A 44,957-nucleotide genomic window follows, 5' to 3' on the forward strand; every position below is an offset into this window, starting at 1 on the left:
TGCACAGCCCCTTCGGCAGCCGGGTGAACAAGGCCTGGGGCCTGGCCCTGCGCAAACGCTTCTGCCGCAAGTTCAACTTCGAGCTGCAGGCGGCGGCCACCGAGGACACGGTGATCCTGTCCCTGGCCACCGCCCACAGCTTCCCCCTGGAAGAGGTGGCCCGCTACCTGAGCCCGGAGACGGTGCGCGAGATCCTGGTGCAGGCCCTGCTCGACGCGCCGGTGTTCGCCACCCGCTGGCGCTGGAACGCCACCACCGCCCTGGCCATCCGCCGCTTCCGCAATGGCGGGCGCACCCCGCCGCAGCTGCAGCGCATGGAGGCGGAGGACCTGATCAGCGCGGTGTTCCCCGACCAGATCGCCTGCTTCGAGAACCTGGCCGGCGACCGCGAGGTGCCCGACCACCCGCTGGTGAGCCAGACCATCCACGACTGCCTGCACGAGGCCATGGACATCAAGGGCCTGGAGCGGGTGCTCGCCGCCATGCGGGAGGGTACCGTGCGGGTGGTGGCCAGCGATCTCACCGAGCCCTCGCCGCTTTCCCACGAGATCCTCAACGCCCGGCCCTACGCCTTCCTCGACGACGCCCCCGCCGAGGAGCGGCGCACCCGCATGGTGCAGGCGCGGCGCTACCTGGATCCGGCGGATGCCGCCGACATCGGCCGCCTCGATCCCGAGGCCATCGCCCGGGTCCGCGAGGAGGCCTGGCCCGAGGCCCGCGACCGCGACGAGCTGCACGACGCCCTGGACCTGCTGGGCGCGGTCACCGCCGAGGAGGGCGGGGCCCACGGCTGGGGGGCGGACTTCGAGATCCTGCGGGGAGAGGGCCGCGCCTTCCGGGTGCTGCCCCCGGAAGGACCCACCCTGTGGGCGGCGATGGAGCGCCTGGACCCGCTCCGCGCCGTGCATCCGGAGGCGGCCCTGGAACCGCAGCCGGCCACGGATCCCGAAAGCCTCCCCGAGGCGGACGAGGCCCTGCGCGAGCTGGTGCGCGGCCGCCTGGACGGCCTCGGCCCCACCACCGCCGCGGCCCTGGCCGCCGCCCTCGGCGTGACCGGCGCCGCCGTGGAGGCGGCGCTCAACGCCCTGGAGACCGAGGGCGCAGCCTTCCGCGGCCGTTTCACCCCCCATGCGGGCGGCGAGGAATGGTGCGAGCGCCGCCTGCTGGCGCGCATCCACCGCTACACCCTCGACCGCCTGCGCCGCGAGATCGAGCCGGTGGAGCCGGCGGACTACACCCGCTTCCTACTGGAGTGGCACGCCGTGAGCGGCGAGCCCGCCGCCGAGCGCCGCGAGGGCCCGGAGGCCCTGCTGGCGGTGATCGAGCAGCTGGAGGGCTTCGAGGCGCCGGCGGGGGCCTGGGAGAGCGACATCCTGCCGGCGCGGCTGCCCGGCTACGACCCGCAATGGCTCGACCAGCTGTGCCTGTCGGGGCGGGTGGTGTGGACCCGGCTCACCCCGCCCGGCGTGGCACGGGGCAAGGCCCGGCGGGCGGGCTCGGTGCGCACCGCCCCGGTGGCGCTGGTGCAGCGCAAGAACCTGCCGGACTGGAAGGCCCTGGCGGCCACGGTGGGGGTTTCCGAGGAGGGCCTGTCCGGCAAGGCGGCCAAGCTGGAGGCCTGCCTGCGCGAGCGCGGCGCCCAGTTCTTCGACGAGCTGGTGGGCTGCGCCGGCATGCTGCGCACGGAGGTGGAGGAGGCCCTGGGCGAGCTGGTGGCCTGGGGGCGGGCATCGAGCGACAGCTTCGCCGGCCTGCGCGCCCTGCTCCGGCCCGCCGAATCGCGCTCCCGGCACCGGCGGGGGCGCGGCCGACGCCGCCGGCTGGCCCCGCCCGAACGGAGCGTGGAGGAGGCCGGCCGCTGGGCGCCGGTGGCACCCGCCCCGCCCCCCGAGGGGGGCCTCGATCCGAGCGCCGTGGAGGCGGCGGCCTGGACCCTGCTGGAGCGCTACGGCGTGGTATTCCGTGCCGTGCTCGCCCGCGAGCCGGACTGGCTGCCGCCCTGGCGGGAGCTGCTGCGCGTCTATCGGCGCCTGGAGGACCGCGGGGAGGTGCGCGGCGGGCGCTTCGTGGCCGGCTTCTCCGGCGAGCAGTTCGCCCTGCCGGAAGCGGTGGGGGCCCTGCGCAAGGTGCGCAAGCGCGGCCGGGAGGAGCACGCCGTTACGGTGGCCGCCACCGACCCCCTCAACCTGGCGGGCATCCTCACCCCCGGGGAGCGGGTCCCGGCCCGCACCGGGGAGCGCCTGCGCTTCCGGGACGGCGTGCCCGAGGAAAAAGCATCCAGCCGATGACTCCCGGACGCGCCAGCCCTCGCCGAAGCGCACTCGTAGGAGCCCACTTCAGTGGGCGATCGGTTTCCCAAAGTGGGCGCCTACCGGCCCTTCGGGCGAGGCTGGCCAGGGCGTACTAGTCGTGGAAACAGCGCAGCAGCAGGCCCAGCCCCAGGGCGCCAAGCAGCACCGGCGGCCCGGCCGCGGCCGCCGGCCCCACCCAGAGGTATCCTGCGGCCAAAAACAACGTTACGCCGCCCGCGCAGGCCCCGTAGAACCCTGCATTCGCTTGCCACATACCCATCCTCCCGGCCGGCTCCCCGCCCGCTCCGGGGCGGGGGATCCCGCGTGAAAATTGGGGGCATCCTAGCCGCCGCGGGCCGCCTTGAAAAGGCTCGGGCCCTCAGCCGCGGTGGGGCAGGGAGATGCCGGTGAGCTTCTTGTACAGGGAGACGGCGTAGCCGTCGGTCATGCCGGAGACGAAATCGGTGAGGTTGAGCAACAGGAGGTAGGGGTCGGTAAGGCGCTCCCCCGTGGCGCCGTCGTAGAGGAACTGCTCGGGCACCAGCTGGGCCACGGTGCGGCTGTGGGCCGAGGCCGCCCGGAGCCGACCGGCGGCCTCGGCCTCGGCGGTCTCGCGCACGGGCCCGTAGAAGGTCTCCAGCAGGCCGCCGAGCACGCCGAAGCCGGCGGCGTCGATCTCCAGCACCCCCTTGGCGTTGTAGATGCGCTCGAAGGAGGTGCGCTCGATCTCCGCCATGGCCTCCGCCGAGGGGATCAGCTCCTTGAGCTCCCGGTCGAACCGCCCGGCCAGGATCTCCTCCTCCCGCTCCAGGAAGGCGGTGGCGGTCTCCTCCACCAGTTGGTTGATGGCCCGCGCCCTAAGGTACTCCACCCGCTCCTTCTCCGAGCCGATCTGGTCCAGGCGCGCGTTCACCCGCCGGTCGTCCCGCAGGATGGGCCGGATGTGGCGCGCCACGTCCTCGAAGCTGAGCAGCCCCAGCCGGTAGGAGTCCTCGAAGTCCACGATCTGGTAGGAGATGTCGTCGGCCGCTTCCATGAGGAAGGCCAGCGGATGGCGGCAGTAGACGCCCGCCTCGGCGTCGCGGGGCAGCATTCCGGTCCGCTCCGCCACCCGGCGGAAGTGCTCATCCTCGGCGGCGAAGTAGCCGTGCTTCTTGCCGCTGACGCCGCCGGCGGGCTCGGTGCGGTGGGCGGGCCGGGGGTACTTGAGGGCGGCGCCGAGGGTGGCGAAGGTGAGCTGCAGGCCGCCTTCGTTGTCCGGGTTCTGCAGGCGGGTCACCACCCGCAGGCCCTGGGCGTTGCCCTCGAAGCGCCGGAACTCCGCCGCCTGCTGCTCGGAGAGAGGGGCGAGGGCCTCGGCGCCGATGGCGCTGGTGGCGAACCAGTGCTGGATGGCGTCCTCGCCGGAATGGCCGAAGGGGGGATTGCCGATGTCGTGGGCCAGGCAGGCCGCCGCCACGATGGAGCCGAAGTCCCCGGGGTCCACCACCTCGAACCGCTCGCGGGCGGCCACCTCCTCGCCCACCTTGGTGCCCAGGGAACGGCCCACGCAGGACACCTCCAGGCTGTGCGTCAGCCGGGTGCGGACGTAGTCGCTCTCCGCCAGGGGGAAGACCTGGGTCTTGTCCTGCAGCCGCCGGAAGGCGGAGGAGAAGACGATGCGGTCGAAGTCCTGCTGGAAGTTGGTCCGGTGCCGCTGCGGGGCGGGCTCCTCCTCCCTACCCAGCCGCTGCTGGGTGACCAGGTGCTCCCACGCCATCCGCGCCTGTGCCATGCCTGCGCCTCCGGGGTCGCCGCGCGCCGAAACGGGCATCCTAGCACGGGGGCGCCCCCGAGCGTTCCCGGGGCCTATTTCCAGACCCGATGGGGTGATTGTCCCGGCTAGCGGAAAGGTGTAGAAAGAAATATTTATTTTGCATCTTTTTACACCGCGCACTACAACCTCACGGGAGGGCACCATGCGCAATCCGATCGCCACGGGCACCATCCTTCTCGCCACCGGCCTGGGCTGGAGCGCCGCGGCGCACGCCCAGGACGGCGAGTCCGCCGCCCAGTCCCTGGGCTGCACCGCCTGCCACGCCGCGGAGAACAAGATGGTGGGCCCCGCCTATGTGGACGTGGCGGAAAAGTACGGCGGGGACAAGGACAAGATCCTGGAGCGGATGAAGGCGGCGGTGGAGGACGGCTCCTCCGGGACCTGGACCGAAGTCACCGGCGGGAGTCCCATGCCGCCGCAGCCCCAGGCCGCCGGCAAGGACGAGCAGCTGGGCCAGATCGCCGAGTGGATCGCCTCCATGGCGGAGTAGCCCCTCCGCTGCCGGCAACCCGGGCCATCGGCGTCGCCGGTGGCCCTTTTGGTGGGCTCCCTTGGGGGTCAATCCCCGGACGCCGGGGATCGGTAGCATTGCATCCCGCCCGTTTTTGGCTTAGGCAGGGGGGGTGGACCGAAACGCCGGCGGCCCCTGCCAATTCCCGGGCAACGCCTGGGGGGCCCAAAGGAACCCGGAAGGAGAGCGACATGGCGGTACGGGAAGTGCTCCGCATGGGGGATGGGCGCCTGCTGCAGCCGGCCGAGCCGGTGGCCGATCTGGACTCCGGGGAGGTGCGCGACCTGATCCGGGACCTGTGGGACACCATGGCGGCCCACGGGGGCGTCGGCCTGGCGGCCCCTCAGATCGGCGTGCCCCGGCGGGTGGTGGTGTTCGCCGTCGCCTCCAGCCCCCGCTACCCCGGGGCGGAGGACGTCCCGCCCACCGCACTGGTCAATCCGACCCTCCACCCCCAGCCCGGGGCCGTGGAGGAGGACTGGGAGGGGTGCCTGAGCCTCCCCGGCTTGCGTGGCCTGGTTCCCCGCCACGCCCGCCTGCGCTACACCGGCTTCACCGCCGAGGGCGAGCCCCTGGACCGGGAGGTGTCCGGGTTCCACGCGCGGGTGGTCCAGCACGAATGCGACCACCTGGACGGCATCCTCTACCCCATGCGGATCCGTGACCTGCGCAACTTCGGCTTCGAGGAGGAGCTGGCCGGCCACCCGGCCCTTCCGGAGTGAGCCGTCACAATCCTGTAACGGAGGGCCCCTATCCTTTCCCCTACGCTGCCCGGGGGCAGCGCCGACAGGGAACAGGACGAGGCCATCACCATGTACAGCGAGAACAGCCGCCAGGGAATCCGGACCCTTCTCCAGGAGGCCGCCTTACGGTTTCAGCGGGCCGCGGAGGAGACGGGGGACAGCGCCCACGCCGACCATTACCGCGAGCGGGCCGCCCTGCTGGAGGAGCTGATCGGCCAGCTGGGCAGCCGGCCCGAAGGGGCCGCGCCCGGAGGAGCGGCCGTCCCCGCCCGCACCCCTTCCCCGAAAAGCACCGCCAACCGGGGCGACTCCCGCTAGGCCCCATTCCGGGGCGCACTCAGCCCTCGAAGACCCTGCTGATCTCGTCCCGCTCCGGGCGGGCCAGGGGGCTCCCGTCCGGCCGGCGGACGCCTGCCGGTCCCTCCGCGACCGCGCCGATCTCCCGGCAGGCGATGCCGGCCGCCCGCAGCGCCCCGATGATCGCCGGGCCGTCTTCCGGCGCCGCGGCCAGGAGCAGGGCGCCGGAGGCGATGGCCGCCAGGGGATCGAGGCCGAAGGCCTCGCAGATCCGCCGGGAAAGCTCGGGCACGGGCACCTTCCCCGGATCCACCACCAGTCCCCGGCCGGAGGCCTCGGCCAGCTCCCAGAGGGCGGCGGCCAGCCCGCCCTCGGTGGGATCGTGCATGGCCGTGACCCGGCCCGCCCCGCGCGCGATGCGCGCGTCCCGCAGCACGTCCAGGCCCGGCTCGCGCAGGAAGTTTCGCGCCCGCTCCAGCTCTTCCGGGGCGAGCACCCCCCGTAGCCGCTCCGGGAATTCGCTGGCCAGCACGCAGGTGGCCTCGATGGGCACGCCCTTGGTCAGCAGGAGCCGGTCCCCCGGGTCGGCGCCCTGGGGGGTCACCAGGTCCTCCCGGGCCACCTCCCCGATCAGGGCGCCGGCGGCGATGGGGCGATCCAGACCGTGGGTCACCTCGGTGTGCCCGCCGATGACGGCGATGCCCTCCGCCCGGCAGGCGTCGTGGACCTGCTCGGCGATGGCCTCGGCCTCGGCGGGGGTGCACCGTTGGGCGGGAAGGAGCAGGGTCACCAGGAGCCAGCGGGGCTCGGCCCCGCTCGTGGCGATGTCGTTGGCGTTGATGCGGACGAGGTACTCGCCGATCCGGTCGGTGGCGAAGGTGATGGGGTCCGCCTTGCATACCAGCAGGGAGGGCCCGGCCTCCACAACGGCGCAGTCCAGCCCCACGCCGGGGCCCTGGAGCACCCGGGGGTCCTCGCAGGGCGCCCGGGCGAGGATCCGGGCCATCAGGTCCGGGGGCAGCTTGCCGACGGGAAGACTGCCGGGCATGGCGTTCCCCTTCGGGCCCCGCCAGGGGCAAACCGGCCGCGCCGGACCGGGAACGGATTCAGGAACTAGGAAAGACCGGCCGGGTCCCGGGATGCCGGGCGGCCGGAACGGCTACAGGCAGGGGCGTACTCCCGCGACCGGGACGCCGCGGGGGTTCGCCGGGAAACGGTCGCGGGTCTGCGCCAGGGCAATGCGGAGGCCTCAGGCTTCCTCCTCCTCCGTGGTCCATTCGGCGGCGATCAGCATCTGGACCAGCTCGGCGGTGGACCCCGCCTCCATCTTCTCCATGACGCGTCCGCGATGCACCTCCACGGTCTTGGGGCTGAGGTCCAGTTCGCGTGCGATGGCCTTGTTGGAGTAGCCCTGAACCACGCGCTTGGCCACCTGGCTCTCCCGCGTGGTCAGGCGGGCCGCCCGGCGGCGCAGCTCCTCCCGGCGGCTGCCCAGCTCCCGGCGCTGCTGGTCCTGCTCGATCGCCTTCTGCACGGTCTCGATCAGGTACTGGGCGTTGTAGGGCTTCTCGATGAAGTCCAGGGCCCCGCCCTTCATGGCCCGGACCGCCGCGGGAACGTCGGCATGGCCGGTGAGGATGATCACGGGGATCTCCAGACCGCGGTCGCGGAGCCATTCCTGGAGCTCCAGGCCGCTCACCCCGGGCATCCGGATATCCAGCAGGACCACGCCGGGCTGTTCGGGGTCCAGACCCTCCAGGAACTCCTGGGCGTCCGAGTACACCTCCACCTTGTGGTTCACGGACTCCAGCAGCCATCGGATCGAATCCCGCATTCCCGCATCATCGTCGACGACGAAAACGGTTGGTATATCCTTGTCCTGGCGCATCGGGACCCTCTTCACAGTTTCATGGTTCTTGGCAGACGGGTAATGCCAGATGAAAAGTGGTTCCGGGCTCGGGGTCGTTCGGCGCCGCCCAGAACCGGCCCCCGTGGGACTCCACGATGGACCGGCAGATCGAGATCCCCAGACCCATTCCCCCCGTTTTTGTGGTGTATAGCGGCTGGACCGGATCCGCGCGCAGATCCTCGGGCAGACCGATGCCCTCGTCCTCCACCGCCACTTCCACCAGCTCCCGGGAATACCGCCGGGTACGCAGGGTAACCACGCCCTTTTCCTCCAGAGCCTCCTGCGCCGCTCGCGCCGCGACGGCCTCCTCGGCGTTCCGGACCAGGTTGCTCAGGCATTCCTGGAGCAGGATGGGGTCGGCCTGGATCTGCGGCAGCTCCGGCTGCAGGTCCAGCTCGATCCGGGCAGCTTCCATCCCGCCCTGCAAATGGTCCGGTGTCAACCTCTGAATCAGGGAGTTAAGCGACGTAGCCCGGGTCTTGGGCTCCCCGCTGCGCAGGAAATGCCGAACTCCCCAGACGATCTCCCCGGCCTGGCGCACGTAGTCCACCACCTGCTCGAGGCCGAACCGGATATTTCCGGCCCCGTCGGGCTCCTCCAGCCGCCGCAGGGAGCCCTGGGCGAAATTCATGGCGGCGGCCAGGGGCTGGTTCAGCTGATGGGCGAGCACCGAGCCCAGCTCCCCCAGGCTCACCAGCCGGCGGATGCGCTCCAGCTCCGCCTGCTGGCTCTTGAATTGACTGAGGTCATGGGCCATAACCGAGAACCGCTCCACGCGCCCCGCTCCGTCCTTGTGCGCCACCACCACCATGGCCACGGGAATGTCCCGCCCCTCGGCATCCCGAAGGGCCGCCTCCCCCCGCCAGAGCCCGGCCTCCCGGGCCTGCGGGAAACCCTCCCGACGAAGGCGCTCCGCCGCAACAGGGGCAAGGAAATCCCCTAGGAAGGCCCTGCCAGAGTCGCAGCTCGGGCTCCGCCCCGCCATCCGGAAGGCTCCCGGGTTTGCATAAAGGATTTCCCCCAGCGGATCGGCGATGACCACGGCGTCTGGCGTGGCGTTCAGAAGCTCCAGCAGGCGGTCGCGCTCCCGCTCGGCCCGGTGCTGGGCCTCCCGCGCCCGGAAGGAGACCATGGCGTTGGCGGTCTCGTCCGCGAGGCGGCACAGCATGTTCAGCTCGTTGGCGTCGAAGGCCGCCGCCTCCCCGGCGTAGATGCACAGCACGCCGTACACCCGGCGCTCGTCCTGCAGCGGCACCGCCAGCACCGAGCGGAAGCGCTGCTCGGCCGCCTGCTCCCCCCAGAGCTCGTACTGCGGGTCCATGGCGACATTTGCCACCATGGCGGGCTTGCCCGTCTCCAGGGCCCGGCCGAAGGGGCCTCGCCCGTGGGGCAGGAAGCCCCAGGCAATGGGGTCCTGGATCCGCTCCAGGCAGCCGTCCAGATCCGCCGATGCCAGCACCCGGATGGGCTCCCCACCCTCCCCGGCCGGCTCCCCGATCCACGCCAGGGAGTAGCCGGCCCCGCGCACCAGGAAATGGCAGATCTCCTGAAGCAGGGTGGCCTCGTCCGGGGCCCAGCGCACCGCCTGGTTGGCGGCGTTCAGGGCGCGGAGCGCGCGCTCGCCCCGGTAACGGATCTCCTCCGCCTCGCGCTGCCGGGTAACATCACGTGCAGCGATCACCGCCAGGGGGGTACCATTCGCCAACGTGCCGCCGGGCGCCCCCTCCAAGGCCACCTCCTGCGCCCGACCGGACTCCACTTCCAGCCGCACCTCCAGGCCGGCCCCGCCCTCCCCCGCGAGCACCTCCTCCAGGAAGGCCCCGAACTTTCTCCGGTCGGGCGTGGACAGGAGGCCCTGCAGGGACCATCCCAGGGTGTCGGAGTCCGACCGTCCAAGCAGGTCCCGGGCTGCCCGATTGAGGGAGTGCACCCTCCCCGAGGGATGACAGACCATCTGAGGGACGGGGGAGAGGTCGAAGAAGCCCGCGCGGCCTTCTCCCAGGGGCTCTTCGGGTCCCAGCGGAATCCCCTTACCGTCCTTGAGGCGGTTCCCCCGCCGCACGTGGAGGGGAATCCGTGACGGCACCTTCAAACCGCCCGTTTGCTCCAAGCTTTCCCGCATGCCGTCCTTCTCCATGACCTTGCAGCCGGTCCGAGACGCGCCGTCTCCTCGGCGGGCGGACCGTCGCTTTAGCGTGCCCCCGTCCCCCTTGTCCCGGGCCACCCCCAATTCCCCACAAAATTAGTACGGGGAAACGTCCAGAGACGTAAGGAATCCCGGATTTCCACCGTATAGCCCCTGCCATTGGCCGCCTACCCGCCAACCACCAACGGAGATCAAGTACTCCTTTGTTTGCCGCGAAGCGCCCGGGGACGGAAACCAGTTTTCATCTTCCCCTCTCTGTCGCGGGACGACCGGATAGAGTCCGGAACAACCGGCGAAGGCCCCTATCTTCCTCTTGCATTAGGGATTTCCCCTAAAAATTTAAGCCAACGTCCCAATTGGACCCCTTTCCACTGTGTCCTAAAAAGAACGCTACCGAGCGGGGTGTAAGCCCCGCTTGCTGGCCGAGCCGGAAGACGGTCGCCCGAGGCCGGCCGACCGTCCGGGACCGAGCCCCTAGCCGGGGCATTCAAACGAAAGCCTCGGCCCCCGGGAAGCAAGGGTCCCGCGTGGGCATCGACACAGTCCGTATCGGGGTCAAACAGATGGTGCGCTCAGGTGAGTCCGTGGTGAACGGGCGGCAGCCCACGGGACAGAAACAACGGGTCAGCCCGGTCTTTCCGGAGGGCGTGGAGCGGATTCCGCTTGCGGAGAAGGTGGAATGCGACGGCTCCCGGTATTCCGGGCTGAGCGGGGTGGTGCAACCCTCCGGACGGAGGACGGCCAGCGTGGAAACCGGCCTGTCGTCCTCCTCCGGACCCGCGGTCCAGATGGCGACGGACCGGCAGGGATTCCGTCGCCGCGAGCGTGCCGTGCGTCGCTGGCGAGAGCTACTCGGCAACGCCGACCCGGTATCCGCCCTCAAGGCGTTTCACGAAGAGCAGGGCCTGGCCGTTATGGCCCGGGACCCCCGGGAGCATGAGCGACTCTCCACCCTGGTCACCGCGGCGGAGACGGGCACTTACCCCGCGGAGCAGACCGCACGCTCCTATCTGGAGGCCTACCTGGAGGCCCTGCGGGAACCCGTCACCAAGGAGGGTCTCGGCGCCGTCCTGGGGAGGGCGTGGGGCGAGCTCTCCTCCCGCGCTTCGGAGGCGGAACGACGCCAGCTGGGCCAGGAGATCTGGGCCTTCCTGCGGGGCCGGGTTCCCCTGAACAGCGTACTGCGCCGGACGGAGAAACTGCTCACCCAATACGGCCTTCCCGACTCGGCCGGCCGGTTACGAAGCCAGCTCGATGATCTCGACGGCGTGCATTCCGATCATGAAAACCGAACCTCGAAGGGGGTCAAAAGTGAGCTTTAACTTCTCAACCCGTGGCCGCAAGAACCTCGGCTACCTCGTAAAAGACCGGGAATTCATTTCGGTGGTCAATTTCCGCCTGGACCAGGAGCAGGACGAATGGGGACGGCCCCGGGTCTACGGGGATATGGAGCTCAAGGGCAAGAACCGCAAGCCGACGGACTATGAGGGACCCCTGACCATCCACTCCAACCAGGGATACAGCCTGAACCTGGAGATCACCCGGTATCTGGCCAAGGGGCGGTACGCCTTCCAGGTGAAACGGGCCAACCAGCCCACCTCGTGAGGGAGGGGCACCCCGACACCGGCTCTCCCCGGCGGGGATTGGAGCCGGACAGGCTTGAACATCCACAGGAGGCCGCCCATGGCGACCGTAGCGAACCCCTCGCCGCTGCCCGACCGGGTACTGCTCTATCACAACAGCATTCCCGTAGCCATCTGCTCCACAAAGCATTTCACCGCCGAGAGCCTGGAGCTCTACTGCGGGCCGCTGCGCTACGAGCGCAACACCGACCTGGAGGTGGAGGTGCAGTTCGATCTCGCGGAGCCCGAGAGCCGCTTCCGACTTCCCGCGCGCGTGGTGCGTTGCGACAAGGACCACCTGGTCCTGTCCTACAGCTCCCTCCCGGAGATGGCCGCGGCGTACCTGCAAGGCTGGGCGGAACGAGGCCCGGGCGCGCATCCCGGCATCCCCTCCGCCCGCTACGCCCACTGAGGGGGCTGCACTATGACCGCACACAGGCGCCCTCGAATGGCCACCGCCGAATCCCTGGGCGCGGAATGCGACCGCTGCAGCAACCTGCCCGCCTGTCTTGCGGGCCACCTGGAGGACAACGAGCGCCGCACCCTGGACGCTCGCATCCTGCGGGGCCGCCCGTTGAGCAAGGGCGAGGAGGCCTTCGAGCAGGACGACGCCTTCGAATGCCTCTATCTGCTGCGGTCCGGCCTCATGGAAACCTTCCACACCGACTCCAGGGGCCAAGCCACCATCACCGGCTTCCACCTGCCCGGGGACATCCTGGGCCTGGACGCCATCGCCCAGGGCCGGCATACGGAGACCGCGCGCGCACTGGACACCACCAGCATCTGCGCCCTGCCCTTCACTGCGGCCATGTCCGGCCGCTCCAGCAGCCTGCACACCGAGCTGTTGCGGGCCATGAGCCAGCGCATCGCCCGTAACGGCACCCGGCACCGCCTCTTCAGCAAGCGCTCGGCCCTCTACCGGATCGCGCACTTCCTTGCCGAGCTGCATCGGCGGACTCCGACCTCGGCGGCCTCCGCGGCCACCTTCCGGATCCCCAAGCGGGACCTCGCCAACTTCCTCGGCCTGGCCCCCGAGACCTTGAGCCGCGGGCTGGCCCGTCTCCACGAGCTCGAGCTGGTAGAGGTGTCCAAGCGGGGCTTCAAGGTGCGGGATGCGGAGGGCCTGGAGAACATGACCCGGGAGGAGCTGGAATGAGCGCCGCCGCCCGGTCCGTTCTCCCGCCCCAGGGCATCGGCCAGTACTGCAATCGGGAGGTGGTCGTCACGGAACGGGAGCGCTCCATCCGTGACGCGGCCCGCCTCATGCGCAACCACCACGTGGGCGACCTGGTGGTGGTGGAGCGCTACGAGGGGGAGGTGATCCCGGTGGGGATCGTCACGGACCGCGACCTGGTGGTGGAAGTGCTGGCGGAAGAGGTCGGCGTGGACGAGGTCACGGTGGGCGATGTCATGAGCGCCGAGCCGGCCCTGGCCCGCGAGGAGGACGACCTCTGGGAGACCCTTTTGCGCATGCAGAGCTGGGGGGTGCGGCGCCTGCCGGTGGTGAGCGCCTCGGGGGAGCTCCAGGGCATCATCACCGTGGACGACCTGCTCGAGCTCTTCACCGAGTACCTGCACGACCTGGTGAAGGTGGTGACCCGGGAGCGCGAGCGCGAGCTGGTGCGGCGCGGGTCCAAATAAGTACGGCCGCGGCCCTCCCGCAGTCCGGATGCAGAAAGGGGTAGCGGCGCAGGTCCGCCCCGCTCCCCAAGGCCACCCCGCCGCGCAGCCCCACGGTCTCCAGGTCCAGGATCCGGTCGGGATCCCGGCCCGGAAATCCACGTACGCCTCCCGCCCCTCTCTGGCCGGCGCCTCCCGGACGAAACCGTCCGGGAAGCGCTCCTCCGCCTGGCTGGAAAGCCGACCCCGGAAGCCCCGCCGGTGCATGCGCACGTGGAAGGAGGTACCCGCCAGTGCCCCCAGCCAGGGCCGCACCGCCTCCCGCGCCTCGAGCTCCTCCGCGTCCCGGTACAGGAACAGACGCTCCAGGGGCACCACCCGGCCCAGCCACTTCCCCAGCCCTGGGTTGGCCTCCCAGGCAACCCGCAGGAGCTCGGCGAAGGCCCGGGGCTCGCCCACCCGCAGCACCAGGACGTTGCAATACTCCGTGGCCGCCACCGTCCCGAGCGCGCCGAGGGCCCGGCATGCCTCCGCGTAGGCGCGGTCCCGCATCGTGGCCACCTCGTTCCAAATAACGAGGTCCATGCCGGCCCTCAGCGGGACCGCGCCCGCCACCGGTCCAGGCGCCCCACCACCCCCCGGGCGTTTTCCGGGTCCGGCGCCGCCTCGGCCATCACCGCCATCCGGCGCAGGTGGGCCTTGGCGCGGGCCGCCCAGGCAAAGCGCTCGCGGAGGGCCTCCTCCGCGGAACCGTAGGTGGCGGCGCCCTCCAGGTTGCGGTCGATGGCATCCCGCTTCTTCAGGGCGCTCCGCACCTCGCGCAGATGCTCCGCCCATTGCTGGTGGTCCCATTGCCCTTGGCCTCGGGACATGGCTCCCCCCCCTAAGTCGCTGTGTCAAGGATTCATACAGTTAGACGGGGAAACCGCCCGGGGGTGCGGGCAGGGGGGAACGGGCCTTGATCGACGTCAAATGAGAATCATCCCGGCCCGAAAAAGGGCCGCCCCAGGGGGCGGCCCGCACGAGCGCCGGGGTGTGGGGGACTCATGCCGCGGGCTCTTCCGCCTCCCCGCGCCCGTGATCCTTGCCGATGACCATGTACATGGTGGGCACCACGAACAGGGTGAACAGGGTGCCGATGGAAAGGCCGGTGGCGATCACCAGGCCCAGGGCGTAACGGCTCTCCGCCCCGGCCCCACCGGTAAGCACAAGAGGCATGGCGGCGAATACCATGGCCGCGGCGGTCATGAGCACGGGCCGCAGGCGGATGCCGGCGGCGTCCTCGATGGCGCGGCGCTTGGAGTAGCCCTCCTCCTGCAGCTGGTTGGCGAACTGCACGATGAGGATGCCGTGCTTGCTGATCAGCCCGATGAGGGTCACGAGCCCGATCTGGGTGTAGATGTTCACCGTGGCCAGGCCCAGGTACAGGAAGATCAGGGCCCCGGCCACGGACATGGGCACGGAGATCAGCATCACCAGCGGATCCCGCCAGCTCTCGTAGAGGGCAGCCAGCATCAGGAAGATCAGCACCAGGGCCAGGAAGAAGGTGGTCACCAGCTGGGCGCCCTCCTCCACGTAGTTCCGCGCCTGCCCGGCGTAGTCGACGGTGTAGCCCTTGGGGAAGATCTCCTCCGCCTTGGACTCCAGGAATTCCAGGGCCTGCCCCATGGTGACCCCGGGCATGGGGGCCGCAGAGAGCGTGGCGCTATTGAGCTGGTTGAAGCGGTTGAGCTGCTCGGGCTGCACCTCCCGCTCCAGGGAGACCACCGTGGACAGTGGGATCATGGAGCCGTCGGGGGCCTCGATGTGATAGTTCTCCAGCTGCTCGGGGTTCAGGCGGTCCGCCCGCTGCACCTGCGGGATCACCTGGTACGCCCGACCCTGGGTGCTGAAGCGGTTCACGTAGCCGCCTCCCAACATGGAGGAGAGCTCGTTGCCCACCTCCTGCATGGTGAGGCCGAGGTCGGCCACCTTGTCGCGGTCCACGTGGATGCGCGCCTGGGGCAGGTCGTACTTGAGGTCGGTATCCACGAAGGCGAACAGGCCCGACTCCTCGGCCGCCTCCTTCATCTCCTCGGAGACCTCGTTGAGCACCGAGGGGTCGTCGGTTGTGCCCATGACGAACTGCACCGGCGCCCCGCTCCCCGAGCCCGGCAGGGCCGGCGGCAGGAACACCTGCGGATCCAGGCCGGGCACCGCGCCCAGCTTTTCCTGCAGCTCCTGCTGCAGGTCCATGGTAGAGCGTTCCCGCTCGCTCCAGGGCTCCAGGCGCATGATGGAGAAGGCGCTGTTGGGCGCCGGGGGTCCGCCCGGGGAAATGCCGTTGGCGTTGAAGTAGACGGCGGTCTCCTCGAAGGACTCGAAAATGGGGTTGTACATGTCGGTCCACATGCGCGTCTGGTCCAGGGTCGCGTCGGGCGCCCCGGTGGACATGACGAACAGGGAGCCCTGGTCCTCGTCCGGGGCCAGCTCGTGCTGCGCACCGGTATACAGGAAGACGACGCTACCCAGCACGATCACGGCGAACACCACCCACACGGGAGTGTAGTTCAGGGTGCGGTGCAGCAGACGCTCGTAGGCCCAGCGCAGCTTGTCGAAGGCCCGGTCCAGGAAGGCGGCCAGCCTGCTGCCGCTCTCCTCGTCGGACTTGAGCATGCGCGAGGCCATCATGGGCGACAGGGTCAGCGCCACGATCCCCGAGATCACCACCGCCCCGGCAAGGGAGTAGGCGAACTCCGAGAACAGGGTGCCGGTGACGCCGCCCATGAAGCCGATGGGCGCGAACACAGCCACCAGGGTTAGGGTCATGGCGACGATGGGCCCGGCCAGCTCGCGCGCTCCGTAGATGGCGGCGTCGAAGGGCCGCTCGCCGTTCTCGATGTGGCGGTGGACGTTCTCCACCACGATGATGGCGTCGTCCACCACCAGACCGATGGCCAGCACCATGGCCAGCAGGGTGAGGATGTTCACCGAGTAGCCGAAGGCCAGCATGAGGAAACCGGCCCCCACCAGGGAGAGGGGCACGGCCACAACGGGAATGGCCACGGCCCGCAGCGACCCCAGGAAGAGGAAGATCACCACCACCACGATGAGGAAGGCCTCGAGGAGGGTCTTCTGCACCTGGGTGATGGATTCCTCGATGAAGTCGGTGGCGTCGTAGACCACCGTGTGCTCCAAGGTGGGAGGATACTGGGACTCCAGCTCGTCCAGGGCCTCCCGTACGCGCGGCACAACGTCGAGGGGGTTGGCGGTGGGCGTTACCTGGACGCCGATGAAGGTCCCGGGGGTCCCCTTGAACACCACCTGGTTCTCGTAGGTCTCGGCCCCCAGCTCCACATCGGCCACGTCCGACAGGCGAATGGTGCCTTCCTCGGTGCGCTTCACCACCAGGTCCTCGAAGGCCTCCGCGGAGTGGATGCTGGTCTCCGACTTGAGCCGGACGCTGACCATGGAGCCCTTGGTGCGCCCCACCCCCGCCAGGTGGTTGTTGGCCTCCAGCACCTCCCGCACCTCGGCCGGACTCACCCCCACCGCGGCCATCCGGTCCGGCTTGAGCCAGGCGCGCAGGGCGAAGGGCCGCCCGCCCAGCAGCTCCGCCTCCTCCACTCCCTGCACGGTGTTCAGCTCGGGCCGCACCACCCGGTTCAGATAATCGGTTACCTGGTTGGTCTCCAGCTCCTCGCTGTGGAAGTTGATGTACATGGTGGCGGTGGTGTCGCCCACCTCCACGTTGAGGGTAGGCTCCTCGCTGGCCTCGGGCAGCTCGGAGCGCACCTGGTCCACCTTGGAGGAGATCTGGCTCAGGGCGTCGTAGGGATCGTAGTTGAGCTCGATGTGAGCCTGGATCTGGCTGGTGCCCTGGACGGAGGAGGACTCCAGGTAGTCGATGCCGTCGGCGGTGGCGATGGCCTCTTCCAACGGCGAGGTGATGAAGCCCTTGATGAGCTCGGCGTCGGCCCCGGGGTAGGCCGTGTTGACCGTGACCACGGCATTGGTGGTCTCGGGGTACTCGCGCACGTTGAGCAGCTGGAAGGAGCGCACCCCGACCAACAGGATCAGCAGGCTGACCACCGTGGCCAGCACCGGGCGCCGGATGAAGATGTCGGTGACGTTCATGCCCCGGCCCTACTTGTTCGCCGGTTGGGGTTCAGGATCGTTGCCGGGCTGGACGCTGTTGTCCACCTGGATGCGCGCCCCCTCCTCCAGCTTGAGCTGGCCGCTGGTGACCACCGTCTCGCCGGACTCCACACCCTCTTCAATGGCCACCTGGTCGCCGCGGCGCTCGCCCGTGCGCACGAAGCGCTTGGTGACGGTGGATGGCTCCTCCTCATCCTCGGCCTCCTCCACCACGAACACCGATTCGCCGTAGGGGTCGGTGGAGACGGCGGTCTGCGGAAGCGTCACCACGTCCCCCTGTTCGGGAAGCTGCACCGCTGCCTGGGCGAACATGCCGGGGCGCAGGCTGCGGTCCTCGTTGGGCAAGGTAGCGCGCACCGCGAAGTTGCGGGTCTCCTGGGCCACCTCGGGCTCGATGGCCGTGACCTCGCCCTCGAAGGTCCGGTCCGGGAAGGTATCCACGGTGAGGCGCACCGGCATGCCCACCCGCACCCGGCCCAGGCTCTGCTGCGGCAGGTCGAAGTCGGCGTGCAGGGGCTCCAGCGCCTGGATGGTCACCAGGTCCTGGCCGGGGGAAACGAACTGACCGCGGTCCACGTTGCGGATCCCCAGCACCCCGGCGAAGGGGGCCCGGATGTGCTTCTTGGCGATGGCCTCGCGTTGCCCCTGGATCTGCGCCTCCAGGGTCTTCAGCTCGGCGGCGGCCTCGTCCACCGCCTCCTGGGAGGTCTGATCCTGCTCCACCAACCTCCGTTGGCGACGCAGTCGGGCCTCGGCCAGCTCGCGGCGGGCCCGCAGGCGCTCCAGCTCGGCCTCCTCGGTGGCGGTGCTCTGGGCCACCAGGAGATCGCCCTCGTCCACCTCCTGGCCCGATTCGAAGGGGATCTCCGCCACCCGGCCGTCCAGCTCCGGGCTCACCGCCACCCCGCTCTCCGCCCGCAGGCTCGCCACCGCCTTCAGCTCCGGCTGCCAGGTCTCGGCCTCCGCCTCCGCCGTGGTAACCGTTACCGGAGGCTCCTCCTTGGAAGCCATCATCTGCTGCATGAGCATGCCCTGGTAGTACTTCCAGCCGAAGATGCCCCCGAAGACGACGGCGAGGGCAAGCACCATAAGGATCATGCGCTTGATCATGGCTCGGGGTTCCCTTGCAAGAGCACGCGGATAACGGGGGTCGGGCTTCGGATCGCGGCTGACCGGTCGGTCAGCACGGAGGCCTGAGCATGGACCAGCAGGGGGCCAGCGTCAAGAAGGCCCGGGACAGGCGCGGACGGAACGTTATAATCCGGCGAGCCCGACCAAACCGGAAGAGGGAGCCCATGACCCCGCAAGCGGAAGCGGCCGGCGGCGAGCTACCCAGGCCGAGCCCGTTCATGGCCCTGCTGCCCCTGGTAGCGACCATGGTCCTCATGCTGGTGCAGCTCGCCGTTTTCGAGGAGTTCGCCCCTCAGATCCCCCTGGCCCTGGGCATCGCCTTCACCGGTCTGCTCGCCTGGACCTGGGGCTATCGCTGGCGGGACATGGAGACCGGGCTCTACCACGTGGTCCACGTGGGACTGCCGTCGGTAGCCATCCTCATGACCGTGGGCATGATCATCGGCACCTGGATCCTGTCCGGCACCGTGCCCCTGCTCATCTACTACGGGCTGCAGCTCATCACCCCGCAGTACTTCCTGCTCGCCGCCATGCTCCTGCCCGCGGTGGTCTCGGTGGCCATCGGCACCTCCTGGGGGACGGTGGGCACGGTGGGCCTGGCCCTGGTGGGCATCGGCGAGGGCCTGGGCATCCCCGCCCACCTCACCGGCGGCGCCATCGTCTCCGGGGCCTTCTTCGGCGACAAGATGTCGCCCCTATCGGACACCACCAACCTCGCCCCGGCCGTAACCTCCACCGACCTGTTCAGCCACATCCGCAACATGATGGCCACGGCGATCCCCGCCATGCTCGCCGCGGCGGCCCTCTTCTGGCTCCTGGGGCGGGGCTACGCCGACCAGACCCTGCACGCCGAGCGCGTGGAGGCCATCATGGCCGCCCTGGAGGGGCAGTTCGCCTTCCACCCCCTGCTTCTGCTCCCGGCGCTCCTGGTGCTGGTGCTGGCGGTGCGGCGCTTCCCCGCCCTGCCCACCCTGTTCCTCGGCGTCCTCGCCGGGGCGGTCACCGCCTACTTCGCCCAGGGGGCCAGCGTCCCGGAGATCTCCGCCGCCATGCAGGACGGCTTCTCGAGCGCCACCGGGGTGGAGGCGGTGGACGAGCTGCTGTCCAAGGGGGGCATCCAGTCCATGATGTGGACCATCTCCCTGGTGCTCATCGCCCTCGGCTTCGGCGGCATCCTGGAGCAGACCCGCTGCCTGGAGGTGCTCCTCAACGCCATCGTCCGGCGCGTGCGCGGGCGCCTGTCGCTGGTGGCGGCCAGCACCGGCGGCTCGGTGGGCACCAACCTGATCACCGGCGATCCCTACCTGGCGGTGGCCCTGCCCGGGCGCATGTTCGGGCCGGTCTACCGGGGACGGGGGCTGTCCATGCTCAACCTGTCGCGCTCCATCGAGGAGGGCGGCACCCTGATCAACCCGCTGGTGCCGTGGAGCGCCGGCGGCGCCTTCACCGCCGGCGCCCTGGGCATCCCCACCCTGGCCTACGCGCCCTTCGCCGTGGCCTGCTGGCTGTCCCCGCTGATCGGCCTGCTGTACGCCGGGCTGGGCTGGTTCTCCCCCCGCGCCTCGGTCGCGGAGCTCGACCGCTGGCAGGCCGAGGGCGAGCCCGTCCTGATGGCGGGCGAGCTGGTCAGCGCGGCACAGCTCGATCCCGAGGAGCTGGAGCGGGACTTCGATTCCTATCGCCGGCGCTGACCCCGGCCCGGGAGAACGCGAAGTGGGCGGTCACCGGCAGGTGGTCGGAGGCCCCCCGGGCGTGGGATGTGTGCCAGGCGCGCACGTCCTCCAGCCCCTCCCGGGGGTGGGCCCAGATGCGGTCCAGGGCCAGGAGGGGCAAGGCCGCCGGGAAGCTCGCGGGGCCGGGGGACCGGCCGAACACCCGGTGCAGCAGCCGCAGGGAACGCGCCCAGGGCAGCCATTCGTTGAGGTCGCCCAGGAGCACGGTGGGCTCCGACGGGACCCCGCCGAGGTGCTCCAGGAGCCAGCGCACCTGCCGCAGGCGCTCGCCGGGGTACAGGCCAAGATGGGTGGCCACCACCCGCAGGGGCGTACCGTGCACCTGCAGCTCCAGCTCCAGGGCGCCGCGCGGCTCCCGGCGGTAGATGCTCAGGTCCACATGGCGCACCGCGCTCACGGGGTGGGCGGACAGGACCACGTTGCCGAAGTGGTAGTCGTAGCGCGTGTGGGTGGGGCCGACCACCGCCGTGTAGCCGGAGGTCTCCGCCAGGTAGTCCATCTCGTGGACCCAGGGCAGATGGCCCTGGCGGGTATCCACCTCCTGGAGGGCCAAGACCCCCGCCCCCAGGTTGCGGATCACCGCGGCGATGCGCCCGGGGTCCCGCCGGCGGTCCCGGCCCACGCCCTTGTGGATGTTGTAGGTAGCCACGCGCAGCCCGACACGGTCGTCCCCCCGCTCTCCCCCCTCAGCCAAGGGTTGCCCCCCCTTCCCCGGAGCGGGCCGCGCGGCCACGCATCCAGCGACGCACCAGCAGCGTGCCCGCCACCACTCCGGCCGTGACGCTCGCCAGGACGCCGATCCCGGTCCAGTTGGGGTCGACGAGCACCGCCAGGAGGCTGTCGGCGAACACCGAGATGGCCAGCGTCCCCGGGATCATGCCGATGGCCGAGCCCCAGAAGTAACTGCGGAAGCGGATGTGCACCGCCCCCGCCACCAGGTTGACGATGACGAAGGGCGCCACGGGAAGCACCCGCAGGGTGGCCACACCGAGGACGCCGCGGTCGGCCAGCCACTGGCTGATGCGGTTGAGGCGGGCCCCGGCCAGGTTGGCCACAGACTGCCGGCCGAGCGCGGCCCCCAGCCCGTAGGTGAGCACGGCGGTGAGCAGGGCGGCCACCATGGCGTAGGCGAACCCCAGCCAGGGGCCGAAGGCGATGGCCGTTCCCACGATCATCACCGCCAGGGGAAGGGTCAGCAGGGACGCCACCACGTACACCCCGATCACCACCGGCAAGGCCAGGGGGCTGTAGCGGATGGACTCCAGCCAGCGGGCCACCCGCTCCGCCTGGAACCACTCCTCCAGGGGGGTCACCTGCCAGAGAATGGCGAGGATCACCAAACCCAGCAGCAGGCCCGAAAAAAGCAAAGCCTGGCGCCGACCGGTCTTGCGGTCCTCGGGCGGCACGTAGACCTCCACGAACTCGTCGGGATCCACGGGCCGCTCGGGGTCGATGACCGCCGCATCGGGCAGCAGGCGCTCCGAGGAAGGGCTCACCGTGCCGTCCAAAGGCCGCAGGCTCCGGCCTTCCCCGGTACGCAGGCTTTCCACCGCGGCCCCCGGCGAGGCGGCCTCCTCCAGGGCCCGAACCACCTCCGCCTCGCTTACCCCCAGGTGCTCGGCGAGCAGGCGGTTGCGGGCCCCGGCGATGAACGCCCGCACCTCGGTGTCGCCCGGCCCCGCCTCCAGGGCCAGATCGCACTCGGTGTCCAGCCCCATGGAGCGGTTGCTCATGTTGGCCGACCCCGCCCGGATGAGCCGGTCGTCCACCACCAGCACCTTGGAGTGGACGCTTACCCAGTCCGGCTCCAGACCGGGGATATGGGGATAGTAGACCCGCAGGCGGCCGTGGCCGTCCGCCGCCCGCAGGCGCCGCAGCAGCCGGCTGCGCAGGACGTCCATGGTCTGCCGCTCCAGCCAGCCGTCCTTGCGCAGGGGCAGGACGATGACCACGTCGGGGCCGTCGGCCTCCCCCAGGCGCGCCTCCAGGGCCTCGCCCACCGCGTGGCTGGTGAAGTATTGGTTCTCGATGTAGAGGAAGCGCTCGGCGGCGGCGATGGCGTCCCGGTGCAGGGCCTCGATCTCCCGGGCCTCGGGCCGGTCGCCGTAGGCGGGCTGGGTGCGCGCGATGCCCACCCGCACCCCCCGCAGGTCCGGCTCCACCCCCGCCGGCCAGGGATCGGCCTCCGTCGGCGGCACCGCCCGGCTGCGCCCCCCGGCCCGGACCCAGCGGTCCCGGCACAGCGCCCCGAGGGCGCGGGCGGCCTCGCCGTCCACCACCCACTGCACGTCGTGGAAGGGCGGATACGGATTGCCTTCCGGGTCGGTGCGGACCGGATCCCCGGGCCGGTGGGCGGAGGTATCCCAGCGCCACTTGCTCAGGTCGAACCCGCCGGCGTAGGCCACGGCGTCGTCCACCGCCACCACCTTCTGGTGGTGGCAGGCCCCCACGGGATGGGCGCCGTCCATGCGGAAGTGGACCCGGCGGTGGGTGCGCCAGCCCAGGTGCATGCTGGGGAAGGGCTCCCGCTCCAGGGCGTAGATCATGGCGTAGTCCCAGAGCAGGACATGGATGTGGAGGTCCTCGCGCCGCTCGCAGAGGGCGTCCAGGAAGCGCGCCAGGGTGGGGGGCAGGCCGTCGGGTACCGGGCCCCGATCCAGGCGCAGCCGGCCGTCGATGTCCCAGGCCAGGACCCAGGCGGCATAACGCGCCCGGGCCAGGCTGTCCACCACGGCGGGGTAGTAGCGCTGGCCGTCCACCAGGAGGGCCAGCCGGTCCGCCCGGCACAGGCGCCAGCAGTTGCGGCCCTCGCGCAGGATGGGTGATCGGGGTGCGCTCATGGGTCGGGATCGACCTCCTTCCCCTCACCCTGCCCCATTGGCGGAGGCGCTTCCACACCACCGGAAGGCACCCGCTCCAGCGCCCGCCTGCCCACGGGGGCCGTGCCGGGTCAGGCCCGGTCCAGGCGGGCAAGGGCCAGCAGCACCAGCAGGGCGCCGAGCAGAAGCAGCTCCGGGCCGAACAGCCACAGCGCCAGGGGCACCGCCAGGTAGTAGGCGCGCATGCCGAGGGTGTAGTGGAGGCCGCCACGATTCAGGCCGCGGGCCACCCCCTCCGGAGACAGTCCGGGATCCCGCTCCGGGGGCAGGGCCAGCTGGTAGCCGGCGTGGTTGTAGTAGCGGATGGCGAGGGTGAAGTTGAAGAAGGCGAACAGGAAGACCCCCGCCAGCACCATGAGCTTGACCAGGGTGAGGCGCGGGGTGGCCCCCTCCAGGAAGGTGAGCAGCCGGGAGACCTCCACGGCCCGCTCGCTGGTGGCGGCGATGCTCAGGATGCCGAGGGCGAGGAGCATGGCCGTGGAGGCGAGGAAGGTGGCGGCCATGGTCCAGTTGCGAAGAGTCTGCACGGCCAGGATGTCGCGACGCTCCGCCATCACCATCTCCACCCAGCGCTCCCGGACGCGGTCCGCCAGCCCGAGGCCGGTGGCCTCGGGGTGCCGCCGCAAACGGCGGAGCAGGCGCAGGTGGTAGGCGACCAGCAGCAGGAAGGCGAGCGCGGCCAAGCCCCCTTCAAGGAGCAGGCTGGTGGTCATGGGAAGGGCCTTTCGGTCCGGGCGGCCGGAAGAGCCGGATCATTCCCTTCGGTCGCGGCGGTCCAGCCGGTGCAGCAGGCAAAGCCCCGCCGCCACCAGCAGCGGGACGAGCAGGACCCCCAGAGCGGAGAGCTGGATGCCGTCGGTGATGGGGAGCATGCGGGCCTTCTCCGCCGGGGCGGCTAGCCGGTTTGCGCGGCCTGCCCCACCGCGGGGTCCCGGAGCGAGACCCCGACCGGCTCCCCCTTCTTCCTGGCCTCCATCATCGCCTGATAGGCGCTCTGGAGCAGGGAGTCCTCATTGTCCCCATGGTGCGGATAGTAGACGGTGCCGATATGGGGGTGAACGGGGACCTGAACGCCGTCCACGGTGAAGGGGGCCTCCAGGGTGTCCCGGATCCGGGCCACCGCCTCGTTGGCCTCCGCCGGGCTTTGCAGCTTGGTCAGGAGGATAACGAAGTCCGCTCCGCCGGGCCGGGCGAGGGTGTCGGGGTCGTCGATGGTCCGCTCCAGGCGGTGGGCGATCTCCTTCAGGATCCGGTCCCCGTTGTAGTACCCCACCATGTCGTTGGTCTCCTTGAAGCCCTCGAACCCGACCCGGACCACCGCCAGGGGGGTGTCCTCGTACCGGGCGTTGCGGATGGCCTGGTCCAGCCGATCCAGCAGGAGGAGCCAATTGGGCAGGCCGGTGAGCACATCGTTGGTCACGCTGGAGCGAACCTCCCGCTCCAGGGCCTCGTTCTTGGCCTGGAGCTGGGAGGTATGGTCCATCACCATCGCCCCCGCCTCGAACGCCATCAAGGCGCTCACGTACTGGCCCCAGAAGGCGAAGACGAAGGGCATTGCGTCCAGGAACCACAGGGACGGATTGTCCTGCTGGGCCTTGAGGAGCGCGGGCGGATAGAGGGTGCCCTGATCGAGATAGGCCAACAGGGCGGTGGCCATCAGGACGGCGCCGACCCCGATGGCCATCCCGATCCAGGCATGCTTGCTGGCCCGGCGCTTCAGGAGCCTGGCGTTCTGGCGGAAGGCTTGAAAGGAATTCCCTTTGTGGGGGGCCTCTGCGGTCGTCAAGGGATCCTCCGATTGGTTCGCTGCTTTCGCCGCCCGGCGGGCGGTTTCCCGAACGGGGCGAGCCAATCTGGGGGAATGATCCGCGACCTCGGCCGAGCCTGCTCATCCCAGAGACGGCTCACCCCCCCGCGAAGCCCGGAGCAATTCCCGTGCCGCCGCGGAAGAGCCGTTCAAGCGGCCTCCGGGCGCGGCAACGCCCCGGAGGGGCGACATTCCCCGGAGGGGCTTACCAAATTTGTCACCTATTCCCCCCCGGGGTCCGATCCTCGCGGAGATCCGCCGCCCCGGTGGACCCGCGAGCGGGTCGCCATGGACGACGCCCCCGGACAATCTCTTTACCTCCCACAGCTAAGCGGCGGGCAGGCACACCAGGAAGGTGGCCCCCTGCCCTTCCCCCGGGCTCCGGGCCTCCACCCGCCCTTCGTGCAGCTCCACCAGCCGGCGGACCAGGGAGAGCCCCAGACCCAGGCCCCCGGAATTCGGATCCTGGTAGGGCTTCTGGCCGACGTCGTCGAAGATCCCGGACAAATGCTCGGGCGGGATTCCCTTGCCCGTGTCGCTGACGAAGAGCACCACCCACTCCCCTTCCCGGGTCCCGGACAGGCGAATGGTTCCCCCGGCGGGGGTGAACTTGCAGGCGTTGCGGAGGAGGTTGCTCAGGATCTGCTCCAGGCGGGTGGGGTCGGCAAAGGTGGTCAGGGGGAATTCGGGCAGCTCCACCTGCAGCCCCTGCTGCTGCTCCTCGAGCCGGGGGGAAACGGCATCCAGGGCCTGACGGGCAATCTCCCGGGCGTCCACCTCGGTCTTGCGGAGGATGAGGCGGCCCTGCTTGACCCGGCTCAGATCCAGCAGCTCCTCCACCATGCGGGCGAGGTGGTGGCTCTGCTGGCGGATGATCAGCACCGCCTCCCGGATCCGCTCGGCATCGAGCTGGTCCCAGTAGTTCAGCAGGTGCTCGCTCAGGGAGGTGATGGGGGTCAGGGGGTTGGAAAGCTCGTGGCCGAGCAGGGACAGGAACTCGTCCTTGCGCCGTTCCCCCTCCAGGAGCGCCTCCTCGTCCTGCTTGCTCTCGGTGATGTCGATCAGGGCGCTGCGATAGCGCAGCTGGTCCGGATCCGCGCCCGCCTCGGGGACCGTTTCCACCCGCACCACCCGCCGCTGGTCGCCGGCGGGGGCCAGGACCAGCTCGGTGGCCTGCCGCCCGCCCTCCCGGGCCAGGGCCCGCCGGTGGAGGAACCAGGCATCCTGGGAATCGGCGGCGATGTATTCCGAAAAAGGGCGTTCTTCCACCACACCCCGGCTGACGCCCAGCAGCTCCGTGGCCTGCCAGTTGGCCTCCAGGATGTGGCCGTGGTTGTCCAGGATGAGGTAGCCCACCGGGGCTTGCTGGAAGAGATCCCGGTAGCGGTCCCGGGCGCGCTCCAGGGCCTCCCGGATCTCCTGGAGCTCCTCGTTCTGGATGGCCAGCTCCTCCTGGTGGACCTGGAGCTCCTCCACCAGCGCCTGGGTGTCCTCCAGCGACATCACGGAGACGTCGGTTCCCCGCGCCCCCAGACGCTCGCGCGCCCGCTGTCGCAGGCTGTTCCCCTTATCGGAGGGAGATTCCTCATCGGCCATTGGGCCCTCCTTCCCCTCTAGGGGTGGGCCGTGTCCGGCGTCGCCATGGTGAGCAGGATCAGCTCGGGCTCGCCCGTTTCCCGCTGGAGCTGCCGGGCATTCAGCCAAAGGCGGCTGGGCCCCCGGCTCCCGAAATCGGCCGTCATCTCGAAATCCTGAAAGCTGGTCTCGGTGGGCAGCACCTCCTCGAGCAGGGAGCGCAGCTCGGGGTGGTCCCACTGCCCGGAGCCCAGCTGGAAGAGGGTCCGGTCCACCACCTCTTGGGGCTTGAAGCCGAACACCCGATAGAAGCCATCGTTGGCGTACTGAACCCGGAATTCGGGATCCAGCACCAGCAGCGGCTCCCGCACGGTCTGCACGATGGCGCGGAAATAGGCCTCCTTGAACTCCATGCGCTTGGCGGACTGGATGTCCTGAAAGGTGCAAACCAGCCCGCCGATCTGGTTCTGGGTGGTCCGGTAGGGCCGCAGCCGCACCAGGTACCAGTGGCCGGAGGCGCTCTGCACCTCCACCTCCTTGGGGGTAAGGGTGCTCAGGACCTCCTCGGCGTCCTCGGTCAACGCCTCGTACTGGAGCTCTGAGGTCAGCTCGTGGATGGGCCGCCCCGCGTCCATGGGCCGCAGGGAGATCAGCCGGCGCGCCGCCTCCGTGAACCGCTTGATCTGCAGGTCCTCGTCCAGGAACACGATGGCCAGCTCCGTGCTGTCCAGGAGGTTTTTCAGGTCGTCGTTGACGCCGGAGAGCTCTTGGACGCGCGACTCGAGCTCGGCGTTGACGCTGCGCAGCTCCTCGTTGAGGGACTCCACCTCCTCCTTGGAGACCTCGAGCTCCTCGTTGCTGCTCTGCAGCTCCTCGTTCATGGACTGGAGCTCCTCATTGAGGGACTGGAGCTCCTCATTGGAGCCCTGCAGCTCCTCCACCGTCACCTGCTTGTCCTGCCACGCCGCTTCCAGCTCCCGCTTCAGCTCGATGACCCGGTTCTCCGGCTCCCCCTCGGCCGGTTCGGGAGCCTGCTCCGACCCTTCCTCCGGACCTTCGGCCTGTGCGACGCCCGGGGTCCGGAACGTCACCAGGCGGAACCCCCGCAGGGCGCGGGGGTGCCGAACCATCCGGACCTCCAGCTGAACCACCTCGGACTCCCCGTCCGTAGGCAGGTGGACGGGCCGCCGCACCTCCTCCCCGCTCGTGCCTGCGATCTCGCGCAGGGCCTTGCTCAGGGGGCCCCGCAGCCCGGGACGCGCCATCTCCAGGAGCTGGTTCTGGGCGGGGCCGTGGGCAGGCTCCAGGAACCGGCCTGTACGACCATGGAAGAACAGGGCCTCCCCGCGGTCGTTCACCAGCACGCTCGGCGGACCGAACTGATTGGCCAAGAGCTGTTCCATATTCCGGGCCAGGTCCGCGGAGGGCTCCGCTTCTCCCTGCCCCTCCGCGGGCCCGGGGCGCACGCCGCGCGGGGCCTCCGGCCTTCTGCCCGGCATCCTGGGAAGCGGGTGCCCCTGCTCATCGAGCTGGGCCCGATAGATCCGCCAGCGCTTGTTCTGGACCGCGAAGACCCCACTGAACTTGTCCACCGACTCCGAGGCCCCCAGGAACAGGAGCCCCCGGGGCCGGAGCGCGTACCGGAACAGGGGCAGGAGCTGCCTTTGCAGGTCCCGCTCCAGATAGATCAAGAGATTGCGGCAGGTGATCAGGTCCAGGCGGGTGAACGGCGGATCACGCAGGGCGTTGTGCTCGGCGAACACCACCATGTCCCGGAGCTCCTTGTTGACCCGGTAGGTGTCCTGCTCGGCGACGAAATACCGGGCCAGCCGTTCCTCGGTGACGTCCTCGGCGATCCCGGCCGGATACTGCCCCGCCCGGGCGGTCTCGATGGCCATGGTGTCCACGTCGGTGGCGAAAATCTGCACCGAAGGGGCGTGCTCGAGACGCTCCAGGCATTCCGCAATGAGGATCGCCAGGGAATAGGCCTCCTCCCCGGTGGCGCATCCGATCACCCAGGCCCGGAACGCGCGCTCCTCGGCCACGGCCGCCCGGAGCCGCTCGGGGAGGAGGTCGTCGGCAAGGACCTCCCAGGCCTCCGGATCGCGGAAGAAGTTGGTGACGCTGATGATGACCTCCCGGAACAGGAGGTCCGTTTCGGCCGGATTGCGCCGCAGGTACTCCGCGTATTCTTCCGGGTCCTCGAGACGGTGCACGTGCATGCGCCGCTCGATGCGCCGCAGAAGGGTGCTTTGCTTGTAGCCGGAGAAATCGTTGCCGGTGCGCTCGCGCACCTGCTCCAGGATCCGGTCCAGGGTCTTCCAGGAAACCTCCAGCAGATCGCCGGCGGCCGGGGCCTTGCGGTGGATCAATCCCTGCAGATACGGGATCAGCGTGGCCCCCATGTCGCCCGGGGACAGCATGTAATCCACCAGGTTGGTGTCGATGGCGCTTTTGGGCATGCCCCCGAATTCCGCGGAATCGGGATCCTGCACCATCACCATCCCGCCCTCGGCCTTGACGGCCTTGATTCCCAGGGTGCCATCCGAACCCGTGCCGGAGAGCACCACCGCGGCGGCATGGCGCCCCCGGTCCGCCGCCAGGGAACGGAAGAAGGTATCCACCGCATGAGGGAGGGCCTTCCGGCGCCCGGAATCGGGGGCCGGACCATCCGGCTCCCGGGCACCCGTCTCCTTCCGCACAAGAACCCCGTCCGACAACCGCCACTCCCCCGCATCGGGAAGGGCGATGTAGACGTGGTCCGCCTGCAGGGGGGTATCCCCCTCGGCCTCCACCACCGGCAGAGCACAGCTCTGCCGGAGGATCTGGGGCAGCATGCTGCGGTGGCCCGATGGATGGTGGGTGACGATGACGAACGCCACGCCGGCCTGCTCGGGCAGGGCGGCAAGCAGCTCCTGCAGGGCCTTCAGGGAGCCCGCCGAGCCCCCGATGCCTACCACGGGAACGGAGCCGGCGGTGGGACTGGCCTCTTCGGGCGGAGACTGGCTCATGCCTTCATCCAGCCTGGTAAGGTATTCGGCCCATTGTCAGGCCCCATTTCCGATTGGTCTACCGGGGATTCGGGCCGTTCCCCCGCCCCCCGCATAAGGCCCTCTTGGCTTGAGCCTCCGATTCCATGGCTTCCCCGGGGCGGGGGGACCGGCACCTTTCCGGTGGCGGCCGGCCAAAGACAAAAAAGGGGTTTAGGCGAATGCCTAAACCCCTCAAGTACAGCGCTCCATATGGCGCGCGATGCAGGATTCGAACCTGCGACCTTCGGCTCCGGAGGCCGACGCTCTATCCAGCTGAGCTAATCGCGCTTGGTCAAGGGCGGAATACTACCCGGATTCCGGCCCGGCTGTCCAGCCATGGCGGGCTATTCCTCCTCGCTGACGCGGATGCGGCGGATGCCGGTGCAGGCGCCGGTCTCCTCGTCCACCTGCACCAGCACGGAGTTCAGCTCCGCCGGGCCGCTGGCGGCCTCGAAGCGCTCCGGCAGCTTGTGGACCATGCGCTTCAGGACGTTCTCCTTCTTGATGCCGATCACCGAGTCGAAGGTGCCGGTCATGCCCACGTCCGAGATGAAGCCGGTGTGGCCCTTGAGGATGCGCTCGTCGGCGGTGGGCACGTGGGTGTGGGTGCCCACCACCACGGAGGCGCGCCCCGCCAGGTGCCAGCCCATGGCCCACTTCTCGCTGGTGGTCTCGCAGTGCATGTCCACGAACACGGTCTTCACGTGGTCCGGCTTCTCGGCGAGGATCCGGTCGGCGGTCTGGAAGGGGCAGTCCACGGGGTCCATGAAGACCCGGCCCATGAGGTTGAGGATGCCCACCGGCTCGCCGGAGGCGCTCTCGTAGATGTACCAGCCCCGCCCCGGCGTCGTCGGGGGGTAGTTCTGCGGGCGCAGCAGCCGCCGCTGGCGGCCGATGTAGGGCTGGGTCTCCTTCTTGTCCCAGATGTGGTTGCCGGAGGTGATCACGTCGGCCTTGGCCAGGATCTCCTCCCCCATCTCCTCGGTGATGCCGAAGCCGCCGGCGGCGTTCTCGCCGTTGACGATCAGCAGGTCCACGTCCAGACGTTGCTTGAGGTGGTCGATTCGATCCCGGAAGATCCGGCGGCCGGGCTTGCCGAAGATGTCGCCCACAAAAAGGATATTCATCGTTGTTCCGCGTCCTGGTTCCAGAAAAAATCGCTACCGTCGGCCACCTGGGGCCGGCGGCCGTAGGAGCCCGCTTTAGCGGGCGATTGCCCGGCTACGCACTGGGGGCAAATTTCGATCGCGCCCGAAAAGTGCGCTCCCACAAACCGCCTACGTCTAGCACCCAAGGGACATTGTGGGAGCGGACCCCGGCCGCGACGCCCTTGGCGAAAGAAGCATGTCGCAGCCACTGGCTGCTCCCACAGAAGCCGGGCAAAGGTGCCCCTGGGGTCGAAACGGGCCGTTGCGGGAGCGGTCCGTGGCCGCGACGGCCCGCTGTGGGAGCGGTCACTGACCGCGACGCCGTTGGCAAAAGAAGCCTGTCGCGGCCACTGGCCGCTGCCACAAAAAACCCACATCCGTAGGAGCCCGCTGAAGCGGGCTCCTACATGGGACCGCACCCGGCCGCCAATGTCCCAGCATGCCCCCTAATGGGCCACCTCGGTGGCCCGGGTCTCGCGGATGACGGTGACCTTGATCTCGCCGGGGTAGGTGAGCTCGTCCTCGATCTCGTGGGCGATCTTGCGCGAGAGCAGGAACGCCCCCTGGTCGTCCATCTCGTCCTGGCGGGCGATCACCCGCAGCTCCCGCCCCGCCTGCAGGGCGTAGGCCTGGGCCACGCCCGGGAAGCGCCCGGCGATCGCCTCCAGCTCCTCCAGGCGCTTGATGTAGCTGGTCATCTGCTCCCGGCGCGCGCCCGGGCGGGCGGCGGACAGGGCGTCGGCGGCGTGGATCAGCGGCGTGTAGGGGGAGATGGCGTCCACGTCGAAGTGGTGGCCCTCGATGGCGTTGACCACCTCCGCCTTCTCCTTGTACTTGCGCCCCAGGTCGCCGCCAATGGCCGCGTGGCCGCCCTCGTGCTCGTGGTCCACCGCCTTGCCGATGTCGTGGAGCAGGCCGGCGCGGCGCGCCAGCACCGGGTCCAGACCCAGCTCGGCGGCCATGATGCCGGCGAAGTGGGCCACCTCGATGGAGTGGTGGAGCACGTTCTGGGTGTAGCTGGTGCGGAACTTGAGCTGGCCGACGATGTTCACCAGGTCCTCGGGGACCCCGTGGACGTCGGCGTCCATCAGGGCGTTCTCCCCGGCCTCCTTGACCTCGGCGTCCATGGCCTCCTGCTGCTTCTTCACCGCCTTCTCGATGCGCTCCGGGTGAATGCGGCCGTCCTCCACCAGCTCCTCCAGGACGCGCACGGCGATGGTGCGGCGCATGGGATTGAAGCAGGAGACCACCACCGCCCCGGGCGTGTCGTCGACGATGATGTCCACGCCCAGCTCGCGCTCCAGGGCGCGGATGTTGCGGCCCTCGCGGCCGATGATGCGGCCCTTCATCTCGTCGCCGGGGAGGGTGACCACCGACACCGTGCGCTCGGCCACGTACTCCCCGGCCCAGCGCTGGATGGCCGTGGCCATGACGTCGACGGCCTTGGCCTGGGCGCGCGCCTTGGCGTCGGCCTCCACCTCGCGGACGTAGCTCTCGGCCTCGCGGCGGGCGTCGTCCTTCAGCACGGCCACCAGCTCCTTGCGGGCGTCCTCCAGGCTGTAGCCGCTCACCTCCTCGAGGCGCTTCTTGCGCTCCTCCTCAAGCCGGTCCACCTCCCGGCCGCGCTCCTCCAGGTCCTTCTTCTCCTGCTCCAGGCGGTTCTCCCGCTCGACCAGGTGGGTCTCCTTCTCGTCGAGGGCCTCCAGCTTGCGGATGACCTTCTCCTCCCGCTCCCGGCTCTCGCGCTCGCGCTCGGTCACCTCCTCCAGGCGCTTTTTGGCCTCCGCCTCCCGGGCCTCGGCCCGCTCCTCGGCCTTGCGCTCCGCCTCCTCGCGGATCTCCTGCTCCCGCCGTAGGAGGTTGCGCTCCAGGTCCTCCTCCAGGCGCTGCCGCTCCTCGGCGAGCCGGTCCTCCAACGCCTGCCGGGACCGCCGGGAGCGTATATGCATCCCTGCGCCCGTCGGCACCGCCCCCAGGAGCAGGCCGACGGCCAGTCCGATCAAGGTTTCCACCGTGTATCCTCCGCATCATTGGTCACCAACCCGGCGGCGCGCGGCCGCCGGCACGACCTCCATCTCCGCATTCGTCGTCAACGAAAACTGCTCCACCCCGGGTACAGGCCCGCCTCGCTGGCGACCCCGTCCACCGGGATGTCCCACGGCTCCTCGGGGAGCCATTCCCGTTTCTGCAGCTCCAGGGCCAGGCCAAACACCCGCGGCCGCCGCCACAGCGTCAGGTGGCGGCGGTGGGCCAGGGTGCGATCGTAGAAGCCGCCGCCCATGCCGAGCCGGCCGCCTTCGGGGGTGAAGGCCACCAGGGGGGCGTAGATCACGTCGAGCCGTCGCGGCCCCACCCAGAAGGCGCGGGGCACCGCGGGCTCGGGGATGCCGAAGCGGTTGGGCAGCAGGGGGGTGTCGGGGGTGTAGGGGGCGAAGGCCAGCCGGCCCCCGAGCTTGGTGTCGATCACCGGCAGGAAGCAGCGCTTGCCCAGCTTCCGGGCGCGCTCCACCAGGTAGCGGGGATCCAGCTCCCCGTCGGCGGCCAGGTAGAAGGCCACCCGTTCGGCCCGGTGGAAGGCCCCCGTGCGGGCCACGAACCGAGCCGCCGCCTGGCTCTTGCGGCGCACCTCGCGGCGGGACAAGGCCCGGCGGGCCTTGCGCACCTCCGTGCGGATCCGCCGCTTCTTGGTGGCGCTCGATTCGTTATGCATAAAAACATCCCCCGCTGGTGCCGCTACGCCGCGTATTTGAACCCACGCTCAACAAGTGGGTGCCCCGTTAACGCTTCCGGAACCCGGCGTCCGGGCTCTCTTCCACGTCAAGTGAGGGCTCCCTGGGTTCAAAAGTGTTGGTTCAAGTTACGCTTCGGCTTTTGCGAACACCGCAGGGGATGTCAAATCGGCTATTCGGCTGTTCGGTCGGCGAGCCCGTCCTCGTCGTCGCTCTCCTCGTCCAACAGGCGCTGGACCGTCTCCAGCATCCGGGAAGTCCGGGCTCCTACCTCTTCCGCCTCCTCGCGTCGCCTGTCCTGTACCTCGAACAGCTCGTTGGCGATATTCAGCGCCGTCACCACGGCAACCCGGTCGGTACCCAGGGCGGCCCCGGAATCGCGCACCTCCCGCATCTTCTCGTCCACGAACCGGGCCAGCCGCTCCAGGCGATCCCGCTCGTTGGCCGGACACCGGACCGGATACTCCTTGCCCAGGATCACGACCGGTACGGTTTCGGTGCCGTCCTTTTTCATTCGCCGCCCGCGATCGCCCCGTCCACCCGGCGAAGGAGGGCCGCCAACCGCTCGCGCAGCCGGCCGCGCTCCGCCTCCAGGTCCTGGTTGCGCTGCCGCAGCCCGTCAACCTGCCGGCGGAGCGCCTCGCAAGACTCCAGCTCGCGGTTCAAGCGATCCCGTTCCGCCCGCAGGTCGTTGATCTCCGCCGCCAATCGGGCCAGCTCGGCCTCGAGCTGCGCCAGCCTATCACGCACGAACTCCCCTTACAGGAAACGGTGCTCGTCACATGCGGCCCTATTGTGGCCTATATGCAAGCGGCAATAAAGCGGACACTAATGATGTCCGCATCGTGGGACCGCACGGGCGGGAATTTAGTTCAGCAGGTTGCGCATCTGGTCGAGGCTGGCGGCGCCCAGGGCCTGGTTCTCCTCGGGGTCCTCGGCCTCCAGGCGGTCGAAGCGCAGCTCCTCGGCGGGGAGCTCGTCGAGGAACCGGGACGGCTCGCACTCCAGGGTCTCGCCGTAGCGCCGGCGGCTGCGCGCCCAGGAGAGCGTGAGGCCGTATTGTGCACGGGTGAGCCCCACATAGGCCAGCCGCCGCTCCTCCTCCAGCGAGCCCGCCTCCAGGCTGTTGCGGTGCGGCAGGATCTCCTCCTCCATGCCCACCAGGAAGACGTAGGGGAACTCCAGGCCCTTGGCGGTGTGCAGGGTCATCAGGTGCACGCCGTCGGCCTCCTCCGCCTCCTCCTGGCGGTCCAGGGCGGACAGCAGGGTGAGCCGCCGCACGAAGCCCCCCATGAGGTCGTCCTCGGTGTCCTCGTTGTCCTCGCGGAAGCGGTCCAGCCAGTTGAGCAGGTTGTCCACGTTCCCGGCGCGGCGCTCGGCGCCCTTGTCGCTCTCGGCGCGCTCGGCGAGGAAGTCCTTGTAGGCGATCTCCTCCACCAGGTCGCGGGCCGCCTGACCGGGATCGTCGCTGTCGCAGCGTTCGCCGTAGGTGTCGATGAGCCCGGCGAACTCCGCCAGCCCGGCCGCCGCCCGCTTGGGCAGCTGGTCGCGCAGGGCCGGGTCGCCGGCGGCGGCGCACAGGCTCAGCCCCGCCTCGCTGGCCAGCCCGGCGAGGCGCTCCAGGCTCTCCGCCCCCACCCCGCGCCGCGGGGTGTTCACCGCGCGCAGGAAGGCCATGTCGTCGTCGGGGTTGGCCAGCAGGCGCAGGTAGGCCACCACGTCGCGGATCTCGGCGCGGTCGAAGAAGGACATGCCGCCGTAGAGCTGGTAGGGAATGCCCTGGTCGCGCAGGGCGCGCTCCAGCTCGCGGGACTGGTGGTTGGAGCGGTAGAGGATGGCGTAGTCGCCGTAGCGGGTGGCGTTCTGGAAGCGGTGGCGCAGCAGCGCGGAGATCACCCGCTCCGCCTCGTGCTCGGCGTCCTTGGCCTCCAGCACCTGGATGGCCTCGCCGCCGCCGCGCTCCGACCACAGGCGCTTCTCGAACAGGTGCGGATTGTTGGCGATCAGGCAGTTGGCGGCGTTGAGGATGCGGCCGCTGCAGCGGTAGTTCTGCTCCAGCTTCACCACCTGCAGGGCCGGGTAGTCGCTCTGCAGGTGGTGGAGCAGCTCCGGCGAGGCGCCGCGCCAGGCGTAGATGGACTGGTCGTCGTCGCCCACCACGGTGAGGTTGCCGTCGTCCCCGGCCAGCTTGCGCATGAGGGCGTACTGGGCGCCGTTGATGTCCTGGAACTCGTCCACCAGCAGGTGGCGGCAGCGCTCCCGCCAGCGGTCGCCCACCTCCGGGTGCTCCTCGAACAGCCGCACCGGCAGATTGATCAGGTCGTCGAAGTCCACGGCGTTGTGGGCGTGCAGGGACTCCTGGTAGCGGGCGTAGACCCGCGCGGCGCGCAGGTCGTGGTCATTGGCGGCCTGCTCCAGGGCCGCCTCCGGCCCCACCAGGTCGTTCTTCCAGTCGGAGATGCGGGTGCGCACCTCGTCGGGCTGGGTGGCGCCGAAGTTGCCCGTCTCCTGCATGAGCCCCCGCACCAGGCCGATCTGGTCCTCGGTGTCGAAGATGGAGAAGGGCTCGCGGTAGCCGAGCCGCTTGATCTCCCGCTGCAGGATCTTCATGCCCAGGCGGTGGAAGGTGGACACGGTGAGGCCGCGCGCCGAGTCCCCCGCCAGGCGCTCGCGGACCCGGCCCTCCATCTCCTTGGCCGCCTTGTTGGTGAAGGTGACGGCGATGATGGAGCGCGCCGGCAGGCCCTCGGATTCGATCAGGTGGGCGATCTTGGCGGTGATCACGCGCGTCTTGCCCGAGCCCGCCCCGGCCAGCACCAGCAGGGGGCCGGTGGTGGTGCGCACGGCGCTGCGCTGCTGCGGATTGAGGCCTTCCATGCCCGCGTCAGTCCGGGGCGCCGATGCGGATCATGCGCTGCCACCACGATCCCTGGCCCTCCTCCCGGGCGGGGGCGAAGACCTCCGGATCCACGACGTAGCGGCTCAGCACCACCCACGGCGGGATGGGGTCGCCGCCCACGCGGCAGGCGTCCCCCGCCCGCTTGGGGTGGAACAGCTTGATCAGGCGGGGCTCCTCGGCGTCGTCCACGAAGGCCAGATTGCAGTAGTCCCCCTTCTTGAGCCGCCGCATCTCGCCGAGGCGCTCGCGCAGACGCGCCGCCGCCTCACCGGCGCCGAGCTTCTCCACCTCCGCCGCGGCCCCGGCCTCCGGCGAGACCGCGTACCAGGGCCCCTCCCCGGCCGCCACGCGGTCGGCCACCGCCTCCGCCTGCTCCCAGCGGATGCAGCCGGTGAAGCTGCCCCAATAGCGTTCCGCGAACTCGCTCATCCCGTGCCCCCTCGCACCGCCAAAGGGAGGATTGTAGCCGAGTCCCGCCGCTCCCGCGCAAGCGCCCCGTGTCCCCCCGCCCGGCTGGACACCGTGGCGGTCCCGGACTATGGTCCGAATTCAAAGGGTTAGCCCCAACCCTCCTCCGGGATTTCCCTTTCTGAAGGCCGACACGCGGGGAACACTCCCGCACCGCCTCCCGCTCCCCGGAGGCGCTGATTACCCAAAAGGGGCCCGGCCATGAGCCAGACCGACCGCATCTACCGGATCGACCGCCTCCTCCGCGAGCGGCGACGGCCCATTTCCCAGCGGCAGCTCGCCGAGGAGCTGGAGGTCTCCCCCGCCACCGTGAAGCGGGACATCGAGCACCTGCGCAACATGGGCGCCCCCATCCCGCCGGGCAACCGGACCGGCGGCTACTGGTACGACCCCGAGGCCCCCGCCTTCGAGCTGCCCGGCCTGTGGTTCAACGAATCCGAGCTGTACGCCCTGCTCGCCGCGGAGCGGCTCCTGGAGGCCGTGCAGCCGGGCGTCCTCCGCCCCCAGCTCGGCCGCCTGAAGGGGCGGGTCCGCGAGCTGCTGGGCGCCAGCGGCCACGAGGCCGCCACGGTCAGCCGGCGCATCCGCCTCCAGCCCATGGGCGCCCGCCCCACCGACCCCGACCTCTTCGGCGCCATCGCCGGCGCCGTCCTCGCCGGCCACCGCCTGAAGCTCGCCTACCACAGCCGCCACCGCGACGAGACCACCCACCGCCGGGTGCATCCCTACCGGCTCAACCACTACCGCGACAACTGGTACCTGCTGGCCTGGTGCGAGCGCGCCGGGGACTACCGGCTGTTCTCCCTGGACCGCGTGCGGACCGCCACGGACACCGGCGAGCCCGCCGCCCCCGCCGACGAGGACGCCGTGGACCGCCACCTGGGCGCCGCCTTCGGCATCTTCGCCGGCGAGGCCCGGGAGTGGGCCGTGCTGCGCTTCACCCCCGAGGCCGCCCGCTGGGCCGCCGAGGAGACCTGGCACCCGGACCAAGTGGGCTACTGGCGCGCCGACGGCTACGAGCTGCAGGTGCCCTACTCCGACGAGCGCGAGCTGGTGATGGAGATCCTCAAGTACGGGCCGGACTGCGAGGTGGTGGCGCCGGAGGGGCTGAGATCCAGAGTCACGCAACGCCTACAGGAAGCGGTAGAGATTTACGGGTTGCGACCAAAAGACTGATATCAGGGTCATCATGTGAGCCCGGACATAGGTTTTAATCCATCTGATAGCCCTTTAAGGTTAGGGAGAGGAGTTTGCACATGGACCGCATATCCCCAGTCGCGGTTGACCTCGGCGCCCGCTACAGCGGCGTCTTCATGGCTGACTTCAGCCCGGGCGAGGACCCGGCATCCGGGGCGCGCGAGGGCCGGGTCCTGCACGTCAACCCGGACAACTATGAGCTGATGCAGCGCAACCGTCGGCAGATGCGCCACATGCGCCGAAACCACAAGCGGCGCAAGCTGGCCAAGCGCCTGGCCCGGCTCATCCTGGAACAGCACTACGGCCTGGACCTTTTGGCGGACATCGGCGGGAACCAGCGGCTGGGAGACTTCATCAACGGCCTGCTCAACAGGCGGGGCTATACCTACGGCGTGGATGACGAGACCGATTCGGAAACCCAGTCCCGCCTGGGGCGTAGCAGCCGCACCCTGGTCCACGATCTGTTCCCGGAACTCGCGGCACCGGAATCCGGGGTGGAGTACCCCACGCTCGAACGGGTGCTGGCGGATCTAAGCGAGGATCCGGAGCAGGTCCGGGAGCTGGCCGAGGACGAACGGCTGAGCTACCCGAAAAAGGCGTCCCAGCTCTTCAAGAAGATCCCCGAGGATCTTTCGTCCCGCTACGAGGCCGAGAAGGAGGAACAGGCGGCCATCTACCAAGCTTTCCGGCAGGCGGTACAGGGCCTGGACAAGGCCCAGATAGAAGGCCACCACCCCCGGAAAAGCTACCTGGAGAACATCCGCCGGGATATCGCCGAGAAAGGGCGCCTTAACCCTCACCTGGAGGCCGCAGGCCTCACCCCGGCCCAGCTCTGGCACCTCCTCGGCCATATCAGCAACCTCCAGCTCCGGCCTCTTCGCTGGTACTTCGACGACCCGCGCATGAAGGAAGGCGTCTACTGGGACGAGGCCCGGCTGGCCCGCGTTTTCCGCCGCTGGCTCAAGGGATGGCGCCCCGCACGGGACAGCCAGGAGGCGAAAAACCGGCGCGAACTGCTCCGGGCCACCGGTGAGCGGGTCCTAGAGGTTTGGCTGAGCCACCATCCTGAGAAAACCATCCCGCCCTACGAGAACCAGAACAACCGGCGGCCGCCGGAGTGCATGAGCCTGTTATGCGACCCCGCAAGGCTGGACGAGGCGCTGCCCCTCTGGGAGACCATCGCCGCCAAGCTGGAGCGGGCCCGTCCGGAGCTGGCCGAATCCCTCCATGAGAAGGGCCCCCGGGAGCGCAACGCGCGCCTCCTCCAGCGCGCCCTAGACCGGACCCGGGAATCGGACCCCTATCTGCTGTTCAGCTTGGCCCACGCGGAGGGATCCCTCAGCAATCCGCAACAGGAGGCACGGGATACTCTGGCCCGCCACATTGGAAGGCAGCACGTCGAAGGCCTCCTGGAGCTGGCGCGGCGCTACTACGACGAATCCCGCCAAGCCCGGGAGGGGTATTGGCCCGAGAGCCGCCCCGTAAATTTACTCCGCCGTTGCGGCAAGCACCCGCCGCACAAGGCCAATCAACTAGGGGTTCTGCTCGGCCAAATCCTGCGCATGCCCTCCACCGACCCGGACAGCGTGGCAGCCGCCATGGAAGAGAAGCTGGATAGCCGCTCCACCGTCCGCAGTGTCGCCGCCCGCGCGGCCGAAATGCAGAAGGAAAAGGGCAACGGGCTCAAGGCGATCTACGAGCAGTCGGCTCCCCGTCCCAAGAAGAAGCGATCCACGGATGAGAAGAAAGTCGTCACCCTCTTCGAGCAATCTCAGCGCGCAGCCGAAATCATCGGGGAGCATCTCGGCCACAACCCCGAAGCGGTGCGCCGCTACAGCAATCCCTTCAGCCTGGCCCAGCTCCACAACCTGCTGAGCGGTGACCTCCACGGTTTCTCCAAGACCTGCAAGACCTGCACGGCGGACAACGCAGGCCGCAACCTGAGCCCCGAAGAAGGAGAAGGAGATGCCGCCCTGGCGTTGCGCCTGCCTGCGGACAGCAACCGCCCCTTCGACGGCGTGGTGGACCGTGCCCTAACCCTGCAGGCCCGCATTCTGGCTCGGGCCAAGGCGGAACAGATCCGGGCTGCAGGGAGTGCCGAGGAGGAAATTTTCGTCCCGGTGCTCATCGAACAGAACCGGTTCGAGATGACGGCAGGCAAGGACGCCCTAAAAGGGAGACGGCCTACCGGAGAAACCCGCTCCACAGCCACCAAGAACGACCGGGTCAAGGAGGCCTCCGCGGGGGTCTGCCCCTACACCGGGGACCCCCTTGGCGAAGGCGGGGAAATCGACCACATCGTGCCGCAGTCGGGAACGCAAAAATTCCAGGGGACGGTTTTTCAGTCCGAAGCGAACCTCATCTATTGCAGCGCCCGCGGCAACCAAGCCAAGGGGGACCAGCTCTACACCCTGGATGACCTCCACTCGGACTACCTGAGTGCGCAGTTCGGCACCGATGACCGGAGAGTCGTCGCCGAGAACATCCGGGAAACCCTCCAGCCTTTTCTGCTTGAGACGCGCAGCTTCACCAGCCTCCACGACCTGGAGTCCGGGGCGCAGCGGGCCCTGCGCCATGGCCTGTTCCTCCCCGACCTCCGCGACGGACTTCTGCGGCTGCTGGCCAGCTACCACAAGGCCCGGGTCAACGGCACGCAGGGCTGGTTCGTCCGCCGCTTCGAGCGGGCCCTACGCGAGGAGCTGCCCGGCCGCGCCATCACCGTCCGCCCCTACCGGGTGCTGGCCGACGACATTCGCGCCCAGCGCCAGATCCTCGGCATGGTGCGGCCCGAGGTGGCCAAGCCGGAGGAGGGGCCCCAGCCCCTGGCAAGCCACGCTATCGACGCCCTGATGGCCTTAGTGGCGGGCCTGGAGCAGCCCAGGGTCAGCCTGGACCTGCACCTTCCCCCACCCCCGGACCACGAGCGGGGCGCCTGGATGGAGCGGTGGCTCCCGAAGCAAATCGCCGTGGACCGCATGGGGGCCCGGCCCATTTCCCGCAAGGCACCGGTCTCGGGCAAGCCGCTGTTGAAGAGCAATCACTTCGGTGAACGATTCCTGCCCGTGATTCTCGACGCCGAAGGAAGGCTTGGCTTCGGGTTCAGCCGGGGCAACGCCGCCTTTGTTCAAGGGGACGGCGCCCCCTGGTTTAACCTTCTGCGCCCGTTTCTAACCTTCGCGGGAGACACAGTGGAAGGGGACTTCCCCCGGTGGGCCACCGAAGCAGGGAGCCACCCACGGGGATATCTCTACTTCCCAGTGGACAGGGAAAAGGCCGTGAAGGCCCTAACCATGGTCAATCAACAACTCGGCCGCGGAGAAGAGCCATCGGCCGATGATCAAAACCGCGCACGGGGGCTGGAGGCCCTGCGCTATACCATCCGCAAACAGCCGGTTTCGACCTTTGTTAAAGATTCCCGCCGACCACAATTCAGGACCCGGGAGGCCCTGGAAAAAGACATCACCAAAAAGAGCCAAATCAAGGTGGAGCCCCAAACCTTCAGCGGCTTGCCCCGCGACTTGGCCCGCCCCGAAAAAACCGAAGTGGTCCTGCCCTTTCGTGCGGACTGGCTTGCCGTCCTGGATGACCCGGAGCTGGCTTCCGCCCTGGGCGGCGAGGCAAAGGAGTTCAACTGGAAGGGATTCCACGAGCGCCGTTTCCCCCGCAGCCGGCCCAACCGCCAGCACCAGGGGGTGCGCAAGGTCTTTTCCCTCCCCCTGCGGGATGACCCGTCCGGCGGGGTCCGGCTGCACCGAAAACATCCCGAAGGCCAGGATATAGCCCAGCTTGCCGAAACCGAAACTGGGCCTGGAAAAGGCCAGTTCGCCGGCTTCTGGGTGGACCCCAAGGGCAAATGGAACGCGCGCCCGTTGGACGAAATTCAACTAAGCACAGGCGCGACCCTTAGCCAAGCTTCCCCACGGCCTGCCGAGGTATCGCACGAGATTCTTCTCCACGAATGGCGGACCCTCCTTCCCAGATCCAGCCTAGGCGATTCGCGGGTTAGAGAGGTGCTGGCCGCGCCCACTGACAGTTCCCCACGGTTCCGGATACAGCTCACCACGGACTGGCCGCTTCTCAAGGAAATCCTTAGCCAGATGAATGTATCTTTGGAATCGCCCTTTGCCCTACCTCCCGCCCTGGAATTCCGAGGCCGGGGGAAAGATCTGCAAGCCGCATTGGGGGCCAAAACCGATGCCTGTCTGGCAAAGCTCCGAACGGATACCACGCCATCCCTGGCGGTTGTTGGCCTGGGGGATACGGTAACCGTGGAATACACCATCGCTGGAGACAGCCGGCTCAAGAGTTGGTATCTCCAGGGAGACCCCGTCTAGCCATGCACCTCAGCGTAGTGGAACGCGGCCATTTCGTGGGCCTCCGGGGATCGCGAGTTGTGGTGTCCGCCGACGGGGCGTCCTTAACCGAATGCCCCCTGAACCGCCTCAAGACCCTCACCATTGCCAGGGACGGGGTTGGGCTTTCCAGCAACCTTGTCACACAATGCGCCGCGCGAGGTATTCGTCTGTTTTTTCTTGATTTTCGCGGCCAGGTAGCCGCCGCCCTCAGCGGTCTTGATCAGCACGCCGTAGTGGGTGTTCGACGGGGCCAGTTCGAGACCCTTGCCGACGACCAACGGGCGGCCTTTTTGGCTAGCGCCTTCGCCCGGGGGAAGATTCACAACCAGCGCTCTGTCCTGCTCTATTTCGCCAAATACCACCGCCAAGCAGGTGATGCTCACCTGCGGCCAGCCGGAGCCAGGTTGCATCAGGCAACAGAAGAGGCAAAGCGGGCAACAAAGGCGGCTGACAACTGGCGAGAGCGCCTGATGGGTGTGGAAGGGGCCGCAGCCAGTAACTATTGGGCCGCCCTGGCCCGTACTTCCCTTCTAGGCGAAAAATTTTCGGGCCGGCACCACCGAGGCGCCGACGACGTTGCCAACCAAGCCCTTAACTACGGGTATGCGGTGCTAAGCTCCCGGGTTTGGTCTTGCATCAGCAACGCCGGGCTGGAGCCTTTCGCCGGCTTCCTACACACCGAGCGTGCCGGCAAACCCTCTCTTGTGCTCGACGTCATGGAGGAGTATCGGCCCTGGGTGGTGGACCGCTCATTGGCAAAGCTGCGGCGACTGCTAAACAGCAAAGACGGGCTGGATACCTCTTTGAAGCGCCGTCTTATCGCAGAAATCGACGGGACCCTGGCCCGGCGTTACCCCTATCAAGGCAAGCGGGTAACCCTGGAGAGCATCATGCAGCGACAGATTTACCGGCTAAGCGGCGCCCTCATAGGCGAGCGTCATTACAAGCCCTACCTGTTCCGGTGGTAGCGCAATGGACCCTCGATTCTTCCATGAAGTCATCGTCTGCTACGACGTGCGCGCCAACCGGAGCCGTCAGAAGCTATTTGAGGCTCTCAAGGACCTTGGCCTAGTTCCGGTACAGCGTTCCGTAATGTGGGGTATGCTCAACCGGGCGGAGAAAGGGGCGGTACTCCGACTGTTCCGTGAGCACCTGGACACCGATACCGATCGAGCCTTTCTGCTGGAGGGGGACCTTCGAGAGGCAGTAGGGAAATACGGTTTCGGCCACAGCCAGGAAGAGCTTGTGCCTCCGGGAGACGCCTACAGTGTTTGAAGATTCCATTCCCGTCGGCCTTCTCCGGCAGCACCTGTTCTGCCCCCGAATACCCTTCTATACAGAGGTTATGGGGCTGCGACCGGAATGGCCGCCTTGGGTGGACCAAGGCCTCGACTATCATCATAAGGAACGCAAGCGCGCCAGGGAACGCCTGGAACGGCGCTTCGGTAGGACGAAACCTGACTGGAGGCGGGATGTCTCAATAAAAAGTGTAAAGTGGAGCCTGCACGGGCGCCTGGACGGCGCCGCTATCACAGCAGCCGCCGTTTATCCTGTGGAGTTCAAACTGCGCTGGCAGCCAGCAAAGAAGGCGCATCGGGTCCAGATCACTGCATACGCCCTTTTGGCCGAGGAATATTGGAACCGACCGGCACCCGCAGGGTTTGTCCTGGGAGCGCAACGAAAAATTCGCCGAATATCCGTTGATGAAGAAGCCAGGGAGGAGGTTCTAAAAGAGCGGGACCAGCTCGTTGGAACCCTGAACAGCACCCGCAAGCCCGAGACGCCAGCCGCGGAAAGTCAATGCGCTCAGTGCGAGTTCTTCAACTTCTGCAACGACCGTAGCTAAAAAAGGCCGACCCCTATCGGCGCCGGCCTCAAAATCCAGGAAGAACCCGCCATGCAAATGCAGTTGGGCGAGCCAGAATCCTTCCCCTTGGTGATTTCAGGGTATCAACCCTGGGATAAGGTCTATCAGGATAGTAACCTCGGTTCGCAAAAACTGCAACCCAACTTCCCGAAAGAGATTTTCGACCCCTTGCCCCTGCCCGCCCTTCCCAAGCAACTGAAAAGAGGGAAAGGGATGGTGGGGGTTTCAGACCTTATCCCAGCCGGTTAACCACTGAAACCTTTATGCGCACCTCGTACTGCGCCCGGGAGCCGGTGTTTCAGACCTTATCCCAGCCGGTTAACCACTGAAACTCGGCGGTGTCGTCGTCCAGGCCCTCCTCAAGGGTGTTTCAGACCTTATCCCAGCCGGTTAACCACTGAAACAAACCTCTCGCCCCCCTTTTCCTTGCACACGAACGTTTCAGACCTTATCCCAGCCGGTTAACCACTGAAACCACCAGCCTGACGTTCGTGGACCCCGTCACCGGCCGTTTCAGACCTTATCCCAGCCGGTTAACCACTGAAACAACAGCATCCCGCCGACGCGGTGGAGGACGGGGAGCTGGGTTTCAGACCTTATCCCAGCCGGTTAACCACTGAAACGGCAGCCGTCCCAGGAGGAGATCGACCGCCGGACGGAGTTTCAGACCTTATCCCAGCCGGTTAACCACTGAAACGGTGCCTGGATATGGTCAATGGTCAGCTTGTATTGAGTTTCAGACCTTATCCCAGCCGGTTAACCACTGAAACACGACCGGGGCGGCCCCACCCACTACGGCATTACCGTTTCAGACCTTATCCCAGCCGGTTAACCACTGAAACTCGCCATGACCGGCGTGGCCACCGCCGCCACCGGCCGTTTCAGACCTTATCCCAGCCGGTTAACCACTGAAACTGACGCCATCATCGACGAGATCCTCGCCGCCGAGGGGTTTCAGACCTTATCCCAGCCGGTTAACCACTGAAACCACCAGCCGGTCCTTGGTGTTGCCGAGGTCCTGCGTTTCAGACCTTATCCCAGCCGG

Annotated in this window: 35 protein-coding genes, 1 tRNA gene, 1 other RNA gene, 1 pseudogene and 1 CRISPR repeat array; of the genes and pseudogenes, 15 read left to right on the top strand and 23 right to left on the bottom strand. The window is 68.8% G+C overall.

The genetic code is table 11. The features are described 5' to 3' along the window. Nucleotides 1-2,288, top strand: a pseudogene (locus ACLFRB_RS05060) (ATP-dependent DNA helicase); the annotation flags it as partial. Between the two features lie 115 nt (nucleotides 2,289-2,403). On the opposite strand, the gene ACLFRB_RS05065 reads toward ACLFRB_RS05060, so the two are convergent. Beyond that, on the bottom strand, nucleotides 2,404-2,565 hold the full coding sequence (locus tag ACLFRB_RS05065; RefSeq protein ID WP_411067918.1) for a hypothetical protein: 162 nt from the start codon (nucleotides 2,563-2,565) through the stop codon (nucleotides 2,404-2,406). A 105-nt stretch (nucleotides 2,566-2,670) separates the two neighbouring features. Further along, nucleotides 2,671-4,065 (bottom strand): deoxyguanosinetriphosphate triphosphohydrolase, encoded by a 1,395-nt coding sequence (locus ACLFRB_RS05070; RefSeq protein ID WP_411067919.1) that lies wholly within the window; start codon nucleotides 4,063-4,065, stop codon nucleotides 2,671-2,673. Between the two features lie 184 nt (nucleotides 4,066-4,249). Between ACLFRB_RS05070 and ACLFRB_RS05075 the strand changes: the two genes are divergently transcribed. The 3 genes from ACLFRB_RS05075 to ACLFRB_RS05085 all read left to right on the top strand — a co-directional run bounded on the left by ACLFRB_RS05075 (nucleotide 4,250) and on the right by ACLFRB_RS05085 (nucleotide 5,679). Beyond that, nucleotides 4,250-4,597, top strand: coding sequence for a c-type cytochrome (locus ACLFRB_RS05075; RefSeq protein ID WP_411067920.1), 348 nt, complete (start codon nucleotides 4,250-4,252; stop codon nucleotides 4,595-4,597). A gap of 212 nt (nucleotides 4,598-4,809) precedes the next feature. Beyond that, a complete protein-coding gene (def, locus tag ACLFRB_RS05080; RefSeq protein WP_411067921.1) occupies nucleotides 4,810-5,340 on the top strand; it encodes a peptide deformylase in 531 nt (176 codons plus the stop codon). A 90-nt stretch (nucleotides 5,341-5,430) separates the two neighbouring features. Next, nucleotides 5,431-5,679 carry a hypothetical protein gene (locus ACLFRB_RS05085; protein WP_411067922.1) on the top strand — a complete coding sequence of 83 codons (249 nt, stop codon included), beginning with the start codon at nucleotides 5,431-5,433 and terminating at the stop codon, nucleotides 5,677-5,679. A 19-nt stretch (nucleotides 5,680-5,698) separates the two neighbouring features. On the opposite strand, the gene ACLFRB_RS05090 is transcribed toward ACLFRB_RS05085, so the two are convergent. The 3 genes from ACLFRB_RS05090 to ACLFRB_RS05100 form a co-directional block, all read right to left on the bottom strand. Then, nucleotides 5,699-6,706 (bottom strand): AIR synthase family protein, encoded by a 1,008-nt coding sequence (locus ACLFRB_RS05090; RefSeq protein WP_411067923.1) that lies wholly within the window; start codon nucleotides 6,704-6,706, stop codon nucleotides 5,699-5,701. 201 nt (nucleotides 6,707-6,907) lie between these two features. Further along, nucleotides 6,908-7,546, bottom strand: a complete 639-nt coding sequence (locus ACLFRB_RS05095) for a response regulator transcription factor (RefSeq protein WP_411067924.1) — start codon at nucleotides 7,544-7,546, stop codon at nucleotides 6,908-6,910. 19 nt (nucleotides 7,547-7,565) lie between these two features. Next, on the bottom strand, nucleotides 7,566-9,689 hold the full coding sequence (locus ACLFRB_RS05100) for an ATP-binding protein (RefSeq protein ID WP_411067925.1): 2,124 nt from the start codon (nucleotides 9,687-9,689) through the stop codon (nucleotides 7,566-7,568). 551 nt (nucleotides 9,690-10,240) lie between these two features. Here ACLFRB_RS05100 and ACLFRB_RS05105 point away from each other — a divergent pair. The 5 genes from ACLFRB_RS05105 (at nucleotide 10,241) to ACLFRB_RS05125 (ending at nucleotide 12,976) form a co-directional block, all read left to right on the top strand. After that, nucleotides 10,241-11,035 (top strand): DUF1722 domain-containing protein, encoded by a 795-nt coding sequence (locus ACLFRB_RS05105; RefSeq protein ID WP_411067926.1) that lies wholly within the window; start codon nucleotides 10,241-10,243, stop codon nucleotides 11,033-11,035. Then, a complete protein-coding gene (locus tag ACLFRB_RS05110) occupies nucleotides 11,025-11,318 on the top strand; it encodes a hypothetical protein (RefSeq protein ID WP_411067927.1) in 294 nt (97 codons plus the stop codon). Before ACLFRB_RS05105 ends, ACLFRB_RS05110 begins: the two co-directional genes overlap by 11 nt. A 78-nt stretch (nucleotides 11,319-11,396) precedes the next feature. Then, nucleotides 11,397-11,747, top strand: a complete 351-nt coding sequence (locus ACLFRB_RS05115) for a hypothetical protein (protein ID WP_411067928.1) — start codon at nucleotides 11,397-11,399, stop codon at nucleotides 11,745-11,747. 36 nt (nucleotides 11,748-11,783) lie between these two features. Further along, complete coding sequence (locus tag ACLFRB_RS05120; protein ID WP_411067929.1) at nucleotides 11,784-12,491, top strand: helix-turn-helix domain-containing protein; 708 nt, start codon at nucleotides 11,784-11,786, stop codon at nucleotides 12,489-12,491. Continuing rightward, nucleotides 12,488-12,976, top strand: coding sequence for a CBS domain-containing protein (locus ACLFRB_RS05125; RefSeq protein WP_411067930.1), 489 nt, complete (start codon nucleotides 12,488-12,490; stop codon nucleotides 12,974-12,976). Before ACLFRB_RS05120 ends, ACLFRB_RS05125 begins: the two co-directional genes overlap by 4 nt. A gap of 572 nt (nucleotides 12,977-13,548) precedes the next feature. On the opposite strand, the gene ACLFRB_RS05130 is transcribed toward ACLFRB_RS05125, so the two are convergent. The 3 genes from ACLFRB_RS05130 to ACLFRB_RS05140 form a co-directional block, all read right to left on the bottom strand. Continuing rightward, a complete protein-coding gene (locus tag ACLFRB_RS05130; protein WP_411067931.1) occupies nucleotides 13,549-13,827 on the bottom strand; it encodes a hypothetical protein in 279 nt (92 codons plus the stop codon). Nucleotides 13,828-13,999: 172 nt separating this feature from the next. Next, a complete protein-coding gene (locus tag ACLFRB_RS05135) occupies nucleotides 14,000-17,071 on the bottom strand; it encodes an efflux RND transporter permease subunit (protein ID WP_411067932.1) in 3,072 nt (1,023 codons plus the stop codon). Nucleotides 17,072-17,080: 9 nt separating this feature from the next. Next, nucleotides 17,081-18,202, bottom strand: a complete 1,122-nt coding sequence (locus ACLFRB_RS05140) for an efflux RND transporter periplasmic adaptor subunit (protein ID WP_411067933.1) — start codon at nucleotides 18,200-18,202, stop codon at nucleotides 17,081-17,083. Nucleotides 18,203-18,387: 185 nt separating this feature from the next. Between ACLFRB_RS05140 and nhaC the strand changes: the two genes are divergently transcribed. Continuing rightward, nucleotides 18,388-19,914 carry a Na+/H+ antiporter NhaC gene (gene nhaC / locus ACLFRB_RS05145; protein WP_411067934.1) on the top strand — a complete coding sequence of 509 codons (1,527 nt, stop codon included), beginning with the start codon at nucleotides 18,388-18,390 and terminating at the stop codon, nucleotides 19,912-19,914. Here the strand turns inward: nhaC and ACLFRB_RS05150 are convergent. The 15 genes from ACLFRB_RS05150 to ACLFRB_RS05220 form a co-directional block, all read right to left on the bottom strand. Next, on the bottom strand, nucleotides 19,850-20,650 hold the full coding sequence (locus ACLFRB_RS05150) for an endonuclease/exonuclease/phosphatase family protein (RefSeq protein ID WP_411067935.1): 801 nt from the start codon (nucleotides 20,648-20,650) through the stop codon (nucleotides 19,850-19,852). The two genes, nhaC and ACLFRB_RS05150, sit on opposite strands and share 65 nt — an antisense overlap. Continuing rightward, nucleotides 20,643-22,796: a VTT domain-containing protein gene (locus ACLFRB_RS05155; protein WP_411067936.1), complete on the bottom strand. Its 2,154-nt coding sequence runs from the start codon at nucleotides 22,794-22,796 to the stop codon at nucleotides 20,643-20,645. The genes ACLFRB_RS05150 and ACLFRB_RS05155 overlap by 8 nt, the downstream gene beginning before the upstream one ends. Before the next feature lie 110 nt (nucleotides 22,797-22,906). Continuing rightward, the gene (locus ACLFRB_RS05160) at nucleotides 22,907-23,548 is read right to left on the bottom strand and encodes a DUF599 domain-containing protein (RefSeq protein WP_411067937.1); all 642 of its coding nucleotides are present in this window, start codon (nucleotides 23,546-23,548) and stop codon (nucleotides 22,907-22,909) included. 182 nt (nucleotides 23,549-23,730) lie between these two features. After that, nucleotides 23,731-24,621, bottom strand: a complete 891-nt coding sequence (locus tag ACLFRB_RS05165; protein WP_411067938.1) for a diguanylate cyclase domain-containing protein — start codon at nucleotides 24,619-24,621, stop codon at nucleotides 23,731-23,733. A gap of 348 nt (nucleotides 24,622-24,969) precedes the next feature. Beyond that, complete coding sequence (locus ACLFRB_RS05170) at nucleotides 24,970-26,238, bottom strand: ATP-binding protein (protein ID WP_411067939.1); 1,269 nt, start codon at nucleotides 26,236-26,238, stop codon at nucleotides 24,970-24,972. A gap of 17 nt (nucleotides 26,239-26,255) precedes the next feature. Next, nucleotides 26,256-29,228, bottom strand: a complete 2,973-nt coding sequence (locus tag ACLFRB_RS05175; RefSeq protein ID WP_411067940.1) for a CheR family methyltransferase — start codon at nucleotides 29,226-29,228, stop codon at nucleotides 26,256-26,258. Between the two features lie 232 nt (nucleotides 29,229-29,460). After that, nucleotides 29,461-29,537: transfer RNA gene (locus ACLFRB_RS05180), tRNA-Arg, on the bottom strand. A 56-nt stretch (nucleotides 29,538-29,593) separates the two neighbouring features. After that, nucleotides 29,594-30,376 (bottom strand): TIGR00282 family metallophosphoesterase, encoded by a 783-nt coding sequence (locus ACLFRB_RS05185; RefSeq protein ID WP_411067941.1) that lies wholly within the window; start codon nucleotides 30,374-30,376, stop codon nucleotides 29,594-29,596. 467 nt (nucleotides 30,377-30,843) lie between these two features. Further along, a complete protein-coding gene (gene rny, locus ACLFRB_RS05190) occupies nucleotides 30,844-32,409 on the bottom strand; it encodes a ribonuclease Y (RefSeq protein WP_411067942.1) in 1,566 nt (521 codons plus the stop codon). A gap of 77 nt (nucleotides 32,410-32,486) precedes the next feature. Next, nucleotides 32,487-33,107 carry a 5-formyltetrahydrofolate cyclo-ligase gene (locus ACLFRB_RS05195; RefSeq protein ID WP_411067943.1) on the bottom strand — a complete coding sequence of 207 codons (621 nt, stop codon included), beginning with the start codon at nucleotides 33,105-33,107 and terminating at the stop codon, nucleotides 32,487-32,489. 4 nt (nucleotides 33,108-33,111) lie between these two features. Continuing rightward, nucleotides 33,112-33,289: non-coding RNA, 6S RNA (ssrS, locus tag ACLFRB_RS05200), on the bottom strand. 9 nt (nucleotides 33,290-33,298) lie between these two features. After that, nucleotides 33,299-33,640 carry a cell division protein ZapA gene (locus ACLFRB_RS05205; protein ID WP_411067944.1) on the bottom strand — a complete coding sequence of 114 codons (342 nt, stop codon included), beginning with the start codon at nucleotides 33,638-33,640 and terminating at the stop codon, nucleotides 33,299-33,301. Beyond that, nucleotides 33,637-33,876: a hypothetical protein gene (locus ACLFRB_RS05210; protein WP_411067945.1), complete on the bottom strand. Its 240-nt coding sequence runs from the start codon at nucleotides 33,874-33,876 to the stop codon at nucleotides 33,637-33,639. The genes ACLFRB_RS05205 and ACLFRB_RS05210 overlap by 4 nt, the downstream gene beginning before the upstream one ends. 117 nt (nucleotides 33,877-33,993) lie before the next feature. After that, entirely contained in the window at nucleotides 33,994-36,003 is a 2,010-nt protein-coding gene (locus tag ACLFRB_RS05215) for a UvrD-helicase domain-containing protein (protein WP_411067946.1), read from the bottom strand. A gap of 7 nt (nucleotides 36,004-36,010) precedes the next feature. After that, a complete protein-coding gene (locus tag ACLFRB_RS05220; RefSeq protein WP_411067947.1) occupies nucleotides 36,011-36,454 on the bottom strand; it encodes a hypothetical protein in 444 nt (147 codons plus the stop codon). 240 nt (nucleotides 36,455-36,694) lie between these two features. Between ACLFRB_RS05220 and ACLFRB_RS05225 the strand changes: the two genes are divergently transcribed. The 5 genes from ACLFRB_RS05225 (at nucleotide 36,695) to cas4 (ending at nucleotide 43,891) form a co-directional block, all read left to right on the top strand. Further along, the gene (locus tag ACLFRB_RS05225; protein ID WP_411067948.1) at nucleotides 36,695-37,669 is read left to right on the top strand and encodes a helix-turn-helix transcriptional regulator; all 975 of its coding nucleotides are present in this window, start codon (nucleotides 36,695-36,697) and stop codon (nucleotides 37,667-37,669) included. Nucleotides 37,670-37,749: 80 nt separating this feature from the next. Further along, complete coding sequence (gene cas9, locus ACLFRB_RS05230) at nucleotides 37,750-42,024, top strand: type II-B CRISPR-associated RNA-guided endonuclease Cas9/Csx12 (RefSeq protein WP_411067949.1); 4,275 nt, start codon at nucleotides 37,750-37,752, stop codon at nucleotides 42,022-42,024. A gap of 2 nt (nucleotides 42,025-42,026) precedes the next feature. After that, nucleotides 42,027-43,013 carry a CRISPR-associated endonuclease Cas1 gene (cas1, locus tag ACLFRB_RS05235; protein WP_411067950.1) on the top strand — a complete coding sequence of 329 codons (987 nt, stop codon included), beginning with the start codon at nucleotides 42,027-42,029 and terminating at the stop codon, nucleotides 43,011-43,013. Between the two features lie 4 nt (nucleotides 43,014-43,017). Further along, on the top strand, nucleotides 43,018-43,320 hold the full coding sequence (cas2, locus tag ACLFRB_RS05240; RefSeq protein WP_411067951.1) for a CRISPR-associated endonuclease Cas2: 303 nt from the start codon (nucleotides 43,018-43,020) through the stop codon (nucleotides 43,318-43,320). Beyond that, nucleotides 43,313-43,891 carry a CRISPR-associated protein Cas4 gene (cas4, locus tag ACLFRB_RS05245; protein WP_411067952.1) on the top strand — a complete coding sequence of 193 codons (579 nt, stop codon included), beginning with the start codon at nucleotides 43,313-43,315 and terminating at the stop codon, nucleotides 43,889-43,891. The genes cas2 and cas4 overlap by 8 nt, the downstream gene beginning before the upstream one ends. 243 nt (nucleotides 43,892-44,134) lie before the next feature. Next, nucleotides 44,135-44,900: direct repeats of the CRISPR family, unit length 37 nt; unit sequence GTTTCAGACCTTATCCCAGCCGGTTAACCACTGAAAC. The last annotated feature ends 57 nt before the right edge of the window (nucleotides 44,901-44,957 follow it).

The sequence above is a fragment of the Thiohalorhabdus sp. genome, from assembly GCF_046545655.1.
Taxonomy (GTDB): Bacteria; Pseudomonadota; Gammaproteobacteria; order Thiohalorhabdales; family Thiohalorhabdaceae; genus Thiohalorhabdus.

Excerpts from the sequence above, each read along its gene's own strand:
- ACLFRB_RS05070 (WP_411067919.1), bottom strand. The coding sequence starts at position 4,065 with ATGGCACAGGCGCGGATGGCGTGGGAGCACCTGGTCACCCAGCAGCGG.
- ACLFRB_RS05220 (WP_411067947.1), bottom strand. The coding sequence starts at position 36,454 with ATGAGCGAGTTCGCGGAACGCTATTGGGGCAGCTTCACCGGCTGCATC.
- ACLFRB_RS05135 (WP_411067932.1), bottom strand. The coding sequence starts at position 17,071 with ATGAACGTCACCGACATCTTCATCCGGCGCCCGGTGCTGGCCACGGTG.
- ACLFRB_RS05125 (WP_411067930.1), top strand. The coding sequence starts at position 12,488 with ATGAGCGCCGCCGCCCGGTCCGTTCTCCCGCCCCAGGGCATCGGCCAG.
- ACLFRB_RS05090 (WP_411067923.1), bottom strand. The coding sequence starts at position 6,706 with ATGCCCGGCAGTCTTCCCGTCGGCAAGCTGCCCCCGGACCTGATGGCC.
- ACLFRB_RS05115 (WP_411067928.1), top strand. The coding sequence starts at position 11,397 with ATGGCGACCGTAGCGAACCCCTCGCCGCTGCCCGACCGGGTACTGCTC.
- nhaC (WP_411067934.1), top strand. The coding sequence starts at position 18,388 with ATGACCCCGCAAGCGGAAGCGGCCGGCGGCGAGCTACCCAGGCCGAGC.
- ACLFRB_RS05130 (WP_411067931.1), bottom strand. The coding sequence starts at position 13,827 with ATGTCCCGAGGCCAAGGGCAATGGGACCACCAGCAATGGGCGGAGCAT.
- ACLFRB_RS05075 (WP_411067920.1), top strand. The coding sequence starts at position 4,250 with ATGCGCAATCCGATCGCCACGGGCACCATCCTTCTCGCCACCGGCCTG.
- cas1 (WP_411067950.1), top strand. The coding sequence starts at position 42,027 with ATGCACCTCAGCGTAGTGGAACGCGGCCATTTCGTGGGCCTCCGGGGA.
- ACLFRB_RS05170 (WP_411067939.1), bottom strand. The coding sequence starts at position 26,238 with ATGGCCGATGAGGAATCTCCCTCCGATAAGGGGAACAGCCTGCGACAG.
- ACLFRB_RS05085 (WP_411067922.1), top strand. The coding sequence starts at position 5,431 with ATGTACAGCGAGAACAGCCGCCAGGGAATCCGGACCCTTCTCCAGGAG.
- ACLFRB_RS05120 (WP_411067929.1), top strand. The coding sequence starts at position 11,784 with ATGGCCACCGCCGAATCCCTGGGCGCGGAATGCGACCGCTGCAGCAAC.
- cas9 (WP_411067949.1), top strand. The coding sequence starts at position 37,750 with ATGGACCGCATATCCCCAGTCGCGGTTGACCTCGGCGCCCGCTACAGC.
- ACLFRB_RS05205 (WP_411067944.1), bottom strand. The coding sequence starts at position 33,640 with ATGAAAAAGGACGGCACCGAAACCGTACCGGTCGTGATCCTGGGCAAG.
- ACLFRB_RS05095 (WP_411067924.1), bottom strand. The coding sequence starts at position 7,546 with ATGCGCCAGGACAAGGATATACCAACCGTTTTCGTCGTCGACGATGAT.
- ACLFRB_RS05155 (WP_411067936.1), bottom strand. The coding sequence starts at position 22,796 with ATGAGCGCACCCCGATCACCCATCCTGCGCGAGGGCCGCAACTGCTGG.
- ACLFRB_RS05185 (WP_411067941.1), bottom strand. The coding sequence starts at position 30,376 with ATGAATATCCTTTTTGTGGGCGACATCTTCGGCAAGCCCGGCCGCCGG.
- cas2 (WP_411067951.1), top strand. The coding sequence starts at position 43,018 with ATGGACCCTCGATTCTTCCATGAAGTCATCGTCTGCTACGACGTGCGC.
- ACLFRB_RS05175 (WP_411067940.1), bottom strand. The coding sequence starts at position 29,228 with ATGAGCCAGTCTCCGCCCGAAGAGGCCAGTCCCACCGCCGGCTCCGTT.
- ACLFRB_RS05215 (WP_411067946.1), bottom strand. The coding sequence starts at position 36,003 with ATGGAAGGCCTCAATCCGCAGCAGCGCAGCGCCGTGCGCACCACCACC.
- ACLFRB_RS05100 (WP_411067925.1), bottom strand. The coding sequence starts at position 9,689 with ATGCGGGAAAGCTTGGAGCAAACGGGCGGTTTGAAGGTGCCGTCACGG.
- ACLFRB_RS05140 (WP_411067933.1), bottom strand. The coding sequence starts at position 18,202 with ATGATCAAGCGCATGATCCTTATGGTGCTTGCCCTCGCCGTCGTCTTC.
- ACLFRB_RS05065 (WP_411067918.1), bottom strand. The coding sequence starts at position 2,565 with ATGTGGCAAGCGAATGCAGGGTTCTACGGGGCCTGCGCGGGCGGCGTA.
- ACLFRB_RS05195 (WP_411067943.1), bottom strand. The coding sequence starts at position 33,107 with ATGCATAACGAATCGAGCGCCACCAAGAAGCGGCGGATCCGCACGGAG.
- def (WP_411067921.1), top strand. The coding sequence starts at position 4,810 with ATGGCGGTACGGGAAGTGCTCCGCATGGGGGATGGGCGCCTGCTGCAG.
- ACLFRB_RS05225 (WP_411067948.1), top strand. The coding sequence starts at position 36,695 with ATGAGCCAGACCGACCGCATCTACCGGATCGACCGCCTCCTCCGCGAG.
- ACLFRB_RS05160 (WP_411067937.1), bottom strand. The coding sequence starts at position 23,548 with ATGACCACCAGCCTGCTCCTTGAAGGGGGCTTGGCCGCGCTCGCCTTC.